The sequence below is a fragment of the Proteiniphilum sp. X52 genome (assembly GCF_003712195.1).
In the GTDB taxonomy this organism is placed as follows: domain Bacteria; phylum Bacteroidota; class Bacteroidia; order Bacteroidales; family Dysgonomonadaceae; genus Proteiniphilum.
In genome coordinates this window covers 115,344-167,767 of record NZ_RDSD01000007.1, presented here as the reverse complement: position 1 = coordinate 167,767, position 52,424 = coordinate 115,344, and the positions used below count along the sequence as shown (strand labels likewise).

The window sequence follows — 52,424 nt, the reverse complement described above, 5'->3', positions numbered from 1 at the left end:
TTTTTTCATCGTGTCATTTTTAAGAGTTAAGAGTGAAGAGTTAAAAATTAAGAATTAAGAATTAAGAATTAAGAATTAAGAATTAAGAATTAAGAATTAAGAATTTCATTATTCATTATTCATTATTCATTATTCACTATTCACTATTCACTTACAATATTAAGGTGGTTATAGCGTTGGGGATCCACCTCTTCCCATTCCGAACAGAGAAGTTAAGCCCAATGGCGCCGATGGTACTGCATGATTTGTGGGAGAGTAGGTAGCCGCCATCCTTTACACATGAGCCCCCGGAGTTGATGCTTCGGGGGCTTTTTTTATACCCTTGTGCCAACCGTGCGCTCCCTTGCCATATTATGAAATCCTGGACCGTCTAAGGGAAAATGGGCTGAACGATACGGCAAATTATTTGCATTCCCTTCTTTGGGTAGGACAGATGTGGCCGGAAGAAATCGAAAAAATTTAACCATACCCCGTGCAACGTTTTTAGTTTTTTTGCATCTTATAAATAAAGAGGTGTGTTTTTTATTGTTTGTCTTGATTGACAGGTGATTATTTATTACCTTTACTGTAAAATTAACCGAAAATGAAACCAGATATTCCGCCAGGCTGTAGATGCCGCTTGTAAGCATGCTTTGCAGGCGGTAAAGAGTTTTTTGAATTATCATTAACTTAAAATCAAACAAATGAAAACAAAAATAATTTTATTTCTTTTCATGATCTCCTTATTCATGTTGATAGTAGGGATTGGATGCGAAGATGCCAAATTGAAGCTTCCTTCAGAAGAGCAGCCGAGTCAACAGGTGACGACTCGACAGGCCGGAGCAGCGATTTGGGATTTTCCCGTGAAACCGGGAACTGAAGAATGGAAGAGTCTTGAGACGATTGAGCAACAATACGAGGCATATAATATTCCGGAAAGTTTGATAAAAGAAATTTCCACTGATGATCTGGTTAAAATATGCTTGGATTATCCGGAGTGGGGATTGATTTATGCCTTTAATGATCCTCAAACCGGGTTTGCCCATGTATTGGATCTCTTTAATGGTTTTGAAGAGCTCTTTTCAAGAAAAGATGCGGCGAAAGAGTTGATAAAGGTATATTTGGAGATGAATCCTCTTGACGTTAGCCGGCTAAGTACAGATTTAGACAAGGGGTTATTCAGTTTTCAATTTACCCGTATCGAGATGTTGATGGCGACGAATCCTATTGTCTCTTTATTGGGTGATGAAGACGAGCGTCTTTTGCTGCGGGAAGGCATTACAAAATATAGAAGCAAGGAACAGTTTCCCGATGTCTATTCTTTATGGTCTTTATCACCTGTAGCTCATTTATGCCTATCCATTTTAGAAAGTGATGGTAGAGTTTCAGAAGATATTGGCCGGAGAAGTCTAAAAAGAAGAGCCTTATATCATGATAAATCAGTGCTGGATGAAATTATTGTTGAATCTGAAAACTTTTTGAAACAATGAAGAAGTTACATTACATTTACACAGTTATTTTTATGTTCCTTTTTGTAGGTTGTGAAATGGACTCGGAGGATCTGCCGACTTGCCATAACGATCAGTTGCTGTTTGATTTTACGACTGAATTGTCAACTTATTTAGATGATCATTTCTCTTTTATGTGCGAGAATATTCCTTTAACGCAACGATGTTACCGGGATGATTTTATCAAACTGGAGTTGGAAGAAAAAATAGCTTACTATGAACCGATAGGCAATGGAGGCTATCAACCCAGTTATATGTCATATCCGGATTATACCGATGAAGAAATTAGCGCAATCGAATATGTCTTTTCCTTGCATTCGGAGTTGGATAAGATGGACTCCCGTTTGCGAAGGGACTTGCTGTCTATGGCAGTTGGTAAGCACAGGAAAAAATTTGGTCAGGAATATACTGCTCCTGTAAATGCCCGAAAATCAGGCATAGTATTGATCTTATCCATCCTGCAATATGAAAATGCATCTGAAGTGCTGGATAGAATATGCGGTTATTGCACCAAATATAATTTGATTGATCCCTTCGAATTAACTCATAATGAAGAATTCAATCAATTCCTTATAAAGGAAGTATCAAGCTATTTATCGAAATAAAGAGAATAATATGAGAAGACTTATTTACATAATTATAATACACCTGATTAGCATAGGTGTGTTTGCTCAAACCTATACACCATTCGGGACTCCGATTGATGGGTTCTATAGAGGGGAAGGGAGCAGTTCTGATTTAGCGCTTTGGGAACATGAAGCAGATGCATGGGTGAACGCCCATGGCAATGGACAAGTGATAAAGACAGGAAACGCTACGGCAACATATAATTGTCATTCCTTTGCATGGAACATGTCGGAAGGAGGCAATACTATGTGGATAAATATGTTCACGATACTTGACGGACTCATCTTTAATGAAAAAGATCCAAATACAACCCTTCCCGGCCCCACCAATATAACCAGATACTGGACAGATGGGAGTTATATAGAAGTTCCGGAATATCAGGCTACGAAGGTATGGTTTGGCTCTTGTTGGACATGGAGCCATACTCTTAAAAAATGGGTAAATCAATGTGACCATTCTGCCATTAGGTTACCTTCCGGCTTATATGAGTCGAAATGGGGACCGTGGGGCCGGTATATACACCCACGCGATAAATGTCCATACAATTTAAGCAGCAGGAGATATTTTAAAGTCAATCTCCCTATCTCCGGTCCCCCGGCACCCTGTAATGAAGGTTCTTATACTATTGGAAATTTTAATAGGCTTCCGTCGGGATTTACGGTGCAGTGGGGTACAAATAACAGTAATCTGACATTGGTTTCGGGTCAGGGTACTGATATCGCTGTCTATAGAAAAGTAAGGAACGGAGCGGATATGATTGAATGCAAAATCGTGTACAGCAACCGCACTATTAATTTAAACCCCTTGAATGTATATTTTGGGGCACCAGCAATACAATGGATTGCAGGGCCGCAAAGCCCTCCGAATGGACAGGAAGCAGGATATGAAGCTATTCTTCCTCATGGAGCACCAATCCCGACAAACTACGAGTGGATACTCAATCCCCAGGGTCGGAATTCGGTTTATCCTTCAGGTCGTTTTGTATATATTGCTTTTTATGATGCCGGAACATACCAACTTGTATGCAGAGCTACCAATAACTGTGGAGTGGGAGATTATAGTGTTATAACGTTGAATGTCACTAATAACTAAATAAAAATTCTGTCCATCTGTTTATATAGCAGGTAGTTCTCCGGAGGAGACAACTTACATTTTGTTTGAGTGATTTCTCAAATGCTAACCAGTGGGGTAAGAATAAGTGGTGCCAACAAGACTCTTTCCTTTAGGGATATTCACCCAAAACCGGTCAAAAAAGAGGCCGTCTCTCTGAAGTTAACTTCAATTTGAGACGGCCTCCGGTTTTTGTCTTTATCATTACTGTACCGGCTCAAGGTATTGCGAGTAGCAATAACCCTCTTCACCGTCGTTATCACGCACCAACCACCATTGGTCGTTTGCTTTGCTGATGAGTGTGATAACATCTCCTTTGTCGGCTTTACCAACGACAGGTTGATCCGTTCCGGGTCCTTTACGGATATTCAAGCGGCTCTCCTGGGTTACAACCCTTACTTTGCCCCCGTCTCTGACGGCAGTCTTTATATTCAAGACTAAATCGTTACTCTTAAAATGGGGATCGATCTGTTTGTAGATATCCCACATCCTATCTTTCACGTCGGCGTTAGGAACGGTTCCCTCCACTTTCAGCACGTTTCCCGATTCGCTGATGAGGAGATTGTTCTGCCTGGCAAGATCCACCAGTTCCTTGTATTTTTCTCTCAAAACCATACATTACTTTTTCACTGTTAAGTAATTTTCGACCCGTACGGGATTCAAGGCATTCAGTTTTTCCATTAATACTTGCAGATCCCTTTCCTTGATCTCACCGTTTAGCGTAATAACGCCATCTTGTACCGTGGCTGTCACTGTGGCATGGTCTTTGAGGGCGTCAGGTAGTGCTGCGTTGATAGAGGCATCCAGAGCACTGTAATCCGGTGCGGGCGGAATCACTTCCACCTGGTTGACAACCGAAGTCACATTTTTTACTCCTGCCACCACACTTTCAGCATAAGATTTGGCAGAGTCATCACTTACGGTCCCGGTGAGCGTAGCGACTTTATTTTGCACGGTTACCGTGACGCCTGCCAGCTCAGGATTTGCATCCAGCAATTCCTGTGCCGCGCTTTGAATGTCCGCGTCATTTACCTGGTTACACGATGTCACACCCACTCCAAATGCGAGAATGAGTGTTACTACGAATAATAAACGTAATGCTTTCATAATTCTTCTTTTTTAATTAAACAATTCTATTTAAACGATAATAATTAAACGTATGAAAATTGGAATTGTTTTCAAACCGGGCGGATTTTTACGAGAGCATCCCTTTTGTCAGAAGATTTTTGTATACTTATGGCAGTAGGGCAGGGTGCCTTTGTATTCGTAATACTGTTGATGATAATCCTCTGCCTTCCAGAAAATAGAAGCCGGTTTCAACAGTGTGGCCACCCTGTACCCCTTATCAGTCAGGATATCGATATACTTCTTGGCAATTGCTTTCTCGGCAGGATCGGAATAGAAAATGCATGAGAGATACTGAGGCCCTATATCCGGCCCTTGTCCGTTGGTTTGCGTGAAATCGTGGGTTTCGAAGAAGAGCTTTACCATCTCTTCGTAGGATGTCACAGCAGGATCGAAGACCACTTCAGTCGTTTCCAGATGCCCGGTATTCTTCTGGCATACCTGTTCATAAGTCGGGTTATCCACATGTCCACCCATAAATCCTACTGAGGTCTGCTTCACGCCCGGGGCTTTCATAAAGAAATACTCCGTTCCCCAGAAGCATCCGGAAGCGAAATAGGCCGCGGTGAGTCCTTCTTTTTTCTCCGGGACAAACTTCAGCGAGACAGAGTTTACGCAGTGCCGGGTCTGCTTGGGTGTAAACCCTTCACCCAAGAAAACATGCCCCAAGTGCGCTCCGCAATTATTACAAATGATCTCTGTACGGTGTCCGTCAGCATCGCGCACACGTTTCACGGCACCCTCTATCTCGTCGTCGAAAGAAGGCCATCCGCAAGCCGACTCGAATTTATCTTCCGACCGGTAGAGTGGGGTGTCGCATCGTTTACAATAATATGTCCCTGCCACTTTATTATTCAAATATTCACCCGTGAAGGGACGTTCCGTACCCTTGTGGATGATCACTTTCTCTTCTTCGGGGGTCAGTCTATTATAATCCATGATCTCATTTTTGTTTTTTGTGATGGCTGATTCTTTTTGTTTACCCTGTCCGCATGCGGAGACAAGAATGAGGGTAAACACAAACAGCAGGTATGTTCTCCTCATTGTTGTAATTACTCCTTGATTTTTTTTAAGATATTTCATAAAAGCATACCGCCTCCTTTGTCGCGGGTAGAGTGGGTCGGTGACAGATCACCAGCAGTTCTACCATCTGCCCCTGAATCCCTTCACCGGTAACACGTTGGAATAGATAACCTTCATTCATTTCAAATTAAAGAAAATCGATAATTATCTCTATTTCCGGGAAGACAGGGATCAATTCTCATCCTTTCATTCTTCCAAAGGTAGAAACATTCTGTAAATTTCGTAACTTTGCAGACTTAAAAATCGATAAATCAAAATAGAATACAAAATGGATATGAATTTCTCACCGGATCTTCCCTATAAGGTGGCGGATATTTCGCTGGCCGGTTTCGGAAGGAAAGAAATAGAGATAGCCGAGCATGAAATGCCCGGTTTGATGGCGATACGGAGGAAATATGCCGCCGAAAAACCATTGAAAGGCGCGCGTGTGATGGGGTCGTTGCATATGACCATCCAGACGGCCGTATTGATAGAGACGCTGGTGGAATTAGGAGCCGACGTCCGTTGGGCCAGTTGCAATATCTTCTCCACACAAGATCATGCCGCTGCGGCCATTGCCGCTGCGGGTGTACCTGTGTTTGCCTGGAAAGGTGAAACGCTGGAAGAATACTGGTGGTGCACCGAGATGGCCTTGCGTTTTCCCGGCGGGGAAGGGCCTAATCTGATCGTAGATGATGGCGGTGATGCATCGTTACTGGTACATATGGGATATCAGGCTGAAAATGATGCTTCTGTCATCGACAGAAAAGGATCCAACCGGGAAGAACAGGCTATTCTGGATACACTGAACCGGATACTGAAAGAGGACGGTCAGCGTTGGCACAAAACTATAGCCGGAATGAAAGGGATCTCCGAAGAGACTACCACAGGCGTGCACCGATTGTATCAGATGATGGAGAGGGGCGAATTGCTGGTGCCTGCCATCAATGTGAACGACTCGGTAACCAAATCGAAATTCGATAACCTGTATGGTTGTCGCGAATCGCTTGCGGACGGTATCAAACGGGCTACCGACGTGATGATCGCCGGCAAGGTGGTGGTGGTGCTCGGCTACGGCGATGTGGGCAAGGGATGCGCCCATTCGATGCGTAGTTATGGCGCACGCGTGATCGTTACGGAGATCGACCCTATCTGTGCCCTGCAGGCAGCCATGGAAGGTTTTGAGGTGACTACGATGGAGGAAGCGGTGAAAGAAGGGAATATATTTGTCACTACGACCGGAAACCGTGACGTGATCACCATCGGGCATATGCGGCAGATGAAAGACCAGGCTATCGTGTGCAATATCGGTCATTTCGACAATGAAATACAGGTGGACCGTCTGGTGGCCTTCCCCGGCATTGAACACCTGAATATCAAACCGCAGGTGGACAAATATACTTTTCCTGCCGGTAATTCGATCTTCCTGCTGGCTGAAGGTCGTTTGGTGAACCTGGGTTGTGCCACGGGGCATCCCTCGTTTGTGATGAGCAATTCATTCACTAACCAGACCCTGGCGCAGATCGACCTCTGGCAGAATGATTATGAGGTAGGGGTATACCGTTTGCCCAAACACTTGGATGAAGAGGTGGCAAGGCTCCATCTTGAACGGATTGGGGTAAAGCTCACTACCCTTACACAGACCCAGGCCGATTATATCGGTGTGCCGGTAGAAGGACCTTTCAAGCCGGAACATTACCGGTATTGAAGAGAGGGGAAACCCCAATTCGCGGTTGAAAATGGATCTGTGAAATAAAAATGAAAAAAGTCCGTTTGGAAACCTTTTCGGTATTAGTTGTTTAGCCGCGACTGCCCAAAAAACCCCGTTTTTTATGGCTTTTTAGGTTGCATAATTAAAATAAAGATTTTATCTTTGCACTCGCTTTTGCAAGAAAGCATCAGGTCGATTCGCTAGCTCAGCAGGTAGAGCACATCCCTTTTAAGGATGGGGTCCTGGGTTCGAGCCCCAGGCGGATCACTTTTAATAAATCAAAATAAAAAAAGCTCCTGAATATCAATCGATTTCAGGAGTTTTCTTTATTATCTCCACCCGAATTAGTGCGAAATAAGGGATCAACCCGAATTGTTGTGGACTAGGCAGGTATCCCAACTCCAGTGTCTTAACATAATCACCATCTACTTCAAATGCTACAATCTCACGAGGAAGCGAATTACCGGACAACCTACGGCTGGCTGTGTGTCTTGTCGATTTTTTTTAAAGATACTTGTTGTCTAAGATCCGGGGCAATTATAGATTCATTTTGTTTTGGGAAAATCGCTCATACGGGTAGTATAACAAGGGGTCAGACGTTCCTGTCTTATTTTCCATGATTGCCCATCCCCAAGAACTGCGAGCTTCAAGGAGTTGCGTCCGTATTTTTCATTGGTATAATCTAATACTTCCATGAGTCTTTTATGCTTCTTCGTTTTCGTAGGGCTCTTCCAATTTATCTACTACCAGTAAGTCCCCGATAAAAATTCCATCCCCGCTAAGACTGTTGCCTCCCGCGATAAGGCAAAATGTGGTCTCCTTGCTCTTTATAAGCAGCTTATTAAAGTCGATCCCTTTTTCCACATAATTGAAAGCCTCGCTGGGAAATCCCGCTGAGACAGGGCTTATATACAAATCCACTTCTGCCGTGATGAGTTCATCGGCAATTGGAATCAATCCGTTCAAATATTTGTTTATTACCTTCATAAAGTTGCAAAAATACTGCTTTCCTTATGATATGGAATGATATTAATATTTATTCAACTTTCGCAATCTCTTTTAGCCTGCTTGCGGTATGCTTTTGAAATTTAAGTGTTTTTTAAGTCTTTCATTCTCAAAGGATAATTTTTCCATTCATGTTCCATTTTTAGTTTCGTCTTGTTTTTTCAATTGATGCAGTTTCACTATTAAAAGCATGCAATGTATCATACTTTATGCAAAATGTCGAATATATATTTCCAGGTAAATGATAAGTTGTGTATAATTACCTCCAAATCCTAGACAACAAGTATCATTAAAAAAAGTATTCAATTTGTTGATGAGATGAAGAAAAGAAAAAGTGACAGTCCGGGCTTTAAAACGAAAGTTGTTTTGGAAGTCTTACAGGTTGATTTTCGGGCATCCCGGTTCTCGACGATCTCCAAAAAATCAATTCCCGCCTCAAGATGGGAATGGATTTTTTGACCCGTTTTATTAAACTGTCTTTTTGTGAGGTCCAATGGAGAAAATACTTTCCTATTGATAAAAGAATTGAGTCTGAGGATGAAAATGTAAGATTTCAAGGAGTATGTGAGGTAATAGGATAATGAATGGCCGGAAATGGCCTCTTAAATTAAGAAATAAACCATAAACACAGCTGAGAATTAACAAATATCTTTCGTTCTTTTATGAAAAAAATATTATATTTGCATATAGTAGCGTGCTCTTTAATCTTGTCATGTGTAAAAGGGCCTACGATAAGTCTATTGTATTATCAGCAGGTAACAGGAAACTATGAAAAGACCTTTTTATTTGTATCTTTTGCTACTTCTGACCGCATCCAATTGTGGCAAAGAAAGTGACTTACTTCCGGATACGGAAACAGGAAAAACACTTTTGCGTTTTTCAGCGGTGCTTTTTGAGAATGACATTACCCGTGCGGGTGGTACTGCGTGGGACAGTGGCGACGAGATCGGTGTGTTTGCGGTCAAACATCAATCCGCTCTTGCCCCGGGCAACATCATAGACAATAACGAAAACCTCCCGTTTGTAACCACCAGTGGTGACGGTTTTTTTTATGCCAAGGGCAAAAAAATTTACTATCCCGAGAAAGAGGCCTCGATGGATATTGTTGCTTATTATCCCTATAAGAGCGATTTGAACGGTTACGATTACCCTGTGGATATTACCGAACAACCTGAAATTTTTTACAGCAACAACCTCACGGATGTAAATAAAGACAATCCGCAAAATAATGGCTTACAATTCAGAAGAATACTGTCGAGGGTTGTTTTTAACGTTACTTCTCATACAAGCGATGGTTCATTAGAGGGCTTAACCGTGTCTATTAATGGGGCGAAAACCTTGGCTTCATTTTCATTATCCGCCGGTACGCTTTCCGTGGACGAAGAGTCGGTTAAAACCATTACCATGGACATTTCCGGCGGTAATATGCAAAAACAGGCGTCGGCCGTTCTCTTGCCCACGGATCAGGGAAACGAAATGTCGGCACAATTTACCGTGGGAAACAAAACATTCACATGGACAGTTCCCCATGCCCTGGAAGCAGGTAAAGTATATCGTTACGATATCAAATTAGATGGGTTGTCTCCTGTGGTCGGATTGTCGAGCCCATACATGGAAATACCTGTGTACGCCACAAGCGGTACGGCCCCTCATTCCGCTGCCGCCCTTCATATGGTGGGGAATAAAAATTGGCTTAATTCCACTTATCTCTCCAATAGTCCGAATGATATCCGTAATTACAGCATATTGTTTGACACCCAAAACCGGGTTCCTTACTGGGTGGCCTTTCCTATGCATCCGGTATATATGGCTTCGGGCAACCGGACGGATGCGTGGGAATACGATCCCAATATTCCCAGGAATGTGCAGCCGAACCTTTACAGCGGATGGAACGGTCAAAGTGTGGACAGGGGACATTTGCTGGCAAGTGCCGACAGGAACGCGACACGAGAGATCAATAAGACGACATTTTACTTTACCAACATGGCTCCTCAGAATTCATCAATGAACAGTGGTTCATGGGCCCAGCTTGAAGGGAAAGTGAGGTCATGGAGTGAACAACCCGGATATGACACACTGTACGTCGTAACCGGTTGTATCCTTCCTGAAACGCCGGAACCGCTCACTTATGTAGAAGACAATGACGGGAAAAAATCGGTCGTTCCCAAATATCTCTATAAGGCGTTGTTACGGAAAAACAACAGTACAGGTGGCTACTCGTCCATTGTTTTCAAGATGGAGAATGAAAATACAGGCATACCTTATACCGATTCGAGAAATATCATCTCCGTGGCAGAGTTGGAAAGAGAGACCGGATTTACTTTTTTCCCGAATCTTCCGGAAGGCGCGGCCGCTTCCGTGAAAAAGAACAAGTCCATGTCACCCGACTGGAATTAATATAGATATCTGTTCCTGAAAATATAATATAAACAATTTGTGTAATTTTTTAATCTTGTCAGTGTATGAAGAGTATTAAATTTATTTTCTTTTTGCTATTCGGATTATTGCTACTCAACGCATGTGATACCGATAGGGATTGTCCTGAGAATCCGCTGGAAAAGGGCAATCAGGTGAAATTTCAGGCCATCATTGGCGCTGCAAGTTCCACGAGGGCGAGCGGTACGGAGTGGAATACCGGTGATGCTATCGGAGTGTATGCCTTGAATGGGGGAACAACCCTGCCTTCGGGGGTGTATGATGGAAAAGAAAACATCAAATACACCACTCCCGGAACCGGATCGTTCACAGCTGCCACGGTAGGTATCTCCTTCCCTGAAACCGGCACTCTTGATTTTATCGCTTACTATCCTTATCAGGAAACCATCAATGGTTACATGTACAATATTGACGTCGCGAATCAATCGAATTCGGCAGCCATCGATTTGTTGTACTCCAATGATGCCAAAGGGGCTACAAAGGGAAATTCATCGGTAAGCCTTACATTCAAACATATGCTGTCTATGCTTGTGCTGAATATCGGGGCCGGGGATGGTGTTGCTTCTTTGGAGGGATTGACCGCTTCGATCAGGGACCTGAAAACCGATGGAACATTCAATCTGGCAAACGGAACCCTCGCCACGGGGTCAACTTCCGCCACTATTACCCCTGCAGGGGTGGTTTCGGGGACAAACGGAACCTTAGCCGCCATCCTTGTGCCCGGGCAGAACTTGAATTCTTCGAGAATAATTTTCTCATTAGCCGGGCAAACCTATGAATGGACACCGGGGGATATGGCATTGGAGTCGGGTAAGAGATACACCTATTCGCTTCAGTTATCAGCTTCCGGCGTGGTTATGCTGCAACCTGAGGCAACCATTATCGATTGGGAAGAGGCCGATACGGGAACGGGGAGTATTATTCTCACCCCGGAGGAAACGCAAAATGATTATTGGACTATTGCCGAATTGCGTTCGAAGTACACAGGTTCCAACGTGACAATCACCGATGACGCGAAAATCAAGGCGGTAGTCGTTCAAAACCTGGCCGGTGGGAATTCAACTTCCAAAAAAAATATTGTCGTACAGGATGAAACGGCAGGAGTTGCTATCCGGCTTGTAGCTGATAATGCTGACCTTGATTTTGGAGATGAAGTGGAGATCAGCCTTAAAGACCAGCAGTTGTCGGCATATAACGGCCTGCTTCAGGTGAACAACCTCCCCAACGCCAATGTCACCAAGGTAGGTGAGAAACCTGTCGTCGCAAAAGAAATAACCGCCGCCGAACTCCTTAGCGGCAATTATGAGTCGCAGTATGTGGCCGTCTCGAATGTACAGGTAGTTGAAGCCGACTTGAGTAAGACATTCGCTACCACAAATGCCCACGGGTCAATAAACATGGAGGCTGAAAGCGGGGAGGCTTTTGTCATGTTTACTGCAAGGTTTGCCGCATTCCAGGCCGAGACAGTGCCTCAGGGAAGCGGAACGCTGAAAGGAATAGCAAGCGTCAATAATACCACCTATCAGGTTTTGCCCACAGTGGCGGCCGACTACGCGGGAATGACCGGCACCCGTTTTGGCGTTACCAATACACTCACCGTTTCTCCGGAGACGATACAGTTTGAAGCAACTTCAGGAGATACGAAAGATATTACTATCACTGCTTCCGGGGCTTGGACAGCCACGACGGAAGGCACAGGCTTTACCGTGAGCTCTCTTGGCGGAACAGGGAATGCTACCGTTACCGTTACCGCAAATGCTGCCGCGGGTGTTTCCGGAAAAGTAATATTCACGTTGGACGGTACAGCCCTTACAAAAGAAGTTGCCGTTTCACAGAAAACCGCGGGAGGAACAACCGGAAATATTTTATTCCCCGGATCAGATTTTGAAAACTGGGATGCTTTCTTGGGCTCATTGGGTAGTTTCGGATTATCTACCGACGGATATGCAAGCCATACTACAAATGGAGGTCGTGATGATTCGGGAGCTTTGCTTTTGAAGGGAACGCCGAGTAAAAATGACTATACGTTTACTGCTGTTGTACCGGAAGGTTTTTCAGCTGTGGGCAAAACTAAAATAGTATTTTACATTAAGGGTACTTCAGCCAAATCTTTATCGTTGAATGTGTATGTCGGTACTGGTACTACTATGGGAACCGATTATAAGTGTTATAATCTAGCAAATTATTCGGCAGAAGGAACGCTATCTGCCACCAATTCAAATAATTATAGCGGAATAATCAATACTGGTGGAAACTGGATGAAGGTAACGCTCGATATAAGCGGTCTTACATTAAATTCAACGGCCGGACAGAACCTGTTTGGACTGAAAGTAGGTAATAATGCTGCTTACGATTTGTTAGTAGATGATATTACATTAGAATAGTAAACAAGCCAGTGAAGCTACGTAATTAACACGGAAACCGGGCTTTTGCCGGCCCGGTTTCCGGTATCTTTTAAATTATTAGAAGAATCATATGAAACAAAAACTATGGCTTTGGATTTTCCTGTGCTCCTCTTTTCCCGCGTTCGCGCAAACGGCGGATGTGAAGGGGCGCCTGGTGGACGCCGTTTCGGAAAATCCCATCGCGGGCGTGCTTGTTATTTTGCGCGGGAATAACCAAACGACCTATACGGATGATAACGGCCAATTCCTCTTCCGCGACGTCGACGGCGGAGAAGATGTGCTTGTTTTTAACGCGGCGGATTTCCATTCCACGGAAGAAACAGTGATAATCCCTGTCAGCGGCACATTAGATAGGGGCGACATCCGGATAACCCGCAGGCCGGGGGATAACTTCCAACTGACGGCGACAATCGACGAGATCCAACGCGCGATGGAAGATGATGATGTCGGACTTTCGCAGGACGTGAGCGCCATGGTTATCTTTTCCAATGATATTTTCTTAAAGAATGCAGGCTATCAGTTTTCACAGTTTCGTTACCGCATGCGCGGTTATCAAAACCGATTCGAGGAAAGGTATATCAATGGTGTGAATTTTAACGACCAGATCCGGGGCGTATTCAACTATGCCTCCGTGGGTGCGCTGAACGATATGACGCGCAACGGCGATGTGGTGAATTACTTCGCACCGTCAGCTTATTCTTTCGGCTCTATCGGTGGCTCTGAAAATATCAATATGCGCGCGGGGAATTACACACGGGGTGGCAAAGCGACCATATCCCTGACCAACCGCAATTACTATGCGCGGGCAATGGTCAGCTATTCAACCGGAATGCAGGATAATGGCTGGGCTGTCAGTGCTTCGATTGGCGGGCGCTATTCGCATGAAGGAAATATCGAAGGGGTTTTTTACAGAAACATATCTTATGCCTTCGGGCTTGAAAAAGAAGTGAATAATCACCGGATTTCGTTCATGACTTTCGGCTCTCCCGTAGAACGCGGCCAACAAGGCTCCTCCGTGCAGGAGGTGTATGATCTGGTAGGCAATAACCTCTATAATCCCAATTGGGGTTACCAGAACGGGAAGAAAAGAAATGCGCGGGTGGTGAAATCTTACGACCCCACGGGAGTTTTGTCGCATATCTGGAGAATCAGCGAATATACTACACTGACCAGCGGCGTGGGCATGCATCACAGCCGTTACGGCGGCACCGCCTTGAACTGGTATAACGGACCCGACCCGCGTCCTGATTATTACCGTTACCTACCGTCTTACCATAGAGAAAATCAAACCGCATTCGATTATTATACCTATTTATGGGAAAAACAGTGCGGAAAAGATAATATATCTCAGGTCAACTGGGACAAGATGTGGGAAGCGAACCATATCAACAACATCGAAGGGAGCGGTTCGGCCATCTATATGGTGGAAGAGAGGCGCAGGGACCTGTTTGAAATGGCTCTTAACTCCACACTGAACACGCGACTCTCGCAGCGCGTGAAACTGACTGCCGGCATAGGACTGAAGAATTCATTGTCGAAACAGTTCAAGACGGTAGACGACTTGTTGGGCGCACAATACCTGTTAGATACGGATAAATTTGCCGAGCGCGATTTTCCGGGAGATGAACAGACGGTACAAAACGACCTGAATCGTCCCGACCGCAGAGTATATGAAGGGGATGTGTTCGGCTACGATTTCAGGTTCAGGGTCAACTCTGCGGATATCTGGTTCCAGCAGGAACATTCCTATCGTTATGTCGATTTCTATTTCGGATCCAGATTGAAATATTCCGAATTTCAACGTGAAGGGAAAATGCGCAATGGGCGCTATCCCGACAGTTCGTTCGGAAAAGGAAAAACACACCGCTTTACCGATTACGCCCTCAAAGCCGGGCTGACCTATAAGATAAGCGGGCGCCATTTCATCACAGGGAATATCAGCTACCAGACCGTGGCACCTTTGGTGGACAACGTATATATTTCGCCGCGTATTACCGACCAGGCCCCGGAAAATATACAAAGCATGCGGGTCTTCTCTTCCGACCTTAATTATGTGTTTTCACTGCCTAACCTTGCCGGGCGTGTCACCCTTTTCAATACCAATTTTTACGATGACATGATGCGTTCCAGCTATTATCACGACTCGGAAAGGACATTTGTGAACCACCAACTGTCGGGTGTCGACAAAGTCCACCGGGGTGTCGAACTCGGCGTGAATTATAAGCTGAATAACACATGGAATTTCGATTTGATCGGCTCTACCGCTGAATATTATTACAGCAATAATCCCGAAGGTGTGATCAGTTATGAGAATGGCAAGGAATCGGGGAAAACCGAAACCGTGTATATGACGGACTATTATCTGGGCGGAACCCCGCAAACGATGGGAACCTTCGGTATCAACTTCTTCCGCAACTACTGGTTCCTGAACCTGAACATCAACGGGTTTGGCCGTAACTACGTCGAGATATCGCCGCTGCGCAGATTAGCATCCAACTATATCGGTATCATGCCGCCTGAAGCTGAAGGATTTGACGAGGACCTCTATAACGCTTATCGCATCCTGACGCACCAGGAGAAATTTAAAGGTGGTTATACGCTGGACCTGGGTATCGGTAAAATTTGGTACCTTCGTAACCGCCACTCCGTAAACTTCAACCTGACAGTGAATAATATCCTGAATCGTAGGGATATCCGTACGGGGGGATATGAGCAGGGACGTGTCAATCCGGATTATCCCAACCGGTTCAACTCAAAGTACTATTACATGCAGGGCATTAATTGCTTCTTCAATATGAGTTACCGTTTTTAAATCGATTTATTAAAGAATATGCAACTACCCAATATAAAAAATAATCGTATGAAGATCGCTCACTATTTATTCGGATTTGCTTTGGCAATAGCTGTATTGTTTTCGTGCGAACGGGATTTCCAGGCGCCTCCCTTGACCGAGCCTGCATATACCGGGGACGAGGCCAACATGACTATCGCGAAATTGAAAACATTATACGCCAATATTACTGACCCGGTACTTATCGATGTCGATTATATCCTTAGAGCTATCGTAATAGGCAATGATATTTCAGGAAATATCTACAAACAGATTTATATTCAGGATGAAACGGGCGGCATCAACATGGGGGTTGACCAAAATTCCATTTTTACGGAATTCCGTGTCGGACAGGAAATATATGTCCGGCTGAAAGGCCTTTATATGGTGATGTATGGCGAACAGCTCCAGATTGGATACGGACAGACAAACGCCAACCGGATTCCCTGGGAGATTTTCAATTTCTATGTGCATAAAAACAAATGGCCCCAGGCAAAAAACAGCGTTCCGAAAACAATCAAACTTTCTCAACTGGATCAGAGCATGGTGAACACCCTGGTGAAATTAGAGAATGTTTATTTTGTGGATGGGGGCAAGTTGCCGTTCAGCGAATCGGATGCAACCACCAACCGGATATTGAAAGACGGTGACGGAAATTCCATCATCGTGAGAAACAGCAATTACGCCAATTTTGCCGCGGATATTCTGCCTGAGGGGGGCGGAACGCTGATTGCCATTCTCTCGAAATACCGTGCGGACTGGCAGTTGCTTATCCGGTCGATTGAGGATTGCCAGCAGTTCGGTCAACCGATTCCCGGCAGCGGCGGTTCGACACCCGCCGATCCGGGTGTGACAACCTATTACAGTGAAACATTCGGGACGGCAGATGTTTCGGCACGGCCACTTATTGCCGATTATACCGGTTTTGACAATAAGAATGTCACATACAGTGATGCTTCGGGTGCCGTTTCCCTACGGACGACATCCACATTCAATACGCCTCACCTCTGGTTCCCGGCAAATAGGGACGGTTATCTCACGATCGAGGGAATAGACACATCAGCGGGGGCTGATGAAACGCTTGTCCTGAATTATGAATTGGCGGCCAATCTTTTTGATGCGGGGTCGGAAATGAACCTGAATGCCATGGCGGTCACTGTTGACGGGACAGCGATGGATGTCCCCAGTCAGATGGTAAGCAATGCCAATGGTGATAATAATAAGGTCTATGCCATCTCACTGAGAGGAATCCCCGCCAAAAACAACTTAAAGATCGAGTTTCACGGAAAAGCGTCGGATAATAAGTTCGGATTACGTTTGGATAATATCTCCATCACCACCGCGTCGGACGATGTCATAGTCATCAGACCTAAATAAAACCGCGCAAACATGAAGAAGTTTTTGGAAATATGCGTTCTTTCACTGTGCATCACCCTTGTGTATGCCCAGCAGAAGAACTACACCGTATATTCACTTTCATTTTACAATCTGGAGAACCTGTTCGATACCGAAGACGATCCCGATAATCCCGGAGATGATGAGTTCCTTCCTGCCAGCGCATATCATTGGACACAGGAAAAGTACGAAAAGAAACTGGACAATCTTGCCCGTGTGATCAGCCGTATCGGCCGCGAATATTGTCCTTGGGGGCCTGCCGTGATCGGTGTCGCGGAAGTCGAAAACAGGAAAGTGCTGGAAGACCTGGTCAAACGTCCGGCCATCGCAATGATGGGATTGGAGATCGTCCATCGGGATTCGCCTGACAGGAGAGGTATAGATGTGGCGTTGCTTTATAACCCCAAAATGTTCACGGTCACCGGTTACTCGGTCTCTCCTTACCGTAATGAAAATGACACCGGCTATGTCTCGCGCGACCAGTTATGGGTCAGCGGAATACTGGCAGGAGAGAAGATTCATGTCTCGGTCAACCATTGGCCCTCGCGTTATGGTGCCGGCTCGTCGGTATTGCGCGAAGCCGCCGCGGCGAACGTGAAAGCAGTGGTGGATTCATTATATCAAGACAATCCGGACGCTAAAATACTTATCATGGGCGATTTAAACGACGACCCGGTGGACAAAAGCACGAGGGTAGTATTGAATGCGAAAAAATCGGTAAAAGAGGTAAAACCGGGAGGCCTGTACAATCCTATGTGGAGACTTTACAGCCAGGGTATCGGCTCGTTGGCCTACCAGGGAAAATGGAGTTTATTTGATCAGATCATTGTTTCCTATCCTCTTCTGGGAAATGACTATTCGCAGCTACGCTTCTGGAAGGCGGAGGTATTCAATAAAGATTTCCTCATTCAATCGGAAGGACCTAATAAGGGATACCCCCACCGGACATTTTCGAATAACACATTTATAAACGGGTACAGCGACCATCTTCCGGTGATTGTTTATTTGATCAGGGAAGAATGATATTTGTCCTATAGGCATAATTCCGATGAAATGAATGGAGCCGCCTTATCCGGTTTTGTGTGATCAAGAGCGGGGAGGACGGCTTTATTGAATCTCCGAATCGGGTGGGGGAATGTTTACCCGCTTTTCTTCCACCAATGAGGCCACTTCTTTATGATCGCGTATTTTAGGGATGACTTCCTCCTCCGCCATTCCGATAATGACCCCGAACTCGTAGAGTTTGATGATGAGCAGTCCCTCCCGGTGAAGTTGTTCTGCCACAATGTTCAACCGGTCCAGGTAAATTTCCGATATAGTGATTATGATCTGTCGCATATCCTTTTTATTCAGGGGCTATGGAGAGCCCCGCACCCACATCTTCGGCCGGTAAAGAGAGACTCCGGGCATTCTTTCTCAGTTCCTCTTCAATCATTGCGGGAGTGGCGTCCGGATATTTCTCGAAGAAGAGGGCCGCGATACCTGCCACATGAGGAGTAGCCATGCTGGTTCCCGACAAAGTATGGTATCTTGACGGCATAGGCCAGGAAGAGTAGATATCCACCCCCGGCGCGGCAATATCGACCAGTCCGGAGGGGTTAATGGCGCGGTTGGAGAAGTCGGCGACCTGTAACTCCGGATCGATTGCGGCTACGGCAAGGATAGAGGGGCAATCGGCCGGGCTAGCCACGGGACTGAACCGGTTGTTTGACCGCCGGCTTTCGTTGCCTGCCGCGGCTACGACCAGCGTTCCTTTTGATAGGGCGAATTGGGCCGCGCGCTCATAGGCAAGGTCGTAACTCTCTCCTTCCGTTACCGGTGAGCCCAGAGACAGGGAGAGCACCTTGCATCCCTGGTTGGCAGCCCAGGTCATGCCGTTCAATATCCACGACTGCGCACCGCTGCCCAGGTTGTTCAGCACTTTTCCCGCATAGATATGTGCGCCGCTTGCCACACCGTAACGTTTTCCCTGTCCATTGACCGATCCGCATGCAGTTCCGATACAATGGGTGCCATGCCCGTGGAGGTCATCGACCGTTTCATCGGAGACAAACGAAGTGGAGGTGATCTCCCGTCCTTCAAAATCGGGGTGGCTTATATGGAATCCGGTGTCCAATACCGCCACTTTGACGCCGGCGCCTGTATAGGGGGAATCAAGCGCTCCCGTAATGTCTATTCCCCAGGTCGCGCCCTTGCTGTTCTTATCCTCCGATGGGATTTCATCCGGAATGTACACTGCCTTTTCCGGGACAATCAGGAATCCGGTGCCGGATAATTTCATCTGTGCTACCTTTTCTTCTTCCACGCCGACAAGCGCTACGCCCAGCTCGTTGAACACCAGCGCGTCGGCATCTTTTAATTGGCTTTCATCGGGTGATGTAATGATAAAATCTGCTGTGGAGGCTACGGATAGCCCCCATTTTTTCTCAAGCATGCGAATGGCTTCCAGTATCTCTTGATTGTTTTTGTCGAGAATCAGGAAGTAACGGCCGGTATAACGCGGGTTGGCCGAGGTGGCCGAGACGATATTGTCTTTCAGGAAGGTTTGCCTTCCGAGTTTGGGTGGTTGCATAATTGTTCTTCTTTTTTCCGTACCTCTTCCCTCCAGAGGGCGATTTCTGCCTTTTGCCTTCTATTTTCCTCCATGATGGAGAACAGGTTCGGGAGATAAATCCTTGTGTAAAAATAACCGGTAACAAATCCGGCGAAGAGAGAATAGATGATCAGTGCGATCAGAAACGGCCTGGCAGAATCCACCTGAAGCACCAGGCTGCTATTGTCGATAAGATAATCGGCCAGACTTCGCAGGTAACCGGGTATCTTGCCCAATTGCGTAAGGGTAACCCCGATGATTATCTTGGTGAGCCAGTCCGACACATCTTCCAGGTTCGTATTCGGCAGGTATTTTGTACTTCTGTCATAATCTTCCCCGGGATTGTAGTTTCTGTTCAGTTTGGGAATCCCGAACAGGAATCCCAACAGCCCGCCTGACAACATGCCGGCAAAAGCAATGATGGCCAGCAGCCCGAAAAGCCCCCAGTAGTTTTGGGATATGCCGGCATAGGCGAAGCAGGTGATCAGCCCGGGCAGTATCATTGCAAGAGGGAACAGGTGAATATAGCGCCCCGTTCCGGTTGAAAGTTTGTTCGCGTTCATGGTTTTAAGTATAATGACTCTTTTTACTTCGCCTCCCCATGTTGCCGTCAATGGGGAGACGGTCGATACCCTACACCAGTAGCAGGTTACACTGTCTGAGGGCCGGCATGTTTGTCCGGAAAACCGCGCGGCCCAGATACTTCGCATTACGACTGCAAGGTAATAAATATTTTGATTCCGGCAAGGTAAATCTGAAAAAAGGCACCGGTATGCTCCATTACGGGGATAATGGAACCGTGTGTGCCGGACATAAAAGGGTAAGTGAGGCATTGAATTGTCAGATTTATTTTACCCATCCCCACAGTAGATGGGAAAAAGGGCGGTGGAGAATAAAAGTTGCATTTGAGAGTTGAGTCCACTTAATCCAGAATGAGGTAATTCAATTTTGAAGGTAAGAAATTAATCACTATCTTTGCACCCGCAAATACAAAAAATCAATTTTAAAAGAAACTACTAAATGGCAACAAAACTTCGTTTACAGAGAAGAGGACGCAAAAATTATCCCTTCTATCAGATTATTGTTGCAGATAGCAGAGCACCACGAGATGGAAAGTACATTGAGAGGATAGGTTCTTACAATCCGAACACACATCCTGCTACAATCACTTTAGATTTCGAGAGAGCTTTGTATTGGCTGCAGACTGGGGCACAACCCACCGACACGGTACGTAATATCTTATCGGAAGAGGGTGTGTTATTGAAAAAGCATCTTCTCGGAGGTGTGAAAAAGGGCGCTTTTGATGAGGCGGAAGCTGAAAAGAGATTTGAGGCGTGGAAAAATTCGAAATCGCAGCTTGCCCAGAAAATCAAAGATAAGGACAATGAGCAAAAGCGTGCTGAAGAGAAAGCTCGTCTGGATGCCGAAAAAGAGGTCAACAAGACCCGGGCGGAAGTTTTGGCTAAGAAAAAAGCCGAAGAAGAGGCTGCTAACGCCCCCGCACCCGTGGAAGAGGAAGCCCCGGTCGCTGAAGAAACGGTTGAAGTGGCTGAGCCGGCCGGATCAGTGGTTGAAGAGACTGTTGAGGCAAAGGTTGAGGAAGCAGCTGCGGAAGTGGAAGAAGCACCTGCGGAAGTGGAGGAAGCGCCTGCGGAGGTTGAAGAAACTCCTGCTGAAACTCCCGCCGCAACCGAAGAAGCTCCCGCCGCTGAAGAGAAGCCCGCTGCTGAAGCCGCTGAAGAGAAAACAGAAGAGTAAGATAAATAAAGACATACATTATAAAAAGGCTCGATGCTCACGCGTCGGGTTTTTTTATGGGATCGTCCCATGAACCTGATTGATTATTGAACGGCCCTATTTGCTACGCCATTGATCCACCATGCCAAAGAACCACCTTTGCCGGATCGCTTTCGAAATTCTTAATGACATACAGTATAGCCTTGCCTATTTCTCTCTAAATCCCAAATTGAGCAAAGTATTTAAAACTGTGTTATCCGCATGAAGGATCTGATAAGCCGGATATTCTCTCCGTAATGGATAATGGGAGCGGAACCAATAGAATTTCCCGGGTGAGGATTTCAGCGCGGTTGTCTCCGCCATGGGATTATAGGTGTGCCACACCGTATGTCGAAGTTGATGTTCGGGGGCAATTCCCTGTAGATCGATAATAGGTTCTGAAGGAGAGGGTATCTCCTGATAATGTATGTCTTCCACTCCTAATTTGAAGAAATTGTTGAGATTTTCGAGGCTCATCTTTGTGGCTGTCCATTTGCCGTCGGCACTGTAGCCGGCGATATGGGGTGTGGCGATATCGGCCAGCTGGAGTAATTCCCTGTCTATCTCGGGCTCATTTTCCCAGCAGTCGATTACCACTCCGGAAATATTTCCATCATGAATTGCCTTTTTTAGTGCCTGGTTATCTGTCACGCCTCCCCGTGCTGCATTGACAATAAATGGCTTCTTTTCGACCGATGCCAGAAAATGGTCATCTGCCAGATGGTGGGTTTTGTGTTTTCCTGTTTTGGTCAAAGGAGTGTGGAAGGTGATAATATCCGCTTCCCGTTGGATGGTTTCCATATCGGTAAAAAGGGCAGAACCTTCCTGTTCTTCTCTCGGAGGATCGTTCAGCAGAACCCGCATTCCCAATTTTTTACAGGCCGCATCCACTTTGCGTCCCACATTCCCCACACCTACTATCCCGATGGTTTTCTCTTTCAGGTCGAATTGATGTTTTTTAGCCAGATATAGCAGGGAAGCGGTCACATACTGTTCCACCGAGGCGGCGTTACAGCCGGGTGCTGTGCGCCAGGCCACCCCGTGGGCGTCACACCATGCCGTGTCGATATGATCGAACCCGATGGTGGCCGAGCAAATCAGCTTCACTTCCGTTCCCGAAAGAATCTCTTCTCCGAAATGAGTGACCGTGCGCACGATAAGCGCATCTTTTTTCCTGATCACTTCCCGGGTGAATTGATTTCCCGGAAGATATTCCACTTCGCCAAGCTGTTCCGCGACCCCTTTTAAATAGGGGATATGCGCGTCTGCCAGTATTTTCATCATCACATCGTTAAATCATCATATCAGCGAGGTACCGATCCATGGCCTTGGCAGCCTTTCTCCCGTCACCCATAGCCAAGATAACCGTCGCCCCGCCCCGCACTATATCACCACCGGCGAAGATCATCTCGTCGGCAGTCTGCATAGTGTCGCTGTTCACCACAATGGTGCCCCAGGAAGTGACTTCCATTCCGTCAAAACTCTGCGGAATCAATGGGTTGGGGGATACCCCCACACTCACGATCACTTCATCTACTTCGAGCCAGGTTGTCTCGCCCTCAATGGCTACTGGGCGGCGACGGCCGGACGGGTCGGGTGCCCCCAACTCCATCCGTTGTAGCAGCATCCTTTGCACGTGCCCCTGTTCGTCTCCTTCATACCGAAGAGGATTATGCAGTGTGTGGAACTCTATCCCTTCCTCTTTGGCATGCTTGATCTCTTCCACGCGGGCAGGCATCTCTTCTTCGGAGCGGCGATAGATGATCATGGCTCTCTCGGCTCCCAGTCGTCGCGCGGTGCGAACGGCATCCATGGCGGTATTGCCACCTCCCACCACTGCCACCTTTTTCCCTTTATAGACCGGGGTATCGCTCTCCGGATCGGCCGCCTGCATAAGGTTTACGCGGGTAAGATACTCATTGCACGACATAATGCCAATCAGGTTCTCACCGGGAATATTCATAAAGTTGGGCAACCCGGCGCCGCTGCCTACGAAAATACCTTTGAATCCTTCCGCTTTGAGATCTTCCTGCGAGATGGTCTTGCCCACAATACAGTTGGTCTCGAACTTCACACCCATCTTTTTCAGGCCATCGATTTCCACATCCACTATCTCATTGGGCAGACGGAACTCGGGAATACCGTAACGAAGCACACCTCCCAACTCGTGGAGGGCCTCAAATACGGTGACATCGTATCCCAGTTTCACCATGTCGCCGGCAAAAGCCAGTCCGGCCGGGCCGGAGCCGACTACGGCAATCCTGATACCGTTGGCCGGAGCGGTCTCAGGTACCGAAATATTACCGCTCATGCGTTCGTAATCGGCTGCGAACCGTTCCAGATGACCGATAGCCACAGGTTCTTTCTTCAGCTTCAACGTATAGAAACACCGGCTTTCACACTGTCGTTCCTGCGGACATACACGACCGCAGACGGCCGGCAGGGCACTGGTTTCCTTTAAAGTCTTGGCTGCTTCCAAGAATTCACCCCGCTCGATGTTTTTGATGAATTTGGGTATATTGATCTCTACGGGACATCCGGTGATGCAGGTGGGATCTACGCAGTCGAGACAGCGATGCGATTCCTGGACGGCCAACTTTGATGTCAATCCGAGGTTCACCTCATCGTATGTGCGACTACGTAGCGCGGGATCCACTTCGGGCATTTTTACCCGGGCAATGGCGATACGGTCTTTGTTCTTTATCGACTTGCGGAGCGCTTCACGCCACTCCTGTGCCCGTTCGGCTTTCAGATATTCACTCATATGTTTTGTTATTCAAAATTCAAAATTCAAGATTCGATATTTGGCTTGCGCCGATTATTGATGACTACGTCTATTTTGGCTCCGCCGAACGTTGTTTCAATTCAAGAATCTTAATTTCCCACCTGACCAATTTTATCTATCATATGCCTTTAATCGCATCAGCATTTCATTGAAATCCACCTGATGAGCATCGAATTCAGGCCCGTCGACACAGACAAAACGGGTTTGTCCGCCCACAGTGACGCGGCATGCCCCGCACATTCCAGTGCCGTCTACCATGATCGTATTAAGCGACGCCACGGTAGGAACATCATGTTTTTTTGTCAGTTCCGACACAAATTTCATCATGATGGCAGGACCGATAGTGACACACAGATCGACTTTTTCACGTTGGATCACTTTCTCCACGCCGGCGGTGATCAACCCTTTATTCCCGTAGGAGCCGTCATCAGTCATGATGATCACTTCATCGGAATGTTCGCGTACCTGCTCTTCAAGGATGATGAACCCCTTTGTCCGGGCCGCGAGTACCGAAATCACCCTGTTGCCCGCTTCTTTCATGGCCCTCATGATGGGCAGCATCGGGGCAATACCCACGCCTCCCCCGGCGCATACCACTGTCCCGAAGTTTTCCACGTGGGTGGCTTTTCCCAATGGACCCACCATGTCGGTGATATAATCCCCCACTTTTAATTCGCATACTTTCTGTGATGATTTCCCTACCTTTTGAATGACCAAGGTGATGGTGCCTTTTTTCACATCAGCATCTGCAATGGTGTAAGGTACGCGTTCTCCTTTTTTTCCTACCCGTACAATCACGAAATGGCCGGCTTTACGGCTTTTGGAAATAAGTGGAGCTTCCACTTCAAACTTCACCACTCTGTCGGATAAGTACTCTTTCGAAACGATTTTGTTCATGTTGTGTTGGCTTCAATAAATCGGAATACAAAAATAGGTCATTTTGAGGGTTTCTAAAAGTAATTAATGTATTTTTGTGGGAGTTTTAATACGCTTTGTGGCTGATTTCCCCCAAGAATGGAAATTTTAAAAGCGAATTGCCCGATTAACCTGTAAAAATGAAAACCGAACCGAATTTTTATCCGGCTTCCCGTTTTATTTCATTGAAAATACTTATCTTTGTAGAATATAAGATGCGTCACGGGCAAACCCAAGCAAGCTTGGTTTGCCTCTCGACTTTCATTATCTTTGTGCCAAAGAAGGCAAACTATTGTTGAAAAACAATTTTGTTACGGATGTGTTATTTATATACTCAATGATATTTTGTTTCTTTTGAGTGCGAGACGCTCTTTAAAATATGGGGTTGACCGGTTTTGACAGCGGGTAGAAGAGGTTTGTAAGCATGCAGTGCGTTGTCGGTTTGCACTTTAATCTCAAACGTCGAACAATTAACTGGCAATAACAATTACGCTCTTGCTGCGTGATCGAAGTATAGTAGATCAATCGCTTAATTCCGTCACAGGTGACGGAACAAGACATCACCCGGAAGCTGTGGCTCCGAAGCGTTCCGATCAGGTGGTGCAGGTAAATCGGAGATAGGATAGGCGAGGCTTCGGCGCCTTTCCGAAATAAAGAAGATAAGGATGGAGTATGGTGGCTTCAGTCGCGCTCCTTCCCGACAGTCAAAATGAAGCTAAGCATGTAGAAAGCAAATTGCTTCCTCGTTTGGACGAGGGTTCGACTCCCTCCAACTCCACAATAATGGTTAATGTGTTTATATCCAGTAGAATGGCGAATTTAATAAATGGCAATAGGATAGGGATTGCCATTTAATTGCCAATTTAACAAAAAATCCAATGGCTCGACAATCGAAAAACATCATTTTACGTTTGTTTTTCCACTCTTTCATTTTGTTTTTTGCCCTTTTTTGCGCCTTTGAACTTTCATTTCTTTTAAGTAGCCCGCTACATTTTCAATAAATGAAAATCCAAATCCATCAAAAAATGGCTAAAAAACAATGGATGAATAAATTCAAAACAGCTTCTAAATTTAAGTCTGAATTAACGGAACAAAGGTGGTAGAAATTAAAAATATGTAAAAAACCGCTCCGATTAATTCGGAGCGGGTAGTCAAGAATCGTAAGGTGTAATAATTAAACGACTTGAACTTGACTTAAATTTTTTGCGAAATCTTGAATCGATGTGTCTATTTTTTCGATTGTTTTTTTACTCGGATTTCGAGTTCCGTTCACATAATGACTCAATTGACCCTGATTGATGCCGGTCAATCTTGATAATCCTGCGATAGTGAAATAACTACTGTAAAACTGAATGAACGAAGCAGCGTCATACGCATACTCAAACTCAGCCTCTTTAAATTCCATATTCTTTTTACGATAAAAATCTCTCATTGCTTGATAGGCCGATTTAAAATCATCCACAGCCTCTCTTGCTGTGTTTCCATTACCGTGTATTCCATAATTCAGCGAGTTTTCATTTAAATCTATATACACACTATACCCGCCGTCTGATGCTCTCTCTACAAATGCTTTTACTCTTTTCATGTTTTTACTTTTTTAGATGTGTGGGGAATAAGTTTAACCCCCGAATCCCTGATAATGCTTTTTAATGTCCCCGGAGCTACTTCCTTTGCGCCGTGATGGCTCATTTTGAAATACTTTTTTGTTATCGGGCTGTACCACAATGGATGACTGCCCATGTTTCCTTCCTGATAACAACCGGCTTTCTTAAGTCTTTTCTCAAGTTCGTTGTATTTCATTTTTCATCGTTTAATTATTACTCCACAAAGATAATGATATTAATTTTAATATCAAAATAATTTCGATAAATTAGGTTCTTCAAGTTTTAGTATGATTTAACAAAACAGGTTTTATCTTTGTAATCTATGAGAACAAGCGATATATTAGAAAAGATATTAGTGACTATCAATGATTTATGGCGTGTTGATGATGTTCAAGTGAAGGAAGATGAGAAATCAGTTTATGTGCATCTTTCCCACAAGTTCGATTTTGTAGAGAGTGAAGGGAAGCGATATCCTATTTACGATTACCGGCATGAGCGTAATTGGCGTCATTTGGATTTATGGCAATATAAGACCTATCTGGTATTGACCGGCATTGCCGGGTACTTGGTGACCATCGTATACTGGAACAGAGCCGACCAGGGTGAGTAGGGGAGATTATCCTCGCGTCAACCTCGACATTACTTTGCCCTGGTTGCCACAATAGAATAAGTAACGGGTATTTTATCCTCTAACCCCTTTATATGGTATCTTCCTTTCTCAAGTTCTATCATATTCCCGAAAAGGTTGAAAGGCGAATGGTAATGCTCGTTTACCTCCTCAATGCGTATCCGGTTTTTGGCGAGTCCGTTTAAGGGTTCGGATAACCCGTAATTCCAAGTGACGGTTTTATCCGCTGTTCCATTTCCCTGCTCCGTGTAGGTCGGTTCTTCCGCGGTATATGGTTCTGTTCGGGAATAGGCATACATGATATGCTGGAAATTTTCATCAAACATCCATAAAACCGGATGAAATTCAACCATGACAAATTTTCCTCCCGGCTTCAACAAGGCAGATATGGTTTTTCCCCATTTGTCAAGGTCTGGCAACCAATTAACCACTCCATAAGAGGTATAAACCATATCGAAGGGTTCCTTCGCGATTTCAGGCAGGTCGTAAACATCGCAACAAATAAAATCAGCGTCTACTTGTAATTGATCTCTCAATTCCTTTGCTTTCGCAATCGCTTTTTCTGAAAAATCCGCACCGGTAACTTTTGCCCCTTCTCTTGATAAAGAGAGGGTGTCCATGCCGAAATGACATTGCAGGTGAAGTATTGACTTCTGCTGGATATCTCCTAACAGTTTCCTATCCAATGAAGGGACACTGGATGCTCCACGCAGAAAAGAATCCATGTCGTAAAAGGAAGAGTTTACGTGTGTGTCGACCCGGTTGTTCCAGGCCTTCCTGTTGATTTCCAAATAATTTTCCATTTCATTTACAGTTATTTCGGCGGCAAAGTTATGGAGAAATAAAACCTTGGAAAATAACAGATGTTACCAAATTCACCTATGCCCTCTTATTCTGCTAAGGGATTGAGGGGTGATTTTTAGAAAAGAAGCGATATGTTTTATTGAGGCTTTCTGTAGAATTTCCGGATATTCCTTGATTAATAATTCATATTTCTCTTTGCCCTCCAACCCGTTATAATGAGCGATATAATGGATATTTAACTCCAAGTAGTGTTCAGCTACTTTCCTTGCCCAGTTGGCCAACTCCAAATCCTTTTCCAGCAAAGCTTCAAGTTCCCGCCGAGACGCAATCAGCAATATGCTGTCTTCCAGAAGTTCGACATTGATGGCAGAACGCCTGCCATCATATGCGCCGGTGGGGCTTCCGCTTGATGCAAACCATAGCGTTATTTCTTTTCCATCCCTGTAAGTGAAGGCTCTTGAAAATCCCTTTTTTAAAAATATGATTTGATTTGTACTATCTCCTTCCCGAACTATTATTGAGCCCTTCTTCTCCTTTTTTTCATGGAAGACACTTAAAAGCAACTCCATTGCTTTGTCCGAAATATGATAAATGCATCGTATCTTATCCTTAAAATGTTCCATAATTTTGCTTTGAGAAATCAAGACACCAAGATACAATTTATTTTTCTCCCTGCACTTTTAAAATATTTTTATCGGACAAAATATCTTGTCACGAACGGAACAGACCTTTATTATCCGTTCGCTACCGCCATTTGAAAAGAATATCAAGAAACGTCTGGTTAAATCCCCGAAAATTTTTGTGAGAGATAGCGGGTTATTACATAGGCTGCTACAAGTGGATGATTTCAATTCACTCCTGGGCAACCCTGTTTTCGGATCATCTTGGGAAGGCTTTGTGATTGGAAACATCATTTCCTCGTTGAAAGATTGCAAATTTTCTTTTTATCGCAGTGCTACGGGAAATGAGTTAGACTTGCTTATTGAGAGGGGTAGCCGGAGGATAGCGATAGTGGAGTTCATTGCTTATCCTGCCGGCAGAATCATTCATTACTCAGCGTGAGAGTAACCGGATTGTAATAATCGGACGTGAGATGGATTTCGTCGGACTGGTTATCGCGGTTGCGGGTAAAGTGCAAGTCGATTCTTTTGCCGATGGAAGTATCGTCTTTCACCGTGTAGCGGTAATAGTAGGTGCCATTTTTTAATACCAGAATCATCGCGTCGTCAAAAGCTATGTCGGGTGTCAGTTCTTTGGTTTCGATAAGAACATCGAACGGCACCGAACTTTTGTTCATTGTTGCGGGCACATCGAAAGAGATGGTTACTTTACTGCCTGCCGTTGCGCCTCCGCTTACGATACTTTCATGGAAATCATAGGGCGAGCGCAGGTAGAGCGTTATTTTGCGGGTAATGATTTCACTGCTGGCGCTTTTTGCCACCACGTTCACGGAATATTCCAGCGTACGGTCGGTGGGAACTTGTTTCACGGGGATGGTCAGTGTGCCTTCGTTCATGTCCTCGCCGGGTGTGAAAACGTAATCGCCCAAATAGGCATCATTGGTGTCCCACGAAGGAAAATACTTCACGTTTTGTATTCCCCCCGTGTAAAGCACTTGTGTGGTAAATTCGGCCGGAGCCGAAACAAAAGTGCTGCCGAGTTTTTCCACGTCGAGGGTATTTTTACCGTCGGACACGGACGGGAAATCCGCCAATTCCACCGAGGCAAACAAGTTGTTTCCGGCAGGGTTACGGGCTGCTTCGGCAGCCGTGGCGTAGCCTTCGTTGGCAACGTGCGACACGATCACGCGGTAGTGGAAGTTACGCACCACATCGTAAAAATAGGTTACGCCGGTACCGGGATTTTGGTCGTCGCCGATGTCCACTTTCACAAGGTCGATTTTATAATACCCTTCCCTTTTTCCTTGCAATTGTCCCTTCATTATAATGAAAGCGGGGCTTGTGCTGGATGCATTCAATACTTCGAAAAGATTGTAGCCGTCGGGATAGGGCGCTATTTCCTCGGGGTCAAGGTGCGTAACTCCGGCGGGGATGGTGGGAGTTTGGGGCGTCGTGGGAAATTGGTACGAGAAATTCTCTTCGTCGAAAACGAACGGCGCCACGGTGGCCCTGTCGGGCGCGTTGTACACGGTGAAACCACTGTATGTGAAGTTGGTTGTTTCGTCACTCATCGTTACGCTTACTTTGGCGTTGTTGCGCAGGAGTTTTATCACTTTTCCGTTGATGGTGGCTTGCTGCAAGCCGTTGAAAGTAACCACCCGCCAAAATTCGGTTTTTTGGGTCAGCATTCCGCCGATAAGCTCGCCATCGGTAGTCCCTTCGATGAAATAGTCCTGTGGAAATCCGTTCCAATCGTGGTTGGCGATGAAATGGATGTAGCGCGTACGCGAACTGCTGACAAGGTTGGCGGTAAAGTGCATCATCTGCTCGATGTTGTTTTTTTCGCCGTCGGGCAGGTGGTCCGCATCGGGTTTGTTATCGTTTACGATAGCGCCCAATACGGCTTTGCGGCTGTAGAGAAAACGGCGGTTTTCATCGAACACCAGCAGGCGCAAGTCCGTAATTTGGTCGGGCTCGTTTCCGGTGGCGCGCAAGGTGCGGGTGACCATACCGTCGGCAAAACCGCCGAAAGTGGCGTCGAACGGTGTGCCGTCGGGCAGTACGAGGTTTTCTTCTTCCTGCACAAACCGGTCTTCGGTGGTACAACTTTCCAACAGCGCGAAGCCGATGAAAAGCAGAATAAAACAGATATGCTTTGAATGTATCATAATATTTATTTTTTTAGAATCAAGAGCCAAGTCAAAAGTGCCAAGACTTTAGATTGATAAACTTTTAGACCGATGGCTGTTAGCCTGTTTCCGTCGAGTTAATCGTTCACTTTATAAGTGTCGAACACGCAGCGCACAGGGGCGGTACGGCTTGGACTAGTATCCCATTGGTTAGTATAGAAATTATAGGCGTAATCCGTCCGTGCCGACCAGTAATACTGCCCCCACAGCAGACTTTTCACGGCGCTGGTGGGTGCGTCCTGTATGCCATCAATATATTTCAATTCCGCCTCGGTGGGAATGCGCCAGCGCCCCTGGTATTTAAACGTTTTATAGACAGTGCGTGAGGTTTGTCTCCCCCATGCATCCAGATAATATTCTGTGTAATTTCCGTCGGTTCCGTACTCGCCTTCGAAATAGTTATAGCATCGGTCTTCGGCATGGGTGTAGGAACGGTAAGTAGGCTGACTCCTATCATTGTTATCGTAATCGTACTCGTTTGGGTCATAATAGGGAGTCCTGTCCGGAAAACGGCTGGAATAGGGCCCAAATCCGGCACCGTACGTGGTGTTCATCCAATTTGTGTTTCCTCCTGAATATTGCGGTATCGGATAAGACATCCCCTGCTGCGAGGCAATAATGAACTCGGGCGAGATCAGTTGGTTGGAAGCCGCATCTCTCAGTGTACGACCGTTCGCATCGGTGGGGTCGCCGATTTTTTCGTCTTCGGCGTTTACCACCGTGGTTATTTTGTAAAATACATCGTTTTTCTGTGTTCCTTGTTGGCCGGTGGCCGGATCTGTGGTTCTTGAGCCCAAGGTATTGTGAAAGCGGAAGTCGGCATTTAAATCGTTGCCGCCTCCGAGTCCGGGCGATTTTGTCCCGATAACGTATTTGGGCGGATATTGGGTTACGCGCACGTCTTTGTAGAGCGGTTCTCCCGATTCGCCCTCCACTTCCACGTGTTGCACGCGGAAATAAATATCGTAGGGCACGTAGTTGCTCGGTATGTCGTGATGGATGATGAGTTTTTTATCCAACTCGCTGGTTTCGTCAAACGTCACGGTGGCTCCGCCAAAGCGGGTAAAGGTTTGACCGTTATACGAATCGCCGTAGTTATATGTGTTGAAATATTCGCCGTTTTTGGTTGCCACCACGTTGGTTCCGTTGTCGGTAAACACGTAGAGGTCGCCTGCTTGGTCGTAATATTCAAACACGGTTTTCTCTATCTGTATGTCGTTTCCGCCGGTTGTTGCCGGTTGAATGGCCAAATCGGACAGGTATCCCACCACCCGGGTGTTTATATTGGGCATCAGCGGATGCAGTTCTTTTACCACCAGGAAGTGGGCGTTGCGGATGCTTCCGTCCACGGCGTCGGGTTCGTTCCACGGCTGGATGGCCACGTAAGCCTCTACCTCGAACGGCTCGCCTTCGTCTTCGCTACCGAGGACGCCGATGAACGAAACGATGTCGTACAGGTGGTTGCGCTGCATTTTGTAAAGTCCCGCTATCTCTTCGTCGTCCATATTGGGCAACGGCATCCGGTAATTGATGGGGATGCGGTAATAATAGGGTTTCGCTTCGCCATATTCTCCGGTGGCGGGATTTTGCGCCTTAAAGCGAATCTCTACCGTAAGGTAGGTTTCGTCCGCGCTGTTATTGTCCGACCAGTCGTTCTCGTAAGCGTAAAAGGGCAGGTTTGCCGACAGGAACGTATTGGTGGGATTGTTGGGGTCGGTGTCGTTTATTTTGCCGTCGAACACACGGAGTGCCATCGAACGGTATTCCGAACTTTTCCAGTCGCCCGACGATATGGTGTAGGGAGCACCTTGCAGCAACGAAGTTTTCTCGGTGTAGTGCACTAATTTCACTCTGGGTTCGCCCTCCATCTCGTAATGTACGGTTTGGGCGTTTTGGGTAACGTTCACGTTCACGTCTTTGATGCGCAGGCGTACTTTTGCGGCAGCCCGGCGCAGGGGTAATTCACCCGGCACGTTGTAGATTATGCTTGTTCCCCAGTTTACGGGTTGGGAATTGATTTCGCCGTCCATCAGAAATTTGGCTTGCGGCGCACCGGGGCTGGCATTCATGATGGCTGTTTCCTGCACCACATTTTGCAAATCGGCAAAGGTGGCGGGCGTGGGGATGGCCACGGTAGCGTTTGCCACCACCACTATTCTGAAACTCTGTCCTTCGTATTGCGAGACTTCGGTATTGGGAATCAATACACGCAGCGTGGCACGGTCTTCGTTGCCGTTTTTTTGCAGCTCCGTGCCTTTGGCGTGGCGTTTGAGCGAGCCGTCGGCATTGAAGAGGAACACTTCCACGTTGTCGATGATATTCTCGTTGAGGTCGGCGGGGTATGCACTTTCGTATTTGTCGCCCGGCTCGGTGCCCAACGCCCTTGTGGCTGCCGCTCCGCTTGTTGCCGAACGGAAAGCACTTTTTCCTGCCGATTGGTTTTGCACTTCCAGGCTGAATTCGATGGCTTTGACGCCATCGGGCAGTTCAGTCCCGGTGTTGAGATCGTCGTGCAAGCAGGCGCTAAACGCGAACAGCAGTGCGAAGAGGGCGGTTATGTATTGTAACGTAAATTTTTTCATCTGTTTGTATTTTTAGAACCAAGAACCATGACTTTTAGACCGCTGCGCCGGCAGAGGGCGGATATCCGATTTCCTTACTTCTTCTCATTTCTTTTGTCAATCGTAATTCGTAAATTGTAATTCGTCAATCAAATAATAGATTGTTCACTTCGTCCAGAATAACAGGTTTGCCGAAGTCGCCAATCTACTCCACTTGTTTAAACACGGCTCTTTTTCCGGGTCCGATTTCGCCCGTGGACGACACAAAGGGAATTTCATCGCCGTTTACCGTGATGTAAAACTCGGTAACGCGGGGTGTTCCCTCGAAAGGTTTGAGCGGTGTAATGAGCATAGAGTATTCGGTGTCGGGGTCGGCAATTCCGTAAACGGCACCGTTCGGGCTGTCGGGGTCGGGCGTGAGCGAGAAATCCAGCCCGTTGGTCAACGTTGCCCGCCAAATGGCACCTTTGGGTTCACTCAGTTTAAACACGATTCTGGCGGCATTTTGCTGATGCAGCAAAACGGTTTTGTTGTCATCCAACAGTTCGCCTCCGCCCTGTTCGGGAAACGAGAAATTTCCGTTAAAAGTGGTTTGTCCGAAGGATATTTCGGATTCCACCAGTGTCCAAGGCAGCACTACCGCCGTTACTACAATTTCCTTGGCATCCATTGGTATGGTAATGTTGTAGAGGTAGTGGTTGTTGCGGATGACGTTGTAGTCGGCTTGGGTGTCGTCGCGGGCGATGTCCAAATATTTGGTGCCGGTGGGAATGGTGTTGGTAATCACAGGGATTCTGTACACATTTCCGCTGGTCATTGTAATCCGTATATAATTAACCATGCCTTGCGGGGCGTCGGCAGTGGTATCCCAACCTGTTGTTTCGGTGGCGGCAAAGAGCCGTTCGGGGACGTAGAGGCGGGTAACAATATTTTCCGTTGCGCCGGCCGCGGGTTTGTTATATGAGAAAGCTTGTGTGGCAGCCACACTTTGATCCGGCAGAGAAGCTTCGGGCATCTGAGCAAAGGTATAGTTTTGCGCGGCGTTCACATATTCCAGTTTGGCTACGTCGCTTTTCCCCTCGCCGCCGATGTTAAGCGATATTTTGGCGTTGGCACGCACCAGATTCACGGTTTGCTGAGTGCTCGCTCCTTGCCAATCCTGCCCAAAGAAACTCACGGGTTTGAGTTGTTTGTCGGCTACCGTTCCCACCTGCGGATTGAAAGGCAGTGGTGCGTAAAACGTTCCGCCTTCGGTAATGGATTGCGAACGATATACGCGTGCCATCGGGAACAACACGGCATCGGTTTTCGCGCCCTGATACGAGGCGAATGCTTTGCCCGATTGCAGATAGGCGTCCACAGCGGCTTTGCTTGCCAGCGCGGCGATGGCTGCATCGGTATCGGTATAGTTCGCGATGAAGTAGAAATCGTAAGTGCCGGGTTTCATTTTCATCTTGAAAAATGAGGCGGAGGTATATTCTTCAGCAACTTTAGCTCCGGTTCCTGCGGATTCGAATACCAATACGGCCAGTTTATTCACATAGTCTTCTTGGTCGTCGTCGTCCGTGTTGATAGACGGATTGTCTCCTTGCGAGCGTGTCGCCCTATTATTAGCGGAAAAGGCCATCTGGAAAGAGATATATACGACCTCTCCGTTTTCGGGCTGCACCACGTCGTCTTTCTCACAAGAAGAAAACGCGAGGGCGAACACAAACGCCGATATGGATAACCAAAAAAGTTTATTAAAATCGTTCATTTAAAGTTTCCCTTAATGTTTTGTTATATTTTTTCTCTTCGGGGTGTAAAGCCCGGTTGTTGTATGGAGGCGCAAGCATTGGGAATTTGCTTGTCGCCCGGTCACGTTGTCAAATTTACAAATCCACGGAATAGGAATGTACTTGCCAGTTATCCACGAGTATTTCCCAGCAGACGTATGTTCCGCAATCGAGACATTTGTCTTTGATGACGAATTTCACCTCGAAATCGTTTTTGCACTCCAAATTCACGTTGGGGTTTTTTAGCAGGATGCTACCGATGAGGTCGCTTTGCCAAACCACTTCGTTGTTTTTGGTATTTGTTACGGTGATCAGGTTTCCGTATCCCGTTTTTAAATCCATCAGGGTGTAGGCCGCTTTCACGCTGTTGTCGGTATAGGTTACCGTGGCAGGGTAGGTCAGCACACCGGAGTTGAGCGGCATGGAACCGTCGATGTTCACGGTGCCGTTGGCCGAAACGATTTTTACTTCAAAGTCCTTCGGGTCGGTATCGTTCAAAACCGACTCGTGCAGTTCTATTTCGATGTTTACCCGGTTGGTAACCTCCAGTAAGTTTATCGCCGTGCGTTTGTATTCGCTCCCCACCACGGCGGGGTCTTGCAAGAAGACCACGGGACTGACGCCCTGCCATACTTTTGTTGTGCCCAGCGCTACGGCTTGGTTGTTTTGCGCGTTGAGGGTAAGCATCACCTCTTTTTTTGTGGTTACGCCTTCAGTGAACGAGGCGGTGGTAAACCGGTCGTTCACGCCTGCCCATCCGATAAAGGTGTAGTAGCCGTTGGTTACGGGAACCAACATTTCGTAGTTTCTATCCAACGACACATTTTTTTGTTGGGTGACGGAAACCAGTACGTCTTTGTCATTGAAAGCGAACAGGTGCAAATCGGACACCTGACCGATAAACGTAGAATCCGTGGCACAAGGGGTCATCGAATAAAAGTTCACATATACACCTTGGGGACATTCGCTCAAATCGTCGAAAATTAAGGAATCGCAACCCCAGAAAATTGTTCCCAACGCGGATAGCGCGACGAATAACTTGTATTTTAAATTCATTGTCTATCGTTTTATGTTAGCAGTTTGCTTGTTCACTGTTTTTTGTAAAACAATCCGGAGGGAGAGGGATTTCTCCCTCCGGGTTGAAAAGTCAGCTTTATTGTTGTTTTAAATTTCGAGATCCACTTCGTAGGTATGAACTTCCCAAGGAAGAACGGTCATATCCACGCTCATCCACGTTTCGGGAGTGGTCAACGGATCTTCCGGATCGATCGGATTATCGGGTTCGTCCGGATCCGGTTGATTGGGATTGTCCGGGTCGGTGGGTTTCGGGTCGGGGTTGTTCTGGTCGTCTTCCGTAGTTGTCGGGTCATCGTTAGGAACAAGCGGGTTCCAGTTTGTACCGATGGTTTTGAAACCGGAGATATGGATGTGGTAGATGTTGTTTCTCACTACCGGCGAATTTAACCATCCGGGTACTTTGTCGGGATTTACCCAAGCGTAATACAATACTTTACCACCTACGTAGCGGGCTACGGTTTGCCCTTCAATACCACCTGTTTCGGGATTTTGTGCGTTGGCTTTCGAGGAATAGAACAAACCGTTGGCACCTAAGTAGAAATCGTTCCCGTCGGTGTAGGCTGTTCCGTCAGCCATTTCTCTGGGCGTGAATTTGGCACGAACCAGCACATAAGCGGTGTTGCCTTTTACGTAACCGGTTGTAGCTGCATCGGCACCGTAAGCGTGGGTTGTGGGCAAAATGAATTTGCCGCTCAATTTTTGATTCAACTGTTTGTCGGTAACGTCTTCCAAAGCCCCGGCGTAGTCAGCCAATGTGGGAACGTCTGTTCCGCCTAGTTTGTTGCCTTGTGCTTCGAACAGTCCCGAATAGTCGTAACCGTTATCGCCCGTTGTGTAATAATCGGTGGCGGTGGGTTTGAAAGTGTATTGGGGTGTTTCCAAACCGGCTTTTTGTTGCAGGAAGAGTGAGTTTTCGCCTTGCGCCAATACCCAAGTAATGTCGGATACGGTACCGGTTATGGTTCCGTTGGAAGCTTTTACCTCATAAGAAGTGGTCGTTGTGGTGACCATCACTCGGGCAACGGTTCTTTTGACATTTACTTTTGCACGGTTTTGACCGGCCAAGGCTTGGGCTTCTGTAACACCTTCCTGTACATTCACGGAGGCTGCTTCCGAGTTGGTCATTACGATAACGTCGTTATCTCCGTCTATTTGGGCAATGTTGCTTGCCGACGATTGAACGCTCGGGTTTGTGGGATAGTCATTCGCCAATTTTAACGCCTCTGTTTGATAAGCGGCCTCAAAGTTAGTTGCATTGGCAGTAGCCAATTTAGCAACCACTTGGGGCGTGCCGTTGATGAGAGCGTACACTTTTTTTGTGCCGGGCGTTGTTTTAATGGCCTTTAGGGGGGTCAACGTGATGGTTCCGTCGCCGGGATTCGCAATATTGAAGTCGGCAGCGGTGAATTGTCCGGTAGTAACGGTTGTGCCTTCTACAATGAATACAGCAACGCTGTTGATTTTGTCTTTACCTGCCCATTGGCCTACATAGTTGTAGTCTTGTGAACGGGTAGCGGCTTTTGTGCCCGGAGTGGACATCGTGAGAGCCACGCTTACGTGGGTGTTCCCTTCCTCTTGAGGCAGGGGAGGCACATTGTCGTTGTTACAGGCCGCAAAGCCAAAAACGATGGTGGCCGTCATTAAAAATTTAGTTACTTTGTTCATACTTCTTTTAATTAATTAAAAATGTTAGTAAATTGGTTTTTAAGTTTATATGTGTGCAGGGTTCCGGGTTTCTTAATCCCTATCCTGTTTATTTGCCATTGAGTAATTTATCGATTGAAGCCGTTAATTTTCCATCGCTTTTTCCAGTTCTTCCAGGTTGGCTTTGGCATCGGCATCGCCTTGTGCGGCCGCCCGTTGGAAATAGTCTTTTGCTTTTTCCATTTCGCCCAGTCTGGCGTATGCCACTCCGAGGTTGTTCCAGGTGCGGGGGTCGGCCTGCATTTTCTCCAGCCGTTCTATGGCGGCGCGGTTGCTGTTCATTTCAATGTCGGCCGCTGCCGAATTGAGGAGGGCAATGGGTTCGTCGGGATACATGCGGGTGGCAATGTCGAATACTTCTTTAAATTCTTTGCTGTCGGCCGGATAGGATTGCGCCACCAGATACATTTCGTTCAAGCTCAACAGCTTGGGATTTGTTTTGATGATTTCGCGCGCCTCTTCCACGCTAAATGCCCTGACGTTGTAGGCAATGGTGTAGTCGGTGCGACGCAAGGGCGGATAGTAGTTGTTGAGCAAAGTGCGATAAGTGGTTCCACCCGAAAGCTTCATCAGTTGGGCATCGCGTGCATCGGGATTTGCCACGGAAGCGATAATGCGCAAAATCTCGTCTTTGTCGGAAATTTGCGATTTTTCCACGGCCCGTTTCAGTCCGTCCCAGTCTTCGCCGTATCCGGTTACCCTGAATTGGCTGCGGCTGATGCCGTGCGTATTGCTCAGATAGTCGGCAAACGAGTTGGCGCGTCGGTCTGCCAAAGCCCGGTTTGAGTTGAAGTTTCCTTCGGGCGAAGCGTATCCCGCTACGGTAAACTCGGTAATTTGGATGTCTTTGTTGTTTTTTACTTCATTTATGACCTTGTCCACGCGCTCAAATTCGGACGCGTTGTTTTTGTAGTGGCGCAGCAACTCGTGTTTGCCCACCACGTAATTGAACGTGGCTGTATGGCGGTCGGCACGTGCTTTGACGGGCTCCACTTCGGGAACGATGTAGGTCAGTTTGTACGACGGTTGGTAGGGTTCGTCGAAAAGACGCTGGGTCAGCAGCAGCTCCCCCAGTCCTTCGCCACAATCGGCACAGCCTTTCACTGCGGCGAGCACCTTCAAATTGGCGTTACGCATCCAACTCACGTAAGGCACGGCACCGTTGTAGGTGAGTGTTTGTTCCGTCCTGTTTTTTCGTGCCACCACGGCTTGCGTGCCGGCGGGAAGGGGAACGGGATTGTTGAGCTTGGTGTTGCGCTCCACTATCCGGTTGCGTACTTTTCCGAGTACAGCCATGGGTGCAAACGCCATGCTGTCGGCACTGTTGTTGGAATAGAGCACGGGAGTGAGGATGAGCATATCGTTGGTGTTGAGCTGCAAGTCGCTGAGCAGCACGTCCATCGCTATTTGTACCCGGTCATTTACCTTTTCGCGGGTAAGGTTCCCGAATTTCACATTATTAATATAGCGTGTTTGAGCGGAGGCCGTTGCCGCCGTCAACACAAGAATGCATATATATAAAAACTTCTTCATGTTTCTGTTTCTTACAATCATTAATAATCTATTGTCGGGCGACCTATTTAATCATATATATGAGCGAAATAGCCCCTTTGGTAATGCCCCAGTAGTTGTACTTTCCTTCGTCGAGCTTGGTGCCGCATGTGGCACAGGGGAACCTGTCGTAATGAATGCGCGCGTAACCGCCTCCCAGACTCAATTCGAAGTTCCACCGCGGGCTAAGCACCCACTGGTAGCCGTAGCTGATGCCGGCGCCGTAGAGGTAGCCTTCGTAACGATGGTCTTTGAAGGTGTCGAGACGTCCCACCGGAATGTCCCACCCGCCCACGTTGAACTGTGCTCCGTGTGCGTGCAGGCCGATGAAGTGGCCGTTGAACGATTCGCAAAACCAGTAACGCAATTCGGGTTGAGCCAACCAGTGGCGTGCGGTCTTGCTCTTTTCTCCGGAATCGAATTTCCATAAGTTGAATCCGCCTCCAAGTTCGAGGGTCGTTTTTTTGCCCGTGGCAACTTCCAGCCCCAGATTGGGCGAACCTGCGGCTGCCCAATAGGCGAAGTTGGTTTTTATGCCAGCCCGCTGGGCATGCACCGCATTGGCGCCCAATAGCAGCAGCACGATAAGAAAGTGTTTCGATAATTTTTTAATCATATTTTAGCGATAATTAGTATTGGGTACTTCTAAAAACTCATTAATATTTCTCAAACAGTTGTTTCAGCCCTTATTTTAGAGCAGACATTTGATTGATATTAGAGTTTTATTATCCCATTTTTTTATGTCATATTTTGTATATGTTTGATTATATGTGTATTATCATCGTGTCAGCTTGCCGGCAAGGCATAGTTATCCCTTTGAAGGGCAAGCAACTGGATTTTGCTATACATGTTGTAAGTCAGCTTCTTCAATCCTATAATGGCTGTAGCACGCTTTATTCCGATAGAGCGGATGCGGGATTTTTCGGTGTTCGATGCTTTATTGTAAAAATGAAAAGCAGACACGTTTCTGGATCTTGGCGACCCTGAAAATTTAAAATGACAATCCATTATACGAAAAGAAATAACGGACAAAAAATATATAAAATAAGACATTTTAGCTTTCATATACCAATCAACCGTTTGCCTCTCGGATCCCGGAGGTTTTTTTTCAAATAGCGGCGACAATAGTTAGTGAGTTGAATTCACCTTATATGGTTCCGGTAAAATATTTTTTGTTAATTCTATAACATTCATAATAGAATAGCCCTCCTGTTTTGTATCCAAAAATCAAATTATCTTGATTCCGTATAAAATAAAAAATGTGACTTATGGACAGGCAAAATTATTTATAATAGAGCTAATTTACAAATGTGTGTTTTTATTTTGTTGATTTTTGGGTATTTATTCCACATAATTTTGAGGTATGGGTGCAAAAACATCGCAAGTTTCTTCTGTCATTGTTGGAAGCCTGTTGGTTATAAGGTCTTGATAGATGGTAGCAGCCGTTATAATGAGTTTATCACAGGTATGATGATAAAAACAAACCCCGAATATTCGGGGTTGAGTGTCAAATAACAGATGAGTATGCAGCTGTTTGTTTCATCCACGGGGCAGGGAGGGCGTTTTGGACCTAAGCTGTTTCATCGCATTGTGTTGCTTTTTGCCTCGTTCCTGAAATTAGTTACTTCGCGCTGAATAAAATTTCTCTCGGCCTGCTGGGCTTTGAACAGTTTTTCCGGAGAGAGTACCTTTTCGAATTTGGCAGAATATTCTTTATCAAGTTCCGCCTCTTTGAGTTTGACATCTACATCGTCTTCCAGCATTCTCCTGTACTCTTCGTCGGAGATATTACTATTGTCTTTGATTCGCTGTACTTTATCGCGATGGCTCCTATGGAGTGTAAACTTTTTTTGTGTCAATTCATTACTCAAGGGAAAATATTTACTGGCCTCCTCCTGCGTGAGACCTGCCTCTTTCGTCACATACTCCTTCTTCCTTTTTTCATAATCTGCCATATTCATTTTCCTGTTCTGGGGAGTCTGGGCAGAGAGAATTAGAAAGTTAACAGGTAGTGTAAGCAAACACAAAAGCAAAATAACACTTCTTCTCATTACAAAATTTGTTTTTAAATGATGTATGATACTTTTTTCAGTTCAAATAATACTGATGATACATATAATCGAAGTAGCTGTCTTCGATCAACTGCTCTTCGAGATATTGATAGAATTCCTCTTCGGTTATCTGTACGGTAGACCAGTAATTACCGGGTGCACCCGAGAGTGTTTGTGGATTCGCGACCTGGTTTTCAGCCAGATTATCATTCCCCGGGGTTTTCATCAGAAAATGAATGGTGATGTAAAGCCCGAGGAACATGGCAGCCAGATAGACCCACGGCTTAGCTCTGTCCCATAATGAAACCGGTTCCGGGGCTGCTATCTCCTTTTCCGGCAGTCGATTCATTATTTCTTCATTGAATTGCGCGAAATAATTTTCGGGAACTTTAAAGGGATTTTCAGTCTTATCTATTTCTTTTAATTTGTTAATTTTTGTCTCCATACCTCTTATTTTTGCGCTGCTCTGTTGAATAGACTTAATGAATCGATAAAAGTTTAATGCGGTTCACTTAAAAATTTTTCAATTTTTTTTACCGCATGATGGTAAGAAGCTTTGAGTGCTCCCACCGAAGTACCCAATATGTCGGATATATCTTCATATTTCATCTCTTCGGAGTATTTCATATGAAAGACCAGACGCTGCTTTTCCGGAAGGGTAAGAATGGCTTTCTGAAGAAGTTTTTGTGCCTCGTCGCCGTCAAAATAGGGGTCGCTCTCCAATGTATTCAGCAGAAACGAATTGTCGTCATCTACAGCGATATGATTTTGACTCCGTTTCTTATTGAGGAAGGTGATACTTTCATTAATGGCAATACGGTAGAGCCAGGTGGTCAGTTTGGCCTCACCCCTGAAGTTCTCAAGATTCATCCAGGCTTTGACGAATACATCCTGTAAAATGTCATTGGCATCATCATGTGAAATCACCATCTTTCGTATCTGCCAATAGAGTCTTTCACTGTATTCGGAAACAAGCCTGGCAAATCCTTTTCGACTTGTTCGCGGATCACGCAATTCTTCCAGTAATTGTTCCTCGTTATTCATTTCCTTGATATGTGGAATTCAACGCAAAGGTAAACGATTTTTATTGACTTTTCCATTAATCCTCGTCCCCTTTTTCAAACCAGATCACAAAATCTATAGCATCGCCCGGATTTTGTTGCCACCATTCCATGGATTCGGGAAAGTAGGATACACTGATATAGCGGCAGAAGGTATCGTAATAGTCAGATCTTGCAATATGAGAGAAGAAGGGAATATAAAACGTCCAGAAAACGCCCTCTTTAGTGCCTTTGCTCTCCCGGGTGAGTACATTCATAATCTCTTTGTTGACTGTTTTGAAAAGGATGAAGTCATTTTTTTCTTCAGGTGAGTTTTTCAGTGAATCGAGCGTAGTAGTAATAGCATGGTATACAAAATTGCGATTCAATCCCTCTTCAATACTCAATGGAGGAATTTTGGCGGACGGGGGGCTGGTATCAGGTTTATTACGCGTCATCTGTTGCTGGATGAATGACCTCTGCACAGGCCCTTCAGCCGTTTTAACGCGCATGATGTTCAACATTTCCTCGAAAGCGCTCTTCGACCGTTTACTGTCCGGTTCAAGCAGGAGAAACATCTGGAATGACAATATGCTTTGTACCCATAAACCGCTATCATTAAGTGCATACGCATTCAGTAAAAAGGCGCCACTATGGGATTTATCCAGGTCGATGGCTTTTTTCACATGTTTCAGCGTTTTGTCGATATCCCCCCTTTTATAATAATTCAGTGCCAAGTTGAAATGCAACAGGAATTCATCCCCGTTTTTTATCAAACCTTCCTGAAGTAGGGCGATGGCTTCATCCACCTTGTCCAACCCCGCCAATGCCTCGCTTTTTACCGCGTATGCACCGGAAGACAATGGTTTGTAGCCAGAGTTGATTACCTGTGTGCTGTATTTTGACGCGTTCAAGTAATCCTGCAATGCCAGGTAGGATAATGATAGCTCATAAGTTGCTTGTATCGATTTGGGATCGATGGTGAGTGCCTTATTATATTTCTCAATAGCTTCCTTGAACTTCCCTTCATCATGTAATTCAACGCCTTCCCGGATCAACTCCTCCGCTTTGGCATTCTGCCCGTATGAAAGAAACAGCGGGGAGGAAGCAATCAATAAAATGATAAATAATATGGTCCTTTTCATTATTGTGTAGTCTAATAAATAATAATTGAACGTCTTCGTCAAGTGATATACAGAAGACGAATTTGTCCGGATTATGTTATCACGAAAGAACGACTAAATTTTTTTGAGAGAATAAAAATAGGACAAAAAAAGGTAAGTTCCGGTTCTTATCGACAAAATCAACTTCATTTGTAACACAAATAAACAAATGGTCCTCTAAAGCAAAATGATTTTTACATTTTTTTGTGCCACCATAAAGTTCAAACAAGTTTGTCTGTTGTTCATAATTACTTGTCGAAATAGTTGACTACCTTTGCCTTTATTTTTGAATAATCATCATGCGATATATACAGTTACAATTCAATTGCGAACCCAATACGGAGGTGTTGACCGATGTGCTCTCGGCCCAGTTGGGTGAGATCGGGTTCGAGTCGTTTGTCCGGACTGAAACGGGGCTGGAGGCTTATATCCCTTTACCGGTACTGTCACTGGAAAAAGTAGATCAACTTCTATCCGACTTTCCGCTGGCAGCGGAGATCACTTATTCACACAGTGAAATGGAAGACAAGAACTGGAACGAGGAGTGGGAGAAGAATTACTTTCAACCCGTCGTGATTGATGATCGGTTATGCATTCACAGTTCATTCCACAAGATCGGGGGTGAGTTCAGATACTCTATATTGATAGATCCCAAAATGTCATTCGGCACAGGTCATCACCAAACCACCGAGTTGATGATGAGAGAACTGTTGAAGATGGATCTGCAAGGGAAATCTCTTCTCGATATGGGCTGTGGTACGGCGGTACTGGCTATCCTGGCATCCATGAGGGGCGCTGGGCCGGTAACTGCCATCGACATAGATGAATGGGCATACCGTAATGCCATGGAAAACGCGCGGTTGAATGGTATCGGCAACATTCACCTGTTACAGGGCGGAGCGGAATTGCTCGGCGAGGAAAGGTATGATGTGATCCTGGCCAATATCAACCGGAATATTCTCCTGCGGGATATACCGGCTTATACGCGGGTGTTGAATAGAAATGGAGTGTTGATGATGAGTGGTTTTTATAAAGAAGATATTCCCGCTATCCGTGCTGCTGCTGAAGCACAGCGACTCACTTACGGACACTTTTCCGAAATAGACCGGTGGGTTGCGGCCATATTTTGTTTTCAATAAAATAAGCGCTACTTTTGTACTGATTTTCAAAAAGACGAATACATTTAACGGTTTTTTAGGTTATTAAAATTATGGAGTGGTTGATAGAGTTAGTTGCCGGAACGGGTATTGCGCATTCAATACTGGTGATGGCATTGGTGATTTCGGTGGGATTGTTACTGGGCAGGATAAAGATTTTCGGTATTTCGCTCGGCACGACGTGGATACTTTTTTTCGGTATATTTCTCGGGCATATCGGCCTGCAGATCGATGAAAATGTGCTTCATTTCCTGAAGGAATTCGGACTGATTCTGTTTATCTACTCCATAGGGATGCAGGTGGGTCCCAGCTTCTTTTCATCGTTTAAACAGGGAGGGGTCACTCTCAATATGCTCGCATCGGGTGTGGTGCTGCTGGGAGTATTTATCACCTATGTTATCCATTTAGTAACCGGATTGCCCATCGCCACTATGGTAGGCATATTGTCGGGGGCGGTCACCAATACCCCGGGATTAGGGGCTGCGCAACAAACCTATACCGATGTAACGGGATCCACCGATCCCACTATCGCTACGGCTTACGCGGTTGCCTATCCCCTGGGAGTAGTGGGAATCATCATGAGTATCGTTTTTTTCAGATATATATTCAAGATCAATTTTGCCAAAGAGAACAGCACCCTGGACAATAATGATGCCTCCCGGATGACCGAAGCACACATGTTTTCATTGCAGGTGATCAATCCCTCTATCTTCGGGAAAAATATCCGGCAAGTGAAGCGGTTGATCGACAAAGAGTTTGTCATATCGAGGGTATTACATGCAAGGACAGGCATGCTGGATGTTCCCCAGACAGAGACGGTACTCGAAGAGAACGACAGGGTATTGGTAGTCTCCAACCTGAAGAATATTGATGTGATTGAAGCCTTGATCGGACAGCGTATTGACATGGACAGGGGAGAATGGAATAAATTGGATTCACAACTGGTTTCACGGAGAATATCGATTACCAAGCCGGCAATTAACGGACGCTCCATAGGCAGTCTGAAATTGCGGAATCTGTTCGGCATTAACATTACCCGGGTGAATCGCGCAGGGGTCGACCTGATTGCCGACTCCAGGCTCCAGTTGCAGTTGGGCGACCGGGTGACGGTCGTGGGCTCTGAAGAAGCCATCGCCAACATTGAAAAGTTCCTTGGCAACTCGTTGAAACGCCTTAGGGAACCTAACCTTATCTCTATTTTTATAGGTATTGGATTGGGGGTACTCCTGGGAAGCATTCCCTTCATGATCCCGGGCGTTCCCCAACCGGTAAAACTGGGACTGGCAGGTGGACCGCTGATTGTGGCTATCCTGATCAGTAAATTCGGTCCGAAGTATAAGCTTGTGACTTATACGACCATGAGCGCCAATCTGATGTTGAGGGAAATAGGTATTGCCCTGTTCCTTGCCTGTGTGGGACTCGGCGCCGGAGAGAATTTTGTCGACACCGTGATCAATGGCGGATACAAATGGGTGGGCTATGGAGTGATCATTACCGTTGTACCCCTCCTGATTATAGGTGTCATTGGTCGGAAAGTATATAAACTGAACTATTTCACGTTGATGGGATTGATTGCGGGGAGTATGACTGATCCTCCTGCATTGTCCTATGCCAACACCACGGCAGGGAATGATATGCCCGCGGTGAGTTATGCTACTGTCTACCCCCTTACGATGTTTCTTAGGGTGATCACAGCCCAGTTGCTGATCCTTCTCTTCCTCTGACCCTTAGCGTCCCGCAAACGATTGCACGGGAATCCGGATAAAAAGATCCGTTTTTTAGCCGGCCCGTTCATGAAACATTGTAGCTTTGTTTGTCAACCATACATAGTGAATAGATATTACCTAATGGCACACCTTACATTTACAATCAATTATCATACTGCCTGGGGAGAGCAGGTCTGTCTTTGCGGGACCACGCCGGAACTGGGAAACTTGAATGAAGATCAGGCGGTCCCTCTTGCCGCCGATGGCGACAATTGGTCGGCGACTGTGAGTATTGGAGAAACGACCGATGTGGATTATTACTATTTCATCAGGAAAGGCCGACACACCGTTCGCCGTGAATGGGGAAATAACCGCAGACTTCACGTTACAAAAGGCCGGAAAGAGTTTATTATTAACGATCTTTGGAAGAACAAGTCGTACCATTCCTATTTATACTCCACGGTCTTTACCGATACTGTTTTCCGGCATAAAGCAACTCCTCTCCCTACGAAGTATCATTCTCAGACTGTTTTGTTGAATGTGATCTGTCCTTATGTGGCGGGCGATCAGATGCTGATGATCAGCGGTGAATGTGAGGAGCTGGGGCGTTGGGATCTGAAGTTGGCCAAACCACTCTCTTATCTTGACCAAGGAGAGTGGCAGATAACACTCGACGCGAAAAAACTACCTGCAAAGAGTGAGTATAAGTTTGTGATCATAGATAAGAATAGTGGTGAGGCGGTGCACTGGGAAGATGGCGGAAATCGTGTTTTGACGGCAGAGGCAGCGCATAAAGGAAACCGGGTGCTTGTGGAAATGGCTTTGCACTTTCATTACCAGAGTTTTGCCTATCGGGGAACGGGGACGGCCATTCCGGTTTTCTCCCTGAGAACGGATGAAAGCTTCGGAGTGGGTGATTTTGCCGATCTCCGCAAGATGGTCGACTGGGCAGCAGTCACCCATCAGCAGTTGATCCAATTGTTGCCTGTGAACGATACCACAGCCACTAAAACCTGGCGCGACTCATATCCCTATAGCGCTATATCGGCCTATGCCCTCCATCCCATATATCTGGGATGCAACGACTATCCGCTGAAAGTGAAGAAAAATCAGCGCGCTTTCCTGAAAGAAGCGGGAGAACTGAACAGCCTGCCCGAACTGGACTATGAAAAGGCACTCTCTTTAAAAACCCGCTATGGCCGGGAGCTCTATCACCAAGAAGGGGAGAAGGTACTTGCGTCGGAAGAGTTTATTGCTTTCCGGCAGAAAAACGAATCATGGCTTTTTCCCTATGCATGTTACTGTTTCCTGCGTGATAAATATGGCAGCGCCGATTTCAGGGAGTGGGGTGAATATGCCGTTTATGACGAAGAGCTGTTGAAGAAGATGATCGATGCCGATACCGAGGCAAAGGAGGAAACGCGATTCTGGGCTTTCCTGCAATACCTGCTTCATCAGCAATTCTCCGGCGTGAAAGAATATGCCAATGAAAGGGGAGTAGCTCTCAAAGGAGATATCCCCATCGGTATCAGCCGTAACAGCATAGATGCGTGGGTGGCTCCCGAGCTTTATCATATGGATACCCAAAGCGGCGCGCCGCCCGACGATTTTTCCTTCTTCGGCCAGAACTGGGGCTTTCCCACTTACAACTGGCAGATGATGGAAAAGGATGGATATGCCTGGTGGGTAAACCGTTTTCGCAAGATGGCTGATTATTTCGATGCCTACAGGATAGACCATATCCTGGGTTTTTTCCGTATCTGGGAAATACCCCTTGAGGCCGTACAGGGATCACTTGGCCACTTCAGGCCGGCATTGCCTTTCTGGGTGGAAGAGATCCATCGCGCGGGAATCCCCTTTGATGAGGAGCGGATGGTAAAACCGTTCATTCATGAGCACTTTTTGCCGGATATCTTTGCGGAACATGCCGACGAGGTGAAGAGGGAGTATCTTGAGCCAACAGGATGGCAGCGATTTCAATTGAAATCGCACTGCGACACCCAGAGGAAAGTAAAGCAACTGTTTGATAATAAAAAAGATGATAAGAGCCGCAGGATCTGCGACGGGCTTATGTCGCTATGTGCGGAGGTGCTCTTCGTACGTGATCCCCAAGATCATCACCGGTATCATCCCCGTATTACGGCGCAATATACACATTCGTATCGCTATCTTGACACGCATGTGAAGGAGGCGTTTAACCGCCTGTATGACGAATTTTATTATCACCGGCACAACTATTTCTGGCGTGAAGAGGCAATGAAGAAATTACCAGTACTTATTTCCTCCACCAGGATGATGGTCTGTGGAGAGGATTTAGGGATGGTTCCCGACTGTGTGCCGTCGGTGATGCATGAATTGCAGATGTTGAGCCTGCAGATCGAACGGATGCCCAAAGATCCATACGTCACTTTCACCGACCTGCGGCAATTGCCCTATCTGTCGGTATGTACTACCTCCACCCACGACATGTCGCCCCTACGTTTATGGTGGACTGAAAACCGGGAAGTCACACAACGCTATTACAACGAAGTGTTACACCGCGAAGGAGTTGCTCCGGCAGAGTGTGATATGAGTATCTGCCGGCAGATCATTGAACATCATCTCCGCTCCTCGGCCATGTGGGTGATCCTGCCGTTACAGGACTGGCTGTCGCTTGATGAAGAACTCCGTAACCCCGATATTTCCCGTGAGCGGATCAATGTGCCGGCAAATCCCGAACACTACTGGCGCTACAGGATGCATATCTCTCTGGAGGATCTGCTCAGGAAGACCGGTTTCAATGAAAAAATGCGGGCGCTTTCCCGGAGGTAACATGAAAGGTGGGAAGATGGGAAGGTGATAAGGTGGCGGACGATGGGTGGCAAAAGCGGCGGGAATCGAGCGTTAATGCCAAACAGAAAAGCTTGCGAAACGCAAATAATATAGAAAAGAGGGTAAAGTCGCATTGGATTCACCCTCTTTCCAAAATATGTTATTTTTGTATGGTCACGCTCTTCCGGCGCTACCCAATACCTTTTCTGTTTTGTGCATATACAGTTTCTTCAACTCTTCACGTGCCGGACCCAGGTATTTACGCGGGTCGAATTCAGCCGGTTTGTTGGCGAATACTTCACGTATGGCCGCAGTCATGGCCAAACGTCCGTCGGAGTCGATATTGATCTTGCAAACAGCCGATTTGGCAGCTTTGCGCAATTGTTCTTCGGGGATACCGATTGAATCATCCAGTTTACCTCCGTATTTGTTGATAATCTCCACATATTGCTGGGGAACGGAAGAAGATCCGTGGAGAACGATGGGGAATCCGGGGATTCGTTTTTCAATTTCTTCCAGAATATCGAAGCGCAATGGGGGAGGAACCAATACGCCCTGTTCGTTGCGGGTACATTGTTCGGGAGTGAACTTGAAAGCACCGTGTGAAGTGCCTATGGAGATAGCCAAGGAATCAACGCCGGTACGTGTCACGAAATCCACCACCTCATCGGGTTCGGTATAGGTGTGGTGTTCCGCCTGTACATCGTCTTCAATACCTGCCAATATGCCGAGTTCTCCTTCCACAGTGACGTCGTGTTGATGAGCATACTCAACCACTTTCTTTGTCAGTGCGATGTTTTCTTCGTAAGGAAGATGCGATCCGTCGATCATCACAGAAGAGAAACCGCTCTCTATACAATCCTTGCAAAGCTCAAAGCTGTCGCCATGATCAAGGTGGAGTACGATGGGAATTTCGTAACCCAGTTCTTTTGCATATTGCACCGCTCCCTGAGCCATATAACGCAATAATGTCTGATTGGCGTATTTACGTGCGCCGCTGGATACCTGAAGGATCACAGGTGACTTTGTTTCAACGCAGGCCGAAATAATGGCCTGAAGTTGTTCCATGTTGTTGAAATTGAAAGCAGGAATAGCATAGCCGCCCTCTATTGCTTTCTTAAACAACTCTCTTGAGTTTACAAGACCCAATTCTTTATAACTTACCATTGTTCTAAATTATTATTATAGATTGAAAAATCTGAATTATTGTCACAAAAATACGATATAATCCGTAATGAAAGAAATTTTTATGCGAAAGAGTCATTAAAAATGATTATCGAACCGTGAAAAAAGACAAATCGGCCCATTCATAAATCTGTTTGAATAAATTGTGGATTTATTTTTTCTTTTTATTTTTGCACATATGAAACCGACATGTTTACAATGATCATCACACACCCGGAGGGAATGAATATTTCCGTTAAGCTAAATGAGCAAAGGACAAACTTGTTTGGACTATGCCATAGCGAGGAATTGAAAATCGAGGCGCGAAGGCGACTCAATTAGCAATCGAGGTGCGAAGGCGACTCAATTAGCAATCGAGGCGCGAAGGCGACTCAAATATCTAACTTTAGTGAATATTTTGAACATCGAAGGTTCCATATACCGGAATAAAACAATAGAATAATCATATGAGCCGAGCACGAATATGGTTTCACCAAAGATCATGACTAAAGCGAGTTGCCTCCAGTGAAGATTTTTAATGGAAGCCGGCGATTTCGCTTCGCTCAATTTTCATATGACACCATTGTACTTTTTCGATAAGGGAATACATTGTCAAAACTTCTTTTGACAATGTTGAGCGTAGAAAAAGCCTCATGAAATAGAAATAAATAATTTTAGTCATGTGAAACGATCATATTACAACAGATCACTGACAATAATACCATTGCAATTATCTTGCAACAACATATAATTTTATTATTATGATCGTAGGAATACCCAAAGAAATTAAAGTAAAAGAAGGAAGAGTGGCCATGACACCCGGTGGTGTATTGGAACTTACCGGTCGTGGACATAAAGTTTACGTGCAGAAAGGTGCCGGCGTCAAAAGTAACCTGTCGGATGAGAGCTATGTGAAAGCCGGAGCTGTCATCCTTGACCGTATTGAAGATGTGTATGAGATTGCGGATGTGATCGTGAAAGTGAAAGAACCGATAGAAAGCGAATATCATCTGATAAAAAAGGATCAGGTGGTATTTACCTATTTCCACTTTGCGTCCGACAAAAAACTCACTGAAGCCATGATTTCGAGCGGAGCTGTCTGCATAGCCTATGAAACGGTAATGAATGACAAAGACGGGTCGCTGCCGTTGCTCACGCCCATGAGTGAGGTGGCCGGCCGTTTATCTGTCCAGGAAGGTGCCAAATATCTGGAAAAACCCCAAGGAGGCAAGGGGATTCTGCTGGGGGGCGTGCCTGGCGTGAAACCGGCCGAAGTAGTGGTCATCGGTGGTGGAGTGGTCGGACATAATGCCGCCCTGATGGCTGCCGGACTGGGAGCAAACATAAAACTACTCGATATTAATCTGAACCGTCTTCGGTATTTGTCGGAAATTCTTCCTCGAAACGTAGATACCCTTTACTCCACAAAGATGTCCATTGCCGAATCGATCAAAACGGCCGACTTGGTGATCGGTGCCACCTTATTGGTAGGTGCCAGGGCTCCGCACCTGATTAGGCGGGAAATGCTCAAAGAAATGGAGCCAGGCACGGTAATGG

At 46.2% G+C, this 52,424-nt stretch carries 43 protein-coding genes, 1 tRNA gene, 1 rRNA gene, 1 other RNA gene and 1 pseudogene (1 of these 47 only partly in view); 19 read left to right on the top strand and 28 right to left on the bottom strand.

From position 1 onward, the window contains the following. The first annotated feature begins 160 nt into the window (after positions 1 to 160). The 4 genes from rrf to D7D25_RS07940 all read left to right on the top strand — a co-directional run bounded on the left by rrf (position 161) and on the right by D7D25_RS07940 (position 3,206). Positions 161 to 272, top strand: a 5S ribosomal RNA gene (rrf, locus tag D7D25_RS07960). A gap of 411 nt (positions 273 to 683) precedes the next feature. Continuing rightward, positions 684 to 1,469, top strand: a complete 786-nt coding sequence (locus tag D7D25_RS07950) for a hypothetical protein (protein WP_122968438.1) — start codon at positions 684 to 686, stop codon at positions 1,467 to 1,469. After that, the gene (locus D7D25_RS07945) at positions 1,466 to 2,092 is read left to right on the top strand and encodes a hypothetical protein (RefSeq protein WP_076930697.1); all 627 of its coding nucleotides are present in this window, start codon (positions 1,466 to 1,468) and stop codon (positions 2,090 to 2,092) included. The genes D7D25_RS07950 and D7D25_RS07945 overlap by 4 nt, the downstream gene beginning before the upstream one ends. A gap of 10 nt (positions 2,093 to 2,102) precedes the next feature. After that, entirely contained in the window at positions 2,103 to 3,206 is a 1,104-nt protein-coding gene (locus tag D7D25_RS07940; RefSeq protein WP_076930696.1) for a hypothetical protein, read from the top strand. A gap of 222 nt (positions 3,207 to 3,428) precedes the next feature. Here D7D25_RS07940 and D7D25_RS07935 read toward each other — a convergent pair whose 3' ends face one another. The 3 genes from D7D25_RS07935 to D7D25_RS07925 form a co-directional block, all read right to left on the bottom strand. Then, positions 3,429 to 3,839, bottom strand: coding sequence for an SH3 domain-containing protein (locus D7D25_RS07935; RefSeq protein WP_122968437.1), 411 nt, complete (start codon positions 3,837 to 3,839; stop codon positions 3,429 to 3,431). Positions 3,840 to 3,842: 3 nt separating this feature from the next. After that, a complete protein-coding gene (locus D7D25_RS07930) occupies positions 3,843 to 4,331 on the bottom strand; it encodes a BON domain-containing protein (RefSeq protein WP_122968436.1) in 489 nt (162 codons plus the stop codon). Between the two features lie 108 nt (positions 4,332 to 4,439). Continuing rightward, on the bottom strand, positions 4,440 to 5,288 hold the full coding sequence (locus tag D7D25_RS07925; protein ID WP_255417233.1) for a bifunctional methionine sulfoxide reductase B/A protein: 849 nt from the start codon (positions 5,286 to 5,288) through the stop codon (positions 4,440 to 4,442). 412 nt (positions 5,289 to 5,700) lie between these two features. Here D7D25_RS07925 and ahcY point away from each other — a divergent pair, with 412 nt between their 5' ends. Together ahcY and D7D25_RS07915 are read left to right on the top strand one after the other, a co-directional pair. Beyond that, positions 5,701 to 7,119: an adenosylhomocysteinase gene (ahcY, locus tag D7D25_RS07920; protein ID WP_370453846.1), complete on the top strand. Its 1,419-nt coding sequence runs from the start codon at positions 5,701 to 5,703 to the stop codon at positions 7,117 to 7,119. 197 nt (positions 7,120 to 7,316) lie between these two features. Then, positions 7,317 to 7,389 (top strand) — tRNA-Lys (locus tag D7D25_RS07915). A 278-nt stretch (positions 7,390 to 7,667) separates the two neighbouring features. Here D7D25_RS07915 and D7D25_RS07910 read toward each other — a convergent pair. Further along, positions 7,668 to 7,817 carry a DUF4113 domain-containing protein gene (locus D7D25_RS07910; RefSeq protein WP_122968434.1) on the bottom strand — a complete coding sequence of 50 codons (150 nt, stop codon included), beginning with the start codon at positions 7,815 to 7,817 and terminating at the stop codon, positions 7,668 to 7,670. A 7-nt stretch (positions 7,818 to 7,824) separates the two neighbouring features. After that, positions 7,825 to 8,109 carry a LexA family transcriptional regulator gene (locus D7D25_RS07905; protein WP_122968433.1) on the bottom strand — a complete coding sequence of 95 codons (285 nt, stop codon included), beginning with the start codon at positions 8,107 to 8,109 and terminating at the stop codon, positions 7,825 to 7,827. Positions 8,110 to 8,895: 786 nt separating this feature from the next. On the opposite strand from D7D25_RS07905, the gene D7D25_RS07900 reads away from it, so the two are divergent. The 5 genes from D7D25_RS07900 to D7D25_RS07880 all read left to right on the top strand — a co-directional run bounded on the left by D7D25_RS07900 (position 8,896) and on the right by D7D25_RS07880 (position 18,216). After that, positions 8,896 to 10,524: a DNA/RNA non-specific endonuclease gene (locus D7D25_RS07900; protein ID WP_122968432.1), complete on the top strand. Its 1,629-nt coding sequence runs from the start codon at positions 8,896 to 8,898 to the stop codon at positions 10,522 to 10,524. Positions 10,525 to 10,589: 65 nt separating this feature from the next. Then, positions 10,590 to 12,947: a fimbrillin family protein gene (locus D7D25_RS07895; RefSeq protein ID WP_122968431.1), complete on the top strand. Its 2,358-nt coding sequence runs from the start codon at positions 10,590 to 10,592 to the stop codon at positions 12,945 to 12,947. Between the two features lie 91 nt (positions 12,948 to 13,038). Continuing rightward, positions 13,039 to 15,780, top strand: a complete 2,742-nt coding sequence (locus tag D7D25_RS07890) for a TonB-dependent receptor (RefSeq protein WP_122968430.1) — start codon at positions 13,039 to 13,041, stop codon at positions 15,778 to 15,780. 48 nt (positions 15,781 to 15,828) lie between these two features. Beyond that, entirely contained in the window at positions 15,829 to 17,175 is a 1,347-nt protein-coding gene (locus tag D7D25_RS07885; protein ID WP_122968429.1) for a DUF5689 domain-containing protein, read from the top strand. Positions 17,176 to 17,187: 12 nt separating this feature from the next. Beyond that, positions 17,188 to 18,216, top strand: a complete 1,029-nt coding sequence (locus D7D25_RS07880) for an endonuclease/exonuclease/phosphatase family protein (protein WP_122968428.1) — start codon at positions 17,188 to 17,190, stop codon at positions 18,214 to 18,216. Between the two features lie 84 nt (positions 18,217 to 18,300). On the opposite strand, the gene D7D25_RS07875 is transcribed toward D7D25_RS07880, so the two are convergent. From D7D25_RS07875 to D7D25_RS07865, 3 genes are read right to left on the bottom strand one after another with little or no spacing between them, the layout of a single operon-like run. Beyond that, positions 18,301 to 18,531: a hypothetical protein gene (locus D7D25_RS07875; protein WP_122968427.1), complete on the bottom strand. Its 231-nt coding sequence runs from the start codon at positions 18,529 to 18,531 to the stop codon at positions 18,301 to 18,303. A 7-nt stretch (positions 18,532 to 18,538) separates the two neighbouring features. Further along, positions 18,539 to 19,765: a S8 family serine peptidase gene (locus D7D25_RS07870; protein WP_122968426.1), complete on the bottom strand. Its 1,227-nt coding sequence runs from the start codon at positions 19,763 to 19,765 to the stop codon at positions 18,539 to 18,541. Continuing rightward, complete coding sequence (locus tag D7D25_RS07865) at positions 19,729 to 20,496, bottom strand: hypothetical protein (protein WP_158602575.1); 768 nt, start codon at positions 20,494 to 20,496, stop codon at positions 19,729 to 19,731. The genes D7D25_RS07870 and D7D25_RS07865 overlap by 37 nt, the downstream gene beginning before the upstream one ends. A gap of 310 nt (positions 20,497 to 20,806) precedes the next feature. On the opposite strand from D7D25_RS07865, the pseudogene D7D25_RS07855 reads away from it, so the two are divergent. Continuing rightward, positions 20,807 to 21,337 (top strand): annotated as a pseudogene (locus tag D7D25_RS07855) (30S ribosomal protein S16); the annotation flags it as partial. 393 nt (positions 21,338 to 21,730) lie between these two features. Here the strand turns inward: D7D25_RS07855 and pdxB are convergent. The 3 genes from pdxB to D7D25_RS07840 form a co-directional block, all read right to left on the bottom strand. After that, entirely contained in the window at positions 21,731 to 22,846 is a 1,116-nt protein-coding gene (gene pdxB, locus D7D25_RS07850) for a 4-phosphoerythronate dehydrogenase PdxB (protein WP_370453845.1), read from the bottom strand. Between the two features lie 7 nt (positions 22,847 to 22,853). Beyond that, positions 22,854 to 24,326, bottom strand: coding sequence for an NADPH-dependent glutamate synthase (gltA, locus tag D7D25_RS07845; protein ID WP_122968422.1), 1,473 nt, complete (start codon positions 24,324 to 24,326; stop codon positions 22,854 to 22,856). 132 nt (positions 24,327 to 24,458) lie between these two features. Continuing rightward, positions 24,459 to 25,244 (bottom strand): sulfide/dihydroorotate dehydrogenase-like FAD/NAD-binding protein, encoded by a 786-nt coding sequence (locus tag D7D25_RS07840; RefSeq protein ID WP_122968421.1) that lies wholly within the window; start codon positions 25,242 to 25,244, stop codon positions 24,459 to 24,461. A 399-nt stretch (positions 25,245 to 25,643) separates the two neighbouring features. Between D7D25_RS07840 and ssrA the strand changes: the two genes are divergently transcribed. Next, positions 25,644 to 26,043: a transfer-messenger RNA gene (gene ssrA, locus D7D25_RS07835) on the top strand. Positions 26,044 to 26,436: 393 nt separating this feature from the next. On the opposite strand, the gene D7D25_RS07830 is transcribed toward ssrA, so the two are convergent. Continuing rightward, positions 26,437 to 26,847: a helix-turn-helix transcriptional regulator gene (locus D7D25_RS07830; RefSeq protein ID WP_122968420.1), complete on the bottom strand. Its 411-nt coding sequence runs from the start codon at positions 26,845 to 26,847 to the stop codon at positions 26,437 to 26,439. Then, positions 26,844 to 27,062 (bottom strand): type II toxin-antitoxin system HicA family toxin, encoded by a 219-nt coding sequence (locus D7D25_RS07825; RefSeq protein WP_122968419.1) that lies wholly within the window; start codon positions 27,060 to 27,062, stop codon positions 26,844 to 26,846. The genes D7D25_RS07830 and D7D25_RS07825 overlap by 4 nt, the downstream gene beginning before the upstream one ends. A 126-nt stretch (positions 27,063 to 27,188) precedes the next feature. Between D7D25_RS07825 and D7D25_RS07820 the strand changes: the two genes are divergently transcribed. Further along, entirely contained in the window at positions 27,189 to 27,476 is a 288-nt protein-coding gene (locus D7D25_RS07820; protein WP_122968418.1) for a transposase family protein, read from the top strand. Between the two features lie 29 nt (positions 27,477 to 27,505). Here D7D25_RS07820 and D7D25_RS07815 read toward each other — a convergent pair whose 3' ends face one another. Then, positions 27,506 to 28,297, bottom strand: a complete 792-nt coding sequence (locus D7D25_RS07815; RefSeq protein ID WP_122968417.1) for a bifunctional 2-polyprenyl-6-hydroxyphenol methylase/3-demethylubiquinol 3-O-methyltransferase UbiG — start codon at positions 28,295 to 28,297, stop codon at positions 27,506 to 27,508. 72 nt (positions 28,298 to 28,369) lie between these two features. Then, positions 28,370 to 28,921, bottom strand: coding sequence for a Crp/Fnr family transcriptional regulator (locus D7D25_RS07810; RefSeq protein ID WP_148038884.1), 552 nt, complete (start codon positions 28,919 to 28,921; stop codon positions 28,370 to 28,372). 85 nt (positions 28,922 to 29,006) lie between these two features. Here D7D25_RS07810 and D7D25_RS07805 point away from each other — a divergent pair, with 85 nt between their 5' ends. After that, complete coding sequence (locus D7D25_RS07805; RefSeq protein WP_158602574.1) at positions 29,007 to 29,360, top strand: DUF4143 domain-containing protein; 354 nt, start codon at positions 29,007 to 29,009, stop codon at positions 29,358 to 29,360. On the opposite strand, the gene D7D25_RS07800 is transcribed toward D7D25_RS07805, so the two are convergent. The 12 genes from D7D25_RS07800 to D7D25_RS07745 all read right to left on the bottom strand — a co-directional run bounded on the left by D7D25_RS07800 (position 29,341) and on the right by D7D25_RS07745 (position 44,011). Next, positions 29,341 to 31,086, bottom strand: coding sequence for a hypothetical protein (locus D7D25_RS07800; RefSeq protein WP_122968414.1), 1,746 nt, complete (start codon positions 31,084 to 31,086; stop codon positions 29,341 to 29,343). The two genes, D7D25_RS07805 and D7D25_RS07800, sit on opposite strands and share 20 nt — an antisense overlap. 98 nt (positions 31,087 to 31,184) lie before the next feature. Then, positions 31,185 to 33,689: a fimbrial protein gene (locus D7D25_RS07795; RefSeq protein WP_122968413.1), complete on the bottom strand. Its 2,505-nt coding sequence runs from the start codon at positions 33,687 to 33,689 to the stop codon at positions 31,185 to 31,187. Between the two features lie 184 nt (positions 33,690 to 33,873). Continuing rightward, positions 33,874 to 35,424, bottom strand: coding sequence for a fimbrial protein (locus D7D25_RS07790; protein WP_122968412.1), 1,551 nt, complete (start codon positions 35,422 to 35,424; stop codon positions 33,874 to 33,876). Between the two features lie 115 nt (positions 35,425 to 35,539). Then, complete coding sequence (locus tag D7D25_RS07785; RefSeq protein ID WP_122968411.1) at positions 35,540 to 36,499, bottom strand: FimB/Mfa2 family fimbrial subunit; 960 nt, start codon at positions 36,497 to 36,499, stop codon at positions 35,540 to 35,542. 108 nt (positions 36,500 to 36,607) lie between these two features. Continuing rightward, positions 36,608 to 38,185: an Mfa1 family fimbria major subunit gene (locus tag D7D25_RS07780; protein ID WP_122968410.1), complete on the bottom strand. Its 1,578-nt coding sequence runs from the start codon at positions 38,183 to 38,185 to the stop codon at positions 36,608 to 36,610. A 123-nt stretch (positions 38,186 to 38,308) separates the two neighbouring features. Continuing rightward, positions 38,309 to 39,757 (bottom strand): DUF3868 domain-containing protein, encoded by a 1,449-nt coding sequence (locus D7D25_RS07775; protein ID WP_158602573.1) that lies wholly within the window; start codon positions 39,755 to 39,757, stop codon positions 38,309 to 38,311. A 43-nt stretch (positions 39,758 to 39,800) separates the two neighbouring features. Then, on the bottom strand, positions 39,801 to 40,391 hold the full coding sequence (locus D7D25_RS07770) for a DUF3575 domain-containing protein (protein WP_122968408.1): 591 nt from the start codon (positions 40,389 to 40,391) through the stop codon (positions 39,801 to 39,803). A 170-nt stretch (positions 40,392 to 40,561) separates the two neighbouring features. Then, positions 40,562 to 40,738: a hypothetical protein gene (locus tag D7D25_RS17975; RefSeq protein ID WP_158602572.1), complete on the bottom strand. Its 177-nt coding sequence runs from the start codon at positions 40,736 to 40,738 to the stop codon at positions 40,562 to 40,564. Positions 40,739 to 41,355: 617 nt separating this feature from the next. Further along, positions 41,356 to 41,826: a hypothetical protein gene (locus D7D25_RS07760; RefSeq protein ID WP_148038883.1), complete on the bottom strand. Its 471-nt coding sequence runs from the start codon at positions 41,824 to 41,826 to the stop codon at positions 41,356 to 41,358. Positions 41,827 to 41,863: 37 nt separating this feature from the next. Then, positions 41,864 to 42,271, bottom strand: a complete 408-nt coding sequence (locus D7D25_RS07755; protein ID WP_122968405.1) for a hypothetical protein — start codon at positions 42,269 to 42,271, stop codon at positions 41,864 to 41,866. A 53-nt stretch (positions 42,272 to 42,324) separates the two neighbouring features. After that, complete coding sequence (locus D7D25_RS07750) at positions 42,325 to 42,870, bottom strand: RNA polymerase sigma factor (RefSeq protein ID WP_122968404.1); 546 nt, start codon at positions 42,868 to 42,870, stop codon at positions 42,325 to 42,327. Positions 42,871 to 42,925: 55 nt separating this feature from the next. Beyond that, positions 42,926 to 44,011: a lipopolysaccharide assembly protein LapB gene (locus tag D7D25_RS07745; protein ID WP_122968403.1), complete on the bottom strand. Its 1,086-nt coding sequence runs from the start codon at positions 44,009 to 44,011 to the stop codon at positions 42,926 to 42,928. A gap of 317 nt (positions 44,012 to 44,328) precedes the next feature. Between D7D25_RS07745 and prmA the strand changes: the two genes are divergently transcribed. The 3 genes from prmA to D7D25_RS07730 all read left to right on the top strand — a co-directional run bounded on the left by prmA (position 44,329) and on the right by D7D25_RS07730 (position 49,703). Further along, on the top strand, positions 44,329 to 45,168 hold the full coding sequence (gene prmA / locus D7D25_RS07740) for a 50S ribosomal protein L11 methyltransferase (RefSeq protein WP_122968402.1): 840 nt from the start codon (positions 44,329 to 44,331) through the stop codon (positions 45,166 to 45,168). A gap of 71 nt (positions 45,169 to 45,239) precedes the next feature. Then, positions 45,240 to 46,910: a putative transporter gene (locus D7D25_RS07735; RefSeq protein WP_122968401.1), complete on the top strand. Its 1,671-nt coding sequence runs from the start codon at positions 45,240 to 45,242 to the stop codon at positions 46,908 to 46,910. 123 nt (positions 46,911 to 47,033) lie between these two features. Beyond that, a complete protein-coding gene (locus D7D25_RS07730; protein ID WP_122968400.1) occupies positions 47,034 to 49,703 on the top strand; it encodes a 4-alpha-glucanotransferase in 2,670 nt (889 codons plus the stop codon). Positions 49,704 to 49,877: 174 nt separating this feature from the next. Here D7D25_RS07730 and D7D25_RS07725 read toward each other — a convergent pair whose 3' ends face one another. Continuing rightward, a complete protein-coding gene (locus tag D7D25_RS07725) occupies positions 49,878 to 50,870 on the bottom strand; it encodes a class II fructose-bisphosphate aldolase (RefSeq protein ID WP_122968399.1) in 993 nt (330 codons plus the stop codon). Between the two features lie 758 nt (positions 50,871 to 51,628). Here D7D25_RS07725 and ald point away from each other — a divergent pair. Beyond that, positions 51,629 to 52,424 carry the 5' portion of an alanine dehydrogenase gene (ald, locus tag D7D25_RS07720; protein ID WP_122968398.1) on the top strand. Its footprint extends 314 nt past the window's final position, so 796 of the gene's 1,110 nt are visible here — the first part of the coding sequence; its start codon is at positions 51,629 to 51,631; its stop codon lies off the right edge, out of view.

Coding starts and splice junctions, on each gene's coding strand:
- D7D25_RS07800 (WP_122968414.1), bottom strand. CDS start 31,086: ATGATACATTCAAAGCATATCTGTTTTATTCTGCTTTTCATCGGCTTC.
- prmA (WP_122968402.1), top strand. CDS start 44,329: ATGCGATATATACAGTTACAATTCAATTGCGAACCCAATACGGAGGTG.
- D7D25_RS07735 (WP_122968401.1), top strand. CDS start 45,240: ATGGAGTGGTTGATAGAGTTAGTTGCCGGAACGGGTATTGCGCATTCA.
- D7D25_RS07930 (WP_122968436.1), bottom strand. CDS start 4,331: ATGAAAGCATTACGTTTATTATTCGTAGTAACACTCATTCTCGCATTT.
- D7D25_RS07880 (WP_122968428.1), top strand. CDS start 17,188: ATGAAGAAGTTTTTGGAAATATGCGTTCTTTCACTGTGCATCACCCTT.
- D7D25_RS07840 (WP_122968421.1), bottom strand. CDS start 25,244: ATGAACAAAATCGTTTCGAAAGAGTACTTATCCGACAGAGTGGTGAAG.
- D7D25_RS07795 (WP_122968413.1), bottom strand. CDS start 33,689: ATGAAAAAATTTACGTTACAATACATAACCGCCCTCTTCGCACTGCTG.
- D7D25_RS07730 (WP_122968400.1), top strand. CDS start 47,034: ATGGCACACCTTACATTTACAATCAATTATCATACTGCCTGGGGAGAG.
- D7D25_RS07725 (WP_122968399.1), bottom strand. CDS start 50,870: ATGGTAAGTTATAAAGAATTGGGTCTTGTAAACTCAAGAGAGTTGTTT.
- D7D25_RS07890 (WP_122968430.1), top strand. CDS start 13,039: ATGAAACAAAAACTATGGCTTTGGATTTTCCTGTGCTCCTCTTTTCCC.
- D7D25_RS07870 (WP_122968426.1), bottom strand. CDS start 19,765: ATGCAACCACCCAAACTCGGAAGGCAAACCTTCCTGAAAGACAATATC.
- D7D25_RS07750 (WP_122968404.1), bottom strand. CDS start 42,870: ATGAATAACGAGGAACAATTACTGGAAGAATTGCGTGATCCGCGAACA.
- D7D25_RS07900 (WP_122968432.1), top strand. CDS start 8,896: ATGAAAAGACCTTTTTATTTGTATCTTTTGCTACTTCTGACCGCATCC.
- D7D25_RS07810 (WP_148038884.1), bottom strand. CDS start 28,921: ATGGAACATTTTAAGGATAAGATACGATGCATTTATCATATTTCGGAC.
- D7D25_RS07925 (WP_255417233.1), bottom strand. CDS start 5,288: ATGGATTATAATAGACTGACCCCCGAAGAAGAGAAAGTGATCATCCAC.
- D7D25_RS07895 (WP_122968431.1), top strand. CDS start 10,590: ATGAAGAGTATTAAATTTATTTTCTTTTTGCTATTCGGATTATTGCTA.
- D7D25_RS07775 (WP_158602573.1), bottom strand. CDS start 39,757: ATGAAGAAGTTTTTATATATATGCATTCTTGTGTTGACGGCGGCAACG.
- D7D25_RS07815 (WP_122968417.1), bottom strand. CDS start 28,297: ATGGAAAATTATTTGGAAATCAACAGGAAGGCCTGGAACAACCGGGTC.
- D7D25_RS07905 (WP_122968433.1), bottom strand. CDS start 8,109: ATGAAGGTAATAAACAAATATTTGAACGGATTGATTCCAATTGCCGAT.
- D7D25_RS07790 (WP_122968412.1), bottom strand. CDS start 35,424: ATGAACGATTTTAATAAACTTTTTTGGTTATCCATATCGGCGTTTGTG.
- D7D25_RS07875 (WP_122968427.1), bottom strand. CDS start 18,531: ATGCGACAGATCATAATCACTATATCGGAAATTTACCTGGACCGGTTG.
- D7D25_RS07825 (WP_122968419.1), bottom strand. CDS start 27,062: ATGAAATACAACGAACTTGAGAAAAGACTTAAGAAAGCCGGTTGTTAT.
- D7D25_RS07935 (WP_122968437.1), bottom strand. CDS start 3,839: ATGGTTTTGAGAGAAAAATACAAGGAACTGGTGGATCTTGCCAGGCAG.
- gltA (WP_122968422.1), bottom strand. CDS start 24,326: ATGAGTGAATATCTGAAAGCCGAACGGGCACAGGAGTGGCGTGAAGCG.
- D7D25_RS07910 (WP_122968434.1), bottom strand. CDS start 7,817: ATGGAAGTATTAGATTATACCAATGAAAAATACGGACGCAACTCCTTG.
- D7D25_RS07755 (WP_122968405.1), bottom strand. CDS start 42,271: ATGGAGACAAAAATTAACAAATTAAAAGAAATAGATAAGACTGAAAAT.
- D7D25_RS07885 (WP_122968429.1), top strand. CDS start 15,829: ATGAAGATCGCTCACTATTTATTCGGATTTGCTTTGGCAATAGCTGTA.
- D7D25_RS07780 (WP_122968410.1), bottom strand. CDS start 38,185: ATGAACAAAGTAACTAAATTTTTAATGACGGCCACCATCGTTTTTGGC.
- D7D25_RS07760 (WP_148038883.1), bottom strand. CDS start 41,826: ATGAGAAGAAGTGTTATTTTGCTTTTGTGTTTGCTTACACTACCTGTT.
- D7D25_RS07785 (WP_122968411.1), bottom strand. CDS start 36,499: ATGAATTTAAAATACAAGTTATTCGTCGCGCTATCCGCGTTGGGAACA.
- D7D25_RS07940 (WP_076930696.1), top strand. CDS start 2,103: ATGAGAAGACTTATTTACATAATTATAATACACCTGATTAGCATAGGT.
- D7D25_RS07865 (WP_158602575.1), bottom strand. CDS start 20,496: ATGCGAAGTATCTGGGCCGCGCGGTTTTCCGGACAAACATGCCGGCCC.
- D7D25_RS07745 (WP_122968403.1), bottom strand. CDS start 44,011: ATGAAAAGGACCATATTATTTATCATTTTATTGATTGCTTCCTCCCCG.
- ahcY (WP_370453846.1), top strand. CDS start 5,701: ATGGATATGAATTTCTCACCGGATCTTCCCTATAAGGTGGCGGATATT.
- pdxB (WP_370453845.1), bottom strand. CDS start 22,846: ATGATGAAAATACTGGCAGACGCGCATATCCCCTATTTAAAAGGGGTC.
- D7D25_RS07950 (WP_122968438.1), top strand. CDS start 684: ATGAAAACAAAAATAATTTTATTTCTTTTCATGATCTCCTTATTCATG.
- D7D25_RS07770 (WP_122968408.1), bottom strand. CDS start 40,391: ATGATTAAAAAATTATCGAAACACTTTCTTATCGTGCTGCTGCTATTG.
- D7D25_RS07945 (WP_076930697.1), top strand. CDS start 1,466: ATGAAGAAGTTACATTACATTTACACAGTTATTTTTATGTTCCTTTTT.
- D7D25_RS07820 (WP_122968418.1), top strand. CDS start 27,189: ATGAGAACAAGCGATATATTAGAAAAGATATTAGTGACTATCAATGAT.
- D7D25_RS07830 (WP_122968420.1), bottom strand. CDS start 26,847: ATGAAAAGAGTAAAAGCATTTGTAGAGAGAGCATCAGACGGCGGGTAT.